Annotated in this window: 52 protein-coding genes (1 of these 52 running past the window's edge); 33 read left to right on the top strand and 19 right to left on the bottom strand. The window is 66.8% G+C overall.

Annotated features, from left to right (window positions below):
• The 3 genes in view from AC5P7R_RS08000 to AC5P7R_RS07990 are tightly spaced (at most 35 nt apart) and all read right to left on the bottom strand, a layout consistent with a single transcriptional unit that may run on beyond the window.
• On the bottom strand, positions 1–357 hold the start of the coding sequence (locus AC5P7R_RS08000; protein ID WP_005419489.1) for an ABC transporter permease. Its footprint begins 942 nt before the window's first position; 357 of the gene's 1,299 nt are visible here — the first part of the coding sequence; the start codon lies at positions 355–357; its stop codon lies beyond the left edge, outside the window.
• A 10-nt stretch (positions 358–367) separates the two neighbouring features.
• On the bottom strand, positions 368–1,093 hold the full coding sequence (locus AC5P7R_RS07995) for an ABC transporter ATP-binding protein (RefSeq protein WP_014648484.1): 726 nt from the start codon (positions 1,091–1,093) through the stop codon (positions 368–370).
• A 35-nt stretch (positions 1,094–1,128) separates the two neighbouring features.
• Positions 1,129–2,406: an efflux RND transporter periplasmic adaptor subunit gene (locus AC5P7R_RS07990; protein ID WP_111098354.1), complete on the bottom strand. Its 1,278-nt coding sequence runs from the start codon at positions 2,404–2,406 to the stop codon at positions 1,129–1,131.
• A 203-nt stretch (positions 2,407–2,609) separates the two neighbouring features.
• Here AC5P7R_RS07990 and glmS point away from each other — a divergent pair, with 203 nt between their 5' ends.
• Positions 2,610–4,448, top strand: coding sequence for a glutamine--fructose-6-phosphate transaminase (isomerizing) (glmS, locus tag AC5P7R_RS07985; RefSeq protein WP_227854089.1), 1,839 nt, complete (start codon positions 2,610–2,612; stop codon positions 4,446–4,448).
• Positions 4,449–4,893: 445 nt separating this feature from the next.
• Positions 4,894–5,325 carry a CBS domain-containing protein gene (locus AC5P7R_RS07980; protein WP_014648481.1) on the top strand — a complete coding sequence of 144 codons (432 nt, stop codon included), beginning with the start codon at positions 4,894–4,896 and terminating at the stop codon, positions 5,323–5,325.
• A 67-nt stretch (positions 5,326–5,392) separates the two neighbouring features.
• Here AC5P7R_RS07980 and AC5P7R_RS07975 read toward each other — a convergent pair whose 3' ends face one another.
• Positions 5,393–5,821, bottom strand: a complete 429-nt coding sequence (locus AC5P7R_RS07975) for a VOC family protein (RefSeq protein ID WP_227852045.1) — start codon at positions 5,819–5,821, stop codon at positions 5,393–5,395.
• Between the two features lie 124 nt (positions 5,822–5,945).
• Entirely contained in the window at positions 5,946–6,464 is a 519-nt protein-coding gene (gene gloA, locus AC5P7R_RS07970; RefSeq protein ID WP_019660718.1) for a lactoylglutathione lyase, read from the bottom strand.
• Positions 6,465–6,590: 126 nt separating this feature from the next.
• Between gloA and AC5P7R_RS07965 the strand changes: the two genes are divergently transcribed.
• The gene (locus AC5P7R_RS07965; protein ID WP_019660717.1) at positions 6,591–7,703 is read left to right on the top strand and encodes a PLP-dependent cysteine synthase family protein; all 1,113 of its coding nucleotides are present in this window, start codon (positions 6,591–6,593) and stop codon (positions 7,701–7,703) included.
• A gap of 47 nt (positions 7,704–7,750) precedes the next feature.
• Here the strand turns inward: AC5P7R_RS07965 and AC5P7R_RS07960 are convergent, their stop codons facing one another.
• Positions 7,751–8,155, bottom strand: a complete 405-nt coding sequence (locus AC5P7R_RS07960) for a hypothetical protein (protein ID WP_005419475.1) — start codon at positions 8,153–8,155, stop codon at positions 7,751–7,753.
• Between the two features lie 165 nt (positions 8,156–8,320).
• Between AC5P7R_RS07960 and AC5P7R_RS07955 the strand changes: the two genes are divergently transcribed.
• On the top strand, positions 8,321–10,351 hold the full coding sequence (locus tag AC5P7R_RS07955; RefSeq protein WP_134729986.1) for a M3 family metallopeptidase: 2,031 nt from the start codon (positions 8,321–8,323) through the stop codon (positions 10,349–10,351).
• A 102-nt stretch (positions 10,352–10,453) separates the two neighbouring features.
• Here the strand turns inward: AC5P7R_RS07955 and AC5P7R_RS07950 are convergent, their stop codons facing one another.
• A complete protein-coding gene (locus AC5P7R_RS07950) occupies positions 10,454–11,257 on the bottom strand; it encodes an SDR family oxidoreductase (protein ID WP_227852047.1) in 804 nt (267 codons plus the stop codon).
• Positions 11,254–11,820 (bottom strand): DUF1415 domain-containing protein, encoded by a 567-nt coding sequence (locus AC5P7R_RS07945; RefSeq protein WP_031270500.1) that lies wholly within the window; start codon positions 11,818–11,820, stop codon positions 11,254–11,256. Before AC5P7R_RS07945 ends, AC5P7R_RS07950 begins: the two co-directional genes overlap by 4 nt.
• Before the next feature lie 193 nt (positions 11,821–12,013).
• On the opposite strand from AC5P7R_RS07945, the gene AC5P7R_RS07940 reads away from it, so the two are divergent.
• The 3 genes from AC5P7R_RS07940 (at position 12,014) to AC5P7R_RS07930 (ending at position 16,082) form a co-directional block, all read left to right on the top strand.
• On the top strand, positions 12,014–13,480 hold the full coding sequence (locus tag AC5P7R_RS07940) for a benzaldehyde dehydrogenase (protein ID WP_021203888.1): 1,467 nt from the start codon (positions 12,014–12,016) through the stop codon (positions 13,478–13,480).
• Positions 13,481–13,497: 17 nt separating this feature from the next.
• The gene (locus AC5P7R_RS07935) at positions 13,498–14,625 is read left to right on the top strand and encodes an NAD(P)-dependent alcohol dehydrogenase (RefSeq protein ID WP_111098349.1); all 1,128 of its coding nucleotides are present in this window, start codon (positions 13,498–13,500) and stop codon (positions 14,623–14,625) included.
• A gap of 392 nt (positions 14,626–15,017) precedes the next feature.
• On the top strand, positions 15,018–16,082 hold the full coding sequence (locus AC5P7R_RS07930; RefSeq protein WP_021203890.1) for a helix-turn-helix domain-containing protein: 1,065 nt from the start codon (positions 15,018–15,020) through the stop codon (positions 16,080–16,082).
• 35 nt (positions 16,083–16,117) lie between these two features.
• On the opposite strand, the gene AC5P7R_RS07925 is transcribed toward AC5P7R_RS07930, so the two are convergent.
• Positions 16,118–16,600 carry a YajQ family cyclic di-GMP-binding protein gene (locus AC5P7R_RS07925; protein WP_019660713.1) on the bottom strand — a complete coding sequence of 161 codons (483 nt, stop codon included), beginning with the start codon at positions 16,598–16,600 and terminating at the stop codon, positions 16,118–16,120.
• A 153-nt stretch (positions 16,601–16,753) separates the two neighbouring features.
• Between AC5P7R_RS07925 and AC5P7R_RS07920 the strand changes: the two genes are divergently transcribed.
• From AC5P7R_RS07920 to AC5P7R_RS07910, 3 genes are all read left to right on the top strand, one after another.
• Positions 16,754–17,650 carry a DMT family transporter gene (locus AC5P7R_RS07920; protein ID WP_019660712.1) on the top strand — a complete coding sequence of 299 codons (897 nt, stop codon included), beginning with the start codon at positions 16,754–16,756 and terminating at the stop codon, positions 17,648–17,650.
• 199 nt (positions 17,651–17,849) lie between these two features.
• The gene (locus AC5P7R_RS07915; RefSeq protein ID WP_021203891.1) at positions 17,850–18,857 is read left to right on the top strand and encodes a methionine ABC transporter ATP-binding protein; all 1,008 of its coding nucleotides are present in this window, start codon (positions 17,850–17,852) and stop codon (positions 18,855–18,857) included.
• Positions 18,854–19,543, top strand: coding sequence for a methionine ABC transporter permease (locus AC5P7R_RS07910; RefSeq protein WP_227852049.1), 690 nt, complete (start codon positions 18,854–18,856; stop codon positions 19,541–19,543). Before AC5P7R_RS07915 ends, AC5P7R_RS07910 begins: the two co-directional genes overlap by 4 nt.
• A 105-nt stretch (positions 19,544–19,648) precedes the next feature.
• On the opposite strand, the gene AC5P7R_RS07905 is transcribed toward AC5P7R_RS07910, so the two are convergent.
• The gene (locus AC5P7R_RS07905; protein WP_019660709.1) at positions 19,649–20,251 is read right to left on the bottom strand and encodes a lipocalin family protein; all 603 of its coding nucleotides are present in this window, start codon (positions 20,249–20,251) and stop codon (positions 19,649–19,651) included.
• Positions 20,252–20,379: 128 nt separating this feature from the next.
• Here AC5P7R_RS07905 and AC5P7R_RS07900 point away from each other — a divergent pair, with 128 nt between their 5' ends.
• Both AC5P7R_RS07900 and AC5P7R_RS07895 read left to right on the top strand, forming a co-directional pair.
• On the top strand, positions 20,380–20,706 hold the full coding sequence (locus tag AC5P7R_RS07900) for a hypothetical protein (RefSeq protein WP_021203893.1): 327 nt from the start codon (positions 20,380–20,382) through the stop codon (positions 20,704–20,706).
• 69 nt (positions 20,707–20,775) lie between these two features.
• Entirely contained in the window at positions 20,776–22,872 is a 2,097-nt protein-coding gene (locus AC5P7R_RS07895) for a prolyl oligopeptidase family serine peptidase (RefSeq protein WP_227854090.1), read from the top strand.
• A gap of 110 nt (positions 22,873–22,982) precedes the next feature.
• On the opposite strand, the gene AC5P7R_RS07890 is transcribed toward AC5P7R_RS07895, so the two are convergent.
• Positions 22,983–24,170 carry a pyridoxal phosphate-dependent aminotransferase gene (locus tag AC5P7R_RS07890; protein ID WP_031270507.1) on the bottom strand — a complete coding sequence of 396 codons (1,188 nt, stop codon included), beginning with the start codon at positions 24,168–24,170 and terminating at the stop codon, positions 22,983–22,985.
• 205 nt (positions 24,171–24,375) lie between these two features.
• On the opposite strand from AC5P7R_RS07890, the gene AC5P7R_RS07885 reads away from it, so the two are divergent.
• The 8 genes from AC5P7R_RS07885 to hslU all read left to right on the top strand — a co-directional run bounded on the left by AC5P7R_RS07885 (position 24,376) and on the right by hslU (position 31,897).
• Positions 24,376–26,487 carry a S9 family peptidase gene (locus AC5P7R_RS07885; RefSeq protein ID WP_021203895.1) on the top strand — a complete coding sequence of 704 codons (2,112 nt, stop codon included), beginning with the start codon at positions 24,376–24,378 and terminating at the stop codon, positions 26,485–26,487.
• A 54-nt stretch (positions 26,488–26,541) separates the two neighbouring features.
• Positions 26,542–26,964, top strand: a complete 423-nt coding sequence (locus AC5P7R_RS07880; protein ID WP_021203896.1) for a YbaN family protein — start codon at positions 26,542–26,544, stop codon at positions 26,962–26,964.
• A gap of 127 nt (positions 26,965–27,091) precedes the next feature.
• Positions 27,092–27,364, top strand: a complete 273-nt coding sequence (gene lptM, locus AC5P7R_RS07875) for an LPS translocon maturation chaperone LptM (protein WP_207049363.1) — start codon at positions 27,092–27,094, stop codon at positions 27,362–27,364.
• Positions 27,357–28,208: a diaminopimelate epimerase gene (gene dapF, locus AC5P7R_RS07870; RefSeq protein WP_227854093.1), complete on the top strand. Its 852-nt coding sequence runs from the start codon at positions 27,357–27,359 to the stop codon at positions 28,206–28,208. Before lptM ends, dapF begins: the two co-directional genes overlap by 8 nt.
• Complete coding sequence (locus AC5P7R_RS07865) at positions 28,205–28,879, top strand: DUF484 family protein (RefSeq protein WP_019660702.1); 675 nt, start codon at positions 28,205–28,207, stop codon at positions 28,877–28,879. The genes dapF and AC5P7R_RS07865 overlap by 4 nt, the downstream gene beginning before the upstream one ends.
• Positions 28,880–28,895: 16 nt before the next feature.
• Positions 28,896–29,792: a tyrosine recombinase XerC gene (gene xerC, locus AC5P7R_RS07860; protein ID WP_021203899.1), complete on the top strand. Its 897-nt coding sequence runs from the start codon at positions 28,896–28,898 to the stop codon at positions 29,790–29,792.
• Positions 29,793–29,877: 85 nt separating this feature from the next.
• Entirely contained in the window at positions 29,878–30,429 is a 552-nt protein-coding gene (gene hslV, locus AC5P7R_RS07855) for an ATP-dependent protease subunit HslV (protein WP_005411093.1), read from the top strand.
• A gap of 94 nt (positions 30,430–30,523) precedes the next feature.
• Positions 30,524–31,897 carry an ATP-dependent protease ATPase subunit HslU gene (gene hslU, locus AC5P7R_RS07850; RefSeq protein WP_026347094.1) on the top strand — a complete coding sequence of 458 codons (1,374 nt, stop codon included), beginning with the start codon at positions 30,524–30,526 and terminating at the stop codon, positions 31,895–31,897.
• Between the two features lie 96 nt (positions 31,898–31,993).
• Here the strand turns inward: hslU and AC5P7R_RS07845 are convergent, their stop codons facing one another.
• A complete protein-coding gene (locus AC5P7R_RS07845) occupies positions 31,994–32,986 on the bottom strand; it encodes a Gfo/Idh/MocA family protein (protein WP_021203900.1) in 993 nt (330 codons plus the stop codon).
• A gap of 46 nt (positions 32,987–33,032) precedes the next feature.
• Entirely contained in the window at positions 33,033–33,692 is a 660-nt protein-coding gene (gene smeT / locus AC5P7R_RS07840; protein WP_019660698.1) for an efflux transporter SmeDEF transcriptional repressor SmeT, read from the bottom strand.
• A 207-nt stretch (positions 33,693–33,899) separates the two neighbouring features.
• On the opposite strand from smeT, the gene smeD reads away from it, so the two are divergent.
• The 3 genes from smeD to smeF all read left to right on the top strand — a co-directional run bounded on the left by smeD (position 33,900) and on the right by smeF (position 39,730).
• The gene (gene smeD, locus AC5P7R_RS07835) at positions 33,900–35,084 is read left to right on the top strand and encodes a multidrug efflux RND transporter periplasmic adaptor subunit SmeD (protein WP_049404072.1); all 1,185 of its coding nucleotides are present in this window, start codon (positions 33,900–33,902) and stop codon (positions 35,082–35,084) included.
• 12 nt (positions 35,085–35,096) lie between these two features.
• Entirely contained in the window at positions 35,097–38,219 is a 3,123-nt protein-coding gene (smeE, locus tag AC5P7R_RS07830; protein WP_111098679.1) for a multidrug efflux RND transporter permease subunit SmeE, read from the top strand.
• 110 nt (positions 38,220–38,329) lie between these two features.
• A complete protein-coding gene (smeF, locus tag AC5P7R_RS07825) occupies positions 38,330–39,730 on the top strand; it encodes a multidrug efflux RND transporter outer membrane subunit SmeF (RefSeq protein ID WP_134729978.1) in 1,401 nt (466 codons plus the stop codon).
• A gap of 108 nt (positions 39,731–39,838) precedes the next feature.
• Here the strand turns inward: smeF and AC5P7R_RS07820 are convergent, their stop codons facing one another.
• The 5 genes from AC5P7R_RS07820 to AC5P7R_RS07800 form a co-directional block, all read right to left on the bottom strand.
• Complete coding sequence (locus AC5P7R_RS07820) at positions 39,839–40,291, bottom strand: REP-associated tyrosine transposase (RefSeq protein ID WP_111098681.1); 453 nt, start codon at positions 40,289–40,291, stop codon at positions 39,839–39,841.
• A 107-nt stretch (positions 40,292–40,398) separates the two neighbouring features.
• A complete protein-coding gene (locus AC5P7R_RS07815) occupies positions 40,399–40,821 on the bottom strand; it encodes a low affinity iron permease family protein (RefSeq protein ID WP_019660693.1) in 423 nt (140 codons plus the stop codon).
• A 67-nt stretch (positions 40,822–40,888) separates the two neighbouring features.
• A complete protein-coding gene (locus AC5P7R_RS07810; RefSeq protein ID WP_021203904.1) occupies positions 40,889–41,224 on the bottom strand; it encodes a hypothetical protein in 336 nt (111 codons plus the stop codon).
• A 75-nt stretch (positions 41,225–41,299) separates the two neighbouring features.
• Positions 41,300–41,560 carry a hypothetical protein gene (locus AC5P7R_RS07805; RefSeq protein ID WP_021203905.1) on the bottom strand — a complete coding sequence of 87 codons (261 nt, stop codon included), beginning with the start codon at positions 41,558–41,560 and terminating at the stop codon, positions 41,300–41,302.
• Positions 41,561–41,758: 198 nt separating this feature from the next.
• Positions 41,759–42,211, bottom strand: coding sequence for a nucleoside deaminase (locus tag AC5P7R_RS07800; protein ID WP_005419409.1), 453 nt, complete (start codon positions 42,209–42,211; stop codon positions 41,759–41,761).
• Positions 42,212–42,291: 80 nt separating this feature from the next.
• On the opposite strand from AC5P7R_RS07800, the gene ubiE reads away from it, so the two are divergent.
• The 4 genes from ubiE to AC5P7R_RS07780 all read left to right on the top strand — a co-directional run bounded on the left by ubiE (position 42,292) and on the right by AC5P7R_RS07780 (position 46,644).
• On the top strand, positions 42,292–43,053 hold the full coding sequence (gene ubiE / locus AC5P7R_RS07795; RefSeq protein ID WP_019660690.1) for a bifunctional demethylmenaquinone methyltransferase/2-methoxy-6-polyprenyl-1,4-benzoquinol methylase UbiE: 762 nt from the start codon (positions 42,292–42,294) through the stop codon (positions 43,051–43,053).
• A 183-nt stretch (positions 43,054–43,236) separates the two neighbouring features.
• A complete protein-coding gene (locus tag AC5P7R_RS07790; protein ID WP_021203906.1) occupies positions 43,237–45,165 on the top strand; it encodes a M1 family metallopeptidase in 1,929 nt (642 codons plus the stop codon).
• Positions 45,166–45,292: 127 nt separating this feature from the next.
• Complete coding sequence (locus tag AC5P7R_RS07785) at positions 45,293–46,024, top strand: hypothetical protein (protein WP_021203907.1); 732 nt, start codon at positions 45,293–45,295, stop codon at positions 46,022–46,024.
• The gene (locus AC5P7R_RS07780; RefSeq protein WP_031270516.1) at positions 46,024–46,644 is read left to right on the top strand and encodes an HAD family hydrolase; all 621 of its coding nucleotides are present in this window, start codon (positions 46,024–46,026) and stop codon (positions 46,642–46,644) included. Before AC5P7R_RS07785 ends, AC5P7R_RS07780 begins: the two co-directional genes overlap by 1 nt.
• A gap of 219 nt (positions 46,645–46,863) precedes the next feature.
• Here the strand turns inward: AC5P7R_RS07780 and AC5P7R_RS07775 are convergent, their stop codons facing one another.
• On the bottom strand, positions 46,864–47,802 hold the full coding sequence (locus AC5P7R_RS07775; RefSeq protein ID WP_019660686.1) for a carbohydrate kinase family protein: 939 nt from the start codon (positions 47,800–47,802) through the stop codon (positions 46,864–46,866).
• A gap of 283 nt (positions 47,803–48,085) precedes the next feature.
• On the opposite strand from AC5P7R_RS07775, the gene AC5P7R_RS07770 reads away from it, so the two are divergent.
• The 6 genes from AC5P7R_RS07770 to rodA (AC5P7R_RS07745) all read left to right on the top strand — a co-directional run bounded on the left by AC5P7R_RS07770 (position 48,086) and on the right by rodA (AC5P7R_RS07745) (position 55,261).
• Positions 48,086–49,132 (top strand): rod shape-determining protein, encoded by a 1,047-nt coding sequence (locus tag AC5P7R_RS07770; protein WP_005419402.1) that lies wholly within the window; start codon positions 48,086–48,088, stop codon positions 49,130–49,132.
• A gap of 121 nt (positions 49,133–49,253) precedes the next feature.
• The gene (mreC, locus tag AC5P7R_RS07765; RefSeq protein WP_111102105.1) at positions 49,254–50,351 is read left to right on the top strand and encodes a rod shape-determining protein MreC; all 1,098 of its coding nucleotides are present in this window, start codon (positions 49,254–49,256) and stop codon (positions 50,349–50,351) included.
• Positions 50,348–50,833 carry a rod shape-determining protein MreD gene (gene mreD, locus AC5P7R_RS07760; protein ID WP_021204559.1) on the top strand — a complete coding sequence of 162 codons (486 nt, stop codon included), beginning with the start codon at positions 50,348–50,350 and terminating at the stop codon, positions 50,831–50,833. The genes mreC and mreD overlap by 4 nt, the downstream gene beginning before the upstream one ends.
• 3 nt (positions 50,834–50,836) lie before the next feature.
• Positions 50,837–52,909: a penicillin-binding protein 2 gene (gene mrdA, locus AC5P7R_RS07755; protein WP_021204560.1), complete on the top strand. Its 2,073-nt coding sequence runs from the start codon at positions 50,837–50,839 to the stop codon at positions 52,907–52,909.
• Positions 52,906–54,018 carry a rod shape-determining protein RodA gene (gene rodA / locus AC5P7R_RS07750; RefSeq protein ID WP_019660682.1) on the top strand — a complete coding sequence of 371 codons (1,113 nt, stop codon included), beginning with the start codon at positions 52,906–52,908 and terminating at the stop codon, positions 54,016–54,018. The genes mrdA and rodA (AC5P7R_RS07750) overlap by 4 nt, the downstream gene beginning before the upstream one ends.
• Before the next feature lie 148 nt (positions 54,019–54,166).
• The gene (gene rodA / locus AC5P7R_RS07745; protein WP_031270823.1) at positions 54,167–55,261 is read left to right on the top strand and encodes a rod shape-determining protein RodA; all 1,095 of its coding nucleotides are present in this window, start codon (positions 54,167–54,169) and stop codon (positions 55,259–55,261) included.
• Positions 55,262–55,775 lie beyond the last annotated feature (514 nt).

Below are 55,775 nucleotides of genomic sequence, written 5' to 3'. Positions count from 1 at the left end.
AGTGTCGATGCTGAAGGGCTTGAGGGTGCTGTTGTCCGGTTCGATGGTGCCGCCGCCGCCGCTCATCAGCGCCTGGCGCTCGCCCTTGGCCTCGCGCAGCAGCGCTTCACCGTCGAAGCGGGTCAGCTGGGTTTCCGGTTCCTCCCCGGCGACATAGGCGCCGGTCGCGGCATCGAGCTGCACGTAGAACAGCCGGTCGCTCTTGCCGGGAATCGGGTCACCGGACAGCACATGGAACACGGTCAGGGTGGTCATCGAGGCACCGATGCCGAGGGCGATGGCCACCACCATCAGCGCGGTCAGGACCTTGTTGCGGCGGAAGCTGCGCACCGCCAGTCGGGCGTAGTAGGCGAACATGGCCGGCCCCTCACTCGTTGACGGCGACGATGTGGCGCGGCGGGGTGGCCAGCACCGGTTCGCGCACCAGGTCGGTGACCTGGCCATCGACGATGTGCACGTTGCGCTGCGCACGCGCGGCCAGTTCCGGATCATGAGTGACCATCACGATGGTGGTGCCGGCGGCGTTGATCTCCTCCAGCAGTTCCATCACGCCGCGCGCCATCTGCGTATCCAGGTTGCCGGTCGGTTCGTCGGCCAGCAGCAGGCGAGGGCTGCCGGCCAGGGCGCGTGCGATGGCCGCGCGCTGCTGCTGGCCGCCGGACAGCTCATTCGGGTAGTGCTTCATGCGCGAACCCAGGCCGACCTGGGTCAGCGCCTTCTCGATGCGCTCGCGGCGCTCGTTGGCGCTCATCTTCCGATAGCGCAACGGTACGTCGACGTTGTCGAACAGATTCAGATCGGGAATCAGGTTGAAGCCCTGGAAGATGAAGCCGATCTTCTGGTTGCGCAGGCGGCTGCGTGCGTCGTCGCCCAGCGTGCTCACATCCTGCCCGTCCAGCAGGTAGGTACCGCTGGTGAAGGTTTCCAGCAGGCCGGCGATGTTGAGGAACGTGGTCTTGCCGGAACCGGACGGGCCGGTGACGGCGACGAACTCGCCTTCCTTGACCTGCAGTTCCAGCGAGCGCAGAGCGTGGGTCTCCACCTGTTCGGTACGGAAGACCTTGGCGACCGAACGCATTTCGAGCATGTACATGGGGTGTCCTCTCTCCAGGATTCAGGTATCAGGTGTCAGTTGACGGAGACGCGTTCGGCGTCCTTGAACAGGTCGCTGCCGGAGACCACGATGCGGTCGCCTGGCTGCACACCGGACTTGATTTCCACTTCGCCCAGGCTGCTGACGCCCAGTTCCACCGGACGGCGCACGGCGGTGCGGCCATCCATCACGTAGGCCATGCCGTTGCCCTGTTCGACGAACGGGCCGCGCTCGACCTTCAGCACGTCCTTGCGGGTATCGAGCAGCACGCGCACCGACATCCGCTGGCTCTGGCGCAGGCCTTCCGGCTGCGCGCTGGCAAAGCGCACGCGGGCGTTGACCTCGCCGTTGACCACTTCCGGCGATACCGCGCTGATCTCGCCCGGGAACGGCTGGCCGTTGCCACCGGTCAGCTGGGCCGGCATGCCGATCGCCAGGTCGCGGGCGAAGCTCTCCGGCACCTTGATCTCGACCTCGAACTTGGACAGGTCGACTACGCCCAGCACCGGCGCGTTGGCGGCCAGGTTGGTGGACTGCACGGCCTGCACCTGGCCAACCTGGCCATCGAAGGGCGCGCGCAGCGTCAGCGCATCGACCTGGCGCTGCACTTCGGCCACCACCGCTTTCTGGCGGTCGGCCAGCAGGCGCTTGTTGCGGGCATCCAGGTCGGCGCCCTGGCTCTGCAGGCGCGCATCGGTGGTGGCGTTGGCCAGGGCGATGTCGGCTTTCTTCAGCGAATCCTTGGCCTTGGCCAGGTCGATCTGCGGTACCGCGCCGCCGTCGTAGCCGCGCTGGTAGCGCTGCAGGTCACGGTCGGCGGCCTGACGCTCGATGGTGGCCTGGTCGGTTTCCTTGCGGGACTTGGCGCGGGCCAGGGTCGCGTCCAGCGCGGCGCGGCTGGCCTCGGCTTCCAGCCCGGCCAGCGTTGCCTGTTCCTGGGCCAGCTTGCTGCGCAGTTCCGGGCTGTCGATGATCGCCAGCTCCTGGCCCTTCTTGACCACGTCACCGGCGACCACCTTCAGGTCCACGGTACCGGCCGAGATGGCATACAGGATCGGGCTGTTGGCGGCGATCACGCGGCCATCGGCGGCGATGTCGCGCACCAGGTCGCCGCGCTTCACTTCGGCGATGCGCACGCGGCTGCTGTCGAAGGAGCGGCTGGCATTGGACCAGGCATGTACCGCCCAGCCGATGCCGGCCAGCAGCGCGATGGCACCCAGCGCCGGCCAGCGATAGCGGTGCCAGGCCGCGCGGGAGGTGCCGGCCGGGGCGGTGGAAACGATCTGGTCCTGTGCGGAGGTGTCGCGGATCATCGGATGCGTGCCTGACGGTGGTAACCAGTAACAAGCAGGTTGCGTGCCAACCTTATTTCCTTTTGGTTCAATAGGTTGGATGAGGAGGCGAAGTGTCCGGGTGTCCGCGGACACCTTTCCGGACACTTTCATTAAGCGGACAGGAGGGCGACGCCGGACGCGCGGGCTAGAATGCGCCGATCGTCTTCAAGGAAACGCGTGACATGTGTGGAATCGTGGGTGCGATCGCTGATCGCGACGTGGTGCCGGTACTGATCGAGGGGCTGAAGCGTCTTGAATACCGTGGTTACGATTCCTCGGGTATTGCGGTAGTCGACCAGGATGAGCGCCGCGATGTACGCCGCGTGCGTCGTACCGGTCGTGTGTTGGAAATGGCCACCGCAGCCGAGGCAGAGGGCTTCAATGCGGTGCTGGGCATCGGCCACACCCGCTGGGCCACCCACGGTGGTGTCACCGAGGCCAACGCGCATCCGCATATCAGCCATGGCGTGGCGCTGGTGCACAACGGCATCATCGAGAACCATGAGGAGCAGCGCGAGAAGCTGCGTGCGCTGGGCTACACCTTCGAGTCGCAGACCGATACCGAAGTCATCGCCCACCTCATCCACCACCACCTGAAGGACGGCGATGACCTGCTGGTGGCGCTGCAGCACACGGTGAAAGAGCTGACCGGTGCCTACGCGCTGGCCGTGGTCAGCCGTGCCGAGCCGGAGCGCTTCGTCTGTGCACGCATGGGCTGTCCGCTGCTGGTCGGCCTGGGCGAGGGTGAGAACTTCGTCGCCTCCGACGTCTCGGCGGTGATCTCGGCCACGCGCAAGGTGATCTTCCTGGAGGAAGGCGACACCGCCGAAATCCGCCGTGACGGCGTGCGCATCTTCGACGAGCACGACCAGCCGGTCGAACGCGACGTGCATCTGTCCGACGTGTCGCTGGCATCGCTGGAGCTGGGCCCGTACCGCCACTTCATGCAGAAGGAAATCCACGAGCAGCCGCGCGCGCTGGGCGACACCATCGAAGCGGCGATCGACGCCGGTGGTTTCCCGGCCGAGCTGTTCGGCAAGAACGCCGAAGCCGTGCTGTCGGGCATTGAAGGCGTGCAGATCATCGCCTGCGGTACCAGCTATTACTCCGGGCTGACCGCGCGCTACTGGATCGAGGCCATCGCCGGCCTGCCGTGCAGCGTGGAAATCGCCAGCGAGTACCGCTATCGCGCGGCCTATGCGAACCCCAAGCATCTGATCGTGACCATCTCGCAATCCGGCGAAACGCTGGATACGATGGAAGCGCTGAAGTACGCCAAGTCGCTGGGCCATAAGCACACGCTGTCGATCTGCAACGTGCCGGAAAGTGCGATTCCGCGCGCCAGCGAACTGGTCTGCTACACCCGCGCCGGCGCCGAGATCGGCGTGGCTTCGACCAAGGCCTTCACCACCCAGCTGGCCGCGCTGTTCCAGCTGACCGTGGTGCTGGGCAAGCTGCATGGCCGCATCGACGCGGCGCAGGAAGCGGATTACCTGGAGCAGCTGCGCTTCCTGCCGGGCAGCGTGCAGCACGCGCTGAACCTGGAACCGCAGATCGCGGCGTGGGCCGAACGCTTTGCGCGCAAGTCCAATGCGCTGTTCCTGGGCCGTGGCCTGCATTACCCGATCGCGCTGGAGGGCGCGCTCAAGCTCAAGGAGATTTCCTACATCCACGCCGAGGCCTACCCGGCAGGTGAGCTGAAGCATGGTCCGCTGGCGCTGGTGGACGAGGATATGCCGGTGGTGGTGATCGCCCCCAACGACAGCCTGCTGGAAAAGGTGAAGTCGAACATGCAGGAAGTGCGCGCGCGTGGCGGCGAGCTGTTCGTGTTCGCCGACCAGGACAGCAACTTCAACGCGTCCGAAGGCGTGCACGTGATTCGCACCCCGCGCCACGCCGGCGTGCTCAGCCCGATCGTGCACACCATCCCGGTGCAGCTGCTGGCCTACCACACTGCGCTGGCACGCGGCACCGACGTGGACAAGCCGCGCAACCTGGCCAAGAGCGTGACGGTGGAGTAATACCCATCGCTCCGGTTGGATGCTGCAAGCGAAGGGTCCCCGCGTGGGCCCTTTCGTTTGGCCGGACAGTGCGAAGTGGGATTGCCGCCGGGTGTTCTGTCCGCTGTCGGCAGCGGGCAATCAATCTTTAATGCGCAACTGCGCTTGTATTCAGCGGCGGTTTCAGCCGCGGTGCCATTCTCTGGATCGTCAGCTGGTTCCCACGACGAACTGTCCTATCGATGCCGGTAGTGACCGATGGTCGCAGTCGTAGAATCGATTTGACCGAGGTCCGGGTTGAGCGGTTGAACCCCCACCTCGTTCGCGTTGCAGCACGTCGTCTGCCGATGCCTCCCATGCGGCAGACGGGTGCGCCAGACGTGCGCTGAAAGGTCTGTTCCCGGGGAGGGGGCGTATCGGAAGAGCACACTTTTTTGACTTCAGTGACCTGCACCAGGAAACAAGAATGAACGTCCGCGAACTCCTGCAATCCAAGAAAGAAGCTGTCATCACCATCGATGCCGAAGACACCATCGGTGCCGCCGCCCACAAGATGAGCGCGAACAGGATCGCTGCGCTGGTGGTGATGAAGGACGATGCCCCGGTCGGCATCATCTCCGAGAAGGACATCGTGCGCACCCTGGCCGACGATGGCCCGCAGGCCGGCCGCCGGGTGATTTCCAGCCTGCCGTCCACGGGCCTGGAGGGCATTGCGCCGGACGCCACGCTGAAGCAGGCCATGTCGCTGATGACGTACTCGCGTCGCCGTCACCTGATGGTGACCGACGGCAACCAGCTGGTCGGCATCCTCAGCCTGGGCGATATCGTGAAGAACCTGCTGGGCGAGCTGGAACTGGAAAAGGCCGTGCTGCAGGACATCTACATGGCCGCCCACTGAGGGCTGCAGCGCTGGAAACAGAGAAGCCGGGCATTGCCCGGCTTCTTCGTTCACGGCGTCGGTGAAGTCAGAACGTCACCTTCACCGAGTCGGCACTGTAGTTCGCCGGGCCGTGGTAGACCACTTCGATGTTGTTGCCATCGGGGTCGAGCACGAAGGCGCCGTAGTAGCCCGGGTGGTAGGGGCGCTCGCCCGGTGCGCCGTTGTCTGTGCCACCGGCGGCGATGGCAGCGGTGTGGAAGCCATCGACCGTGGCGCTGTCGCGGGCCTGGAAGGCTAGATGATGGCGGCCGGTCAGCTGGCCGGCGGCGGCACGGCTGCTGGCGCTGGAAATGAACAGCTCGTCGGCCCAGAAGAAGTCCGGCCCTTCGCCGCCGAGTGGGATGCCGATCGTATCGAACACTGCCTGGTAGAAGCGGCGGCTGGCGGCCAGGTCGCGCACCACCAGCTGGATGTGGTCGATCAGGCGGCCACGGTGCAGTTCCATCGTTTCCATACGAACCTCTTCAAAAAGGGGACGGAGTCGGTAGCGCCGGGCCGTGCCCGGCGAGCGCGCAGCGCGGCCTGCTCAAGGCCGCCGGGCATGGCCCGGCGCTACCGGAATTGTGCCCCTTTCCGGGTCAGACGTTGGCGATGATCTCGACCCAGTAGCCGTCCGGGTCCTTGATGAAGGCCAGGTTCTTCATGCGGCCGTCGGTCAGCCGCTTCTGGAAGGTTACCCCGAGGTCCTCGAAGCGCTGGCAGGCCGCCTCGATGTCCGGCACCGACACGCAGATGTGGCCGAAGCCGCGCGGGTCGCTGTTGCCGTCGTGGTAGACCGCGCCGTCCTGGGTTTCGGTGCCGTGGTTGTGGGTCAGTTCCAGCACGCCCGGCAGGCCGGCCATCCACAGGCGGCGCTGGCTGTCGTCTTCCGGTACCACCACGCCGGCCGGGAGGTAGGCCAGGAAGTACAGGCTGAACTGGGCCTCCGGGAAGTCGCGCTTGTCGATCAGCTGGTAGCCGAGCACGCGGGTGTAGAAGTCCAGCGAGGCGGTGATGTCCTTCACCCGCAGCATGGTGTGGTTGAACACGAAGCCGGTGGTTTCGGCCGGGGCCTGGGCGGCGACGCCGGGGACATCGCGCAGGGCGGGAATGGTCATGGGGGGAGGTCCTTCAGACAGGGCCGTTGCCGGCCGGATGGGGGCATTCTACCGGCCAGCACCTGACGGTACCGCGACGTACAATGGCCGGATCGCACCGTTCCGTCCTGACAACGATTGCCCGCCATGTCGCAGCGTGAATGGGTGGCCGCCGCCATCCGCAAGATTGAAGCCGATTTCAACCGCTCCGCCGATACCCACCTGATCCCGCTGGCGCTGCCCGGGTTCGAGGGCATCGATGTGTACCTGAAGGATGAGTCGAGCCATCCCACCGGCAGCCTCAAGCACCGGCTGGCGCGCTCGCTGTTCCTGTATGCGCTGGCCAATGGCTGGCTGCGCGAAGGGCGACCGGTGATCGAAGCGTCCAGCGGCTCGACGGCGGTGTCCGAAGCCTATTTCGCGCGCCTGCTCGGCCTGCCGTTCATTGCGGTGATCCCGGCCACCACCTCGCCTGAAAAGATCGCCGCGATCGAGTTCCAAGGCGGCCGCTGCCACCTGGTCGAACGCGCCTGCGACCTCAACTGTGATTCGGAAAAGCTGGCCCGTGAAACCGGTGGCCACTTCATGGACCAGTTCACCTACGCTGAGCGCGCGACCGACTGGCGTGCCAACAACAACATCGCCGAGTCCATCTTCAAGCAGATGGCCGAAGAGCCCAGCCCGGTTCCGGAATGGATCGTGTGCAGCCCCGGCACCGGCGGCACCGCCGCCACCCTGGGCCGCTATGTCAGCTACCGCCGCCACGACACCCGCATCCTGTGCGCGGACCCGGAAGTGTCGGTGTTCTTCGACGGCTACCGGGCCGCCGTGGCCGGTGAACAGGACTGGCGCGACCTGACCTGCAGTGGTGGTTCGCGCGTGGAAGGCATCGGCCGGCCAAGGGTGGAGCCGAGCTTCATCCCGACCAGCGTCGATGCGATGGTCAAGGTACCCGACGCGCTGAGCCTGGCTGCGATGCGCCATGTCAGCCGCCAGCTCGGCCGACGCGTCGGTGGCTCCACCGGCACCAACTTCATCGGCGTGCTGCAGGCGGCGCAGTGGATGCGCGAGGCGGGCCACCAGGGCAGCATCGTCAGCATCCTGTGCGACAGCGGCGAGCGTTATGCGCAGAGCTACTACGATCCGGCGTGGTACGCGCGCCAGGGCATTGATGTCGACGGCGCCGACGCACAGCTGGCCGCTGCGGTGGCCGGGCAGGGACTGCCCGAATTGCCGTGGTGCAGCCTGGAAGCGTTGTAGGACGGCCGACGTTGTCGCCGGGCCATGTCGGCGTCCGCGACGGTGTCTCAGTAACCCGCTGCGGTGAAGGCGTCGAGCACCGCGTCGCGCAGTGCATCGGGCAAGGCCTCGATGTCCATCGCGCGGTCATCCAGGTGCAGGGTGGGATCCAGGATGCTGGCGCGGCCCTGGGCCAATGCCTGCAACCACAGCAGCACGCAGATGACGAACTCGCGCTCATGGCCCAGCTGCAGCTGGCTGGCGCCGCGCTCGACCACTTCGAACGGGTACCACTCCTGGCTTTCATTGAACGTGCCGCCCTGCTGCAGCACCGCCTGCAACTGCTGCAGGTGGCGCGGGGCGTCGTCGCCGGCATCGCACAGCGCGGCGATCCAGGCCAGTTCGGCCGCGCTGGCAGACAGTGCCAGCGACCGCGCCGGTGAGGCGGATGCAACTGCAGCCAGACCTTCCATGTGGGGCCTCGTTCGGTACGTGCCGCTGCGGACTCCCCCGCATCCAGAGCTTCGGGGGGCGCGCGTAAGGCCGATGTGAATGCCGTGCCCCCTTGTCAGCCGCGCCCGGCAGCGCCATATCTGGAGGGCTGCCCGGGTGCCGGGCCCGTATCCTGGAGATCTGCCGTGACCGTTGCCAACCCCCTGCTCGATTTTTCCGGCCTGCCGCGCTTCGAGGCGATCCGCCCCGAGCACGTCGCGCCGGCGCTGGATGTGCTGCTGGCCGAGGCCGAAGCCGCCGTCAGCGCGGCCGAGCAGGTGCAGCCGGTGCGTTGGGAGACCTTCGTCACCCCGTTGGACGACGCGACCGAGCGACTGTGGCGCGCCTGGGGCCTGGTCGGCCACCTGCAGGGCGTGGTCAACACCCCGGAACTGCGCGAGGCCTACAACAGCAACCTGCCGCGGGTGACCCGCTTCGCCAGTGCGCTGGGGCAGAACCTGGCGCTGTATCGGCAGTACCAGGCGCTGGCCGCCAGCCCGGAGGCGGCGCATTTCGATGAAGCCCAGCGCAAGGTGCTGGACAACACCCTGCGCGACTTCCGCCTGGGCGGCGCCGAGCTGGCGCCCGAGGCCCAGCAGCGTTTTGCTGCGATCAAGGAAGAACTGTCGGCGCTGTCGGCGAAGTTCTCGCAGAACGTGCTCGACGCTACCGATGCCTGGTCGCTGATCATCGAAGACGAAGCGCGGCTGAAGGGCCTGCCGGAAGACGTGAAGGCCACCGCGCATGCCGCAGCACGGAAGGACGGCAAGGCCGGCTGGAAACTGACCCTGCAGATGCCGTGCTACCTGCCAGTGCAGACCTGGGGCGAGGACCGCGACCTGCGCGAGATCCTGTACCGCGCCAGCGCCCAGCGTGCGTCCGAATTCGGCGATGACGCACTGGACAACAGCGGCAACATCGACCGCATCCTGGCCCTGCGCGCCGAACTGGCTGCGTTGCTCGGCTTCGATTCGTACGGCCATTACTCGGTGGCGACCAAGATGGCGCAGGACCCGGCCGAAGTGCTCGGTTTCCTGCGTGACCTGGCCTCGCGCGCCAAGCCGTTCGCCGCCAGGGACCGCGCCGAGCTGGAGCAGTTCGCACGCGAGCAGCTGGGCATCGATGCCCTGCAGGCCTGGGACCTGGCGTTCGCCGCCGACCGCCTGAAGCAGGCGCGTTACAGCTATTCCGAGCAGGAGGTGAAGCAGTATTTCACCGAGCCGAAGGTGCTGGGCGGCCTGTTCTCGGTGATCGAGCAGCTGTATGGCCTGCATGTGCAGGAGGACAGCGCGCCGGTCTGGCACGAAGACGTGCGCTTCTTCCGCCTGGTCGATGCGCAGGGCGCGCTGGTCGGCCAGTTCTACCTGGACCTGTACGCACGCGAGGGCAAGCGCGGCGGGGCGTGGATGGATGATTGCCGCAACCGTCGCGTGCGCGGCGACGGCAGCGTGCAGACGCCGCTGGTCTACCTGGTGTGCAACTTCGGCCGGGGTGCCAACGGCAAGCCGGCCACCTTCAGCCACAACGAAGTGACCACGCTGTTCCATGAGATGGGCCACGGACTGCACCAGCTGCTGACCCGCATCGGCGAACTGGGCGTGGCCGGCATCAACGGCGTGGAATGGGATGCGGTTGAGCTGCCCAGCCAGTTCATGGAGAACTTCTGCTGGGAATGGGACCACCTGCAGGCGATGACCGCGCACGTGGACAGTGGCGAGCCGCTGCCGCGCACGCTGTACGAGCGCATGCTGGCCGCGCGCAACTTCCACAGCGGCATGGCCACCGTCCGCCAGCTGGAGTTCGGCCTGTTCGACATGCTGCTGCACAGCCAGTTCGAGCCAGCGCAGGACAGCGTGCTGGCGCTGCTCGACCGCGTGCGCGCGGAAGTGGCGGTGAACCACCCGCCGGCCTGGAACCGCTTCCCGCACCAGTTCAGCCACATCTTTGCGGGCGGTTACGCCGCGGGCTACTACAGCTACAAGTGGGCCGAGGTGCTCAGCGCCGACGCCTATGCCGCGTTCGAGGAAGCGCCACAGGCACTGGCGGAAACCGGTGCACGCTTCCGTGATGAGATCCTGTCGCGCGGTGGCAGCCGCCCGGCGGCGGAGAACTTCAGGGCTTTCCGCGGCCGTGCACCGCAGATCGACGCGCTGCTGCGTCACTCGGGCATGGCGTAAGGCGTCGGGTAGGTGCCAACCTTGGTTGGCACTTCACCGCCCTCCACGCATGGCGTGGATCTACCGGAACGCCGGCCAACGGCCGGCACTACCGGTGGTCGGTCATTCGGCGTAGATCATCTTCCGGGTCATGCCGCCGTCGACGATGAAATCCTGGCCGGTGCTGAAGCCGGACAGCGACGACAGCAGGTATACCGCGAGCGCGCCGATGTCCTCGGGGTGGCCGACCCGGCCGACCGGGTGTTGCGCATGGTCGGTGGCCGAGTACTCCGGCGCGTGTCGCCGTGAGGGTGCCTGCCACTCGCTGGTGCCGATCCAGCCCGGGCTGACGCTGTTCACCCGCACCGCCGGGCCGGCGCTGATCGCCAGCGCATGGGTGAAGGCCACCAGGCCACCCTTGGCCGCCGCATAGGCCTCGCTGTGCGCTTCGGATTGCCAGGCGCGGGTCGAGGCGATGTTGATGATGGCGCCGGCGGCGCTGGCTGTCAGCGCCGGCAACGCGTGCTTGCTGCACAGGAAAGCGCCGTGCAGCGACGACAGGCGGCGCTGCCATTCATCCCAGTCCATGTCCTGCAGCCGCGAGCCGTGCGCACCGGCCATGCCCGCGTTGTTGACCAGCCCGTCGATGCGACCAAAACGCTGCAGGGCCGTGGCAATGAAGTCGCGCACACTGGCTTCGTCGGTAATGTCCAGGTGCTGGAATGCGGCGTCCTCACCGCGTTGCCACTCGCGCAGGCAGGCCTGGCCGGCTTCCACGTCCAGGTCGCCGATCAACACGCGGCCACCTGCACCGAGCACGCACTGGGCGATGCCACGGCCGATGCCGTTGGCGCCGCCGGTGACCAGCACCACCTTGCCCGACAATGGCGCGGCCGGCCAAGCGGCAATCGGCGGCACCGTGCTCACGACAGGTCTTCGCCACGCAGGCGGCGATGCCAGCCGTCCACGCCGATACGGTCCAAGGTCTGGATGTTGCGCTCGACGATCACGTCCGGATCAGGGAACGCGTCCACCGCGCGCGCCACGCTGTCTTCGCGCAGCAGGTGCAGCGTGGGGAATGGCGCACGGTTGGTGTAGTTGCTGGCATCGCCCGGCGCCACGCCTTCGAACTGGTAGTCCGGATGGAAGCTGGCCACCTGCAGGATGCCCTGCAGGTCCAGTGCCTCGATCGCCGCATCGGCGTTGTCGAGGAAGTCGTTGTAGTCGAGGAAATCGGTCAGCACCTGCGGATGCACGATCAGCGTGGTATCGATCTGCTCGGCCGGCGTATCGCGCAGCAGGACCAGTTCCTCGGCCAGCTGCTCAACCAGGGCTTCCGTCGTGGTCGCATCGCTGAGCACGATGCGAACCTGGTCCTTCACATACACCGCCTTGGCGAACGGGCACAGGTTCAGGCCGATGACGATGCGCTCCAGCCACAGGCGGGTGGCGGCGATCGGGTCATCGGTGGGCAGGTGGGTGTCGGTCATGGCGGGCACGTCGGCTGGCGGGGCGGACATTGTAGGCAGTGTGCCGCTGCCGCGCTGTTCACTGTGCAGGAACTGGACAGTCGCCATGCTGGAAATTCCCGCCGATTCAAGCCCTTGCGGGCGACCGCTGGATGGCCGATTGCCTGTCGCGGACGGCGGGCGTGGAATGGACGCACGACACAGGAGGACACCCATGACTGCATCTTCCCCGTGGCTGCCGGATGCCCTTTGGGCCGGCGCCTTCTTCGATGGTCATTGGCAGGCGGCCGAGCAACGGCAGCCGGTGATCGAGCCGGCCACCGGCAACACCCTCGGCGAAATCGGCCTGGCCGACCCGGCGCAGGTAGCGCGTTCGGCGGCGGCCGCTGCACAGGCGCAACAGGCGTGGGCGTCAGCGCCTTACGAGCAGCGCGCGGAGGTGCTGCGCAACGCGGCACGCCTGGCCGAGGAACACATCGACACCCTGGTGGAGTGGCTGGTGCGCGAAAGCGGCTCGACACGGCTCAAGGCCGGCTTCGAAGCGAAGGTGACGATCAAGGCGCTGCACGAAGCTGCGGCGCTACCGTCGCGCAGCACCGGCGAGATCCTGCCCTCCGAGCCGGGTTGGCTGAACCTGGCGCGACGCCGGCCGCTGGGCGTGGTCGGCGTCATCTCGCCCTTCAACTTCCCGCTGTACCTGGCCATGCGCGCGGTGGCGCCGGCCATCGCGCTGGGCAATGCAGTGGTGCTCAAGCCGGACCCGCGCACGGCGGTGTGCGGCGGCGCGGTGATCGCACGCCTGTTCGAACAGGCCGGTCTGCCGGCCGGCGTGCTGCACATGCTGCCCGGCGATGGCGCGGCCGGTGCAGCGCTGACCAGCGATCCGCACGTGGCGATGATCCAGTTCACCGGTTCAACCGCCGCTGGACGCAAGGTCGGCGAAGCGGCGGGCAAGCACCTGAAGAAGGTCTCGCTGGAGCTGGGCGGCAAGAACTCGCTGATCATTCTCGACGATGCCGACCTCGACCTGGCGGTGGCCAACACCGCGTGGGGCGTCTACCTGCACCAGGGCCAGATCTGCATGGCGACCGGCCGCGTGCTGGTGCAGCGGAAGATCCATGACGCATTCCTGCAGAAGCTGGTGGCCAAGGCCAATTCGCTGAAGGTGGGGGATCCGGCACGCGAAGAGGTGGCCATCGGCCCGCTGATCAATGCCGGCCAGCGTGACCACGCCGCGCGCGTGGTCGAGCAGGCGCTGCAGGCCGGTGCTTCGCTGGAGGCAGGCGGTACGCACCGCGATCTGTTCTTCGCGCCGACCGTGCTTGGCAACGTCTCTGCCGACAATCCAGCCTTCAACGAAGAGATCTTCGCGCCAGTGGCGGTGGTCGTGCCGTTCGACGATGACGACGATGCCGTGCGCCTGGCCAACGACAGCGAGTACGGGCTGTCGATGGCGATCGTGTCCAGCAACGTCGGCCGCGCGCTGAAGATCGGCGAGCGCCTGCGCACCGGCCTGCTGCACATCAACGACCAGACTGTGAATGACGAGGTGATCAATCCCTTCGGCGGCGTCGGTGCGTCCGGCAACGGCACCAGCATCGGTGGCCCCGCCAACGGGGAAGAGTTCACCCAGTGGCAGTGGTTGACCGTCAAGGGCGAAGCGCCCGCTTACCCGATCTGATCGAAGGAGCCATCACGATGAACGACAAGACCACAACCCACGAGATCACCGCCGTCGTGGTCCGCGGCAAAGAACAGCCCTTCGTCATCGAGCAGGCCCGGCTGCGTGGCCCGCAGGACGACGAGGTATTGGTGAAGGTAGTGGCGACGGGCCTGTGCCACACCGACCTGATCGTGCGCGACCAGTACTACCCGGTGCCGCTGCCGGCAGTGCTCGGCCATGAGGGGGCTGGCATCGTTGAGGCGGTGGGCCCGAACGTGCGCGACCTCAAGGTGGGCGACCATGTGGTGCTGACCTATGGCGCCTGCGGTCACTGCAATCCCTGCCGGGGCGGCCACGGTGCCTACTGCAAGGACTTCTTTGCGCTGAACTTTGGTGGCGACGATGGCCACGGCCATACCGCGATCACCGATGCGCAGGGTCAGCCGCTGCACGACCATTTCTTCGCGCAGTCTTCGTTTGCCACCTTCGCCATCGCGCGCGAGATCAACGCGATCAAGGTACCCGACGATGCGCCGCTGGAACTGCTGGGCCCGCTGGGCTGCGGCATCCAGACCGGTGCCGGTGCGGTGCTCAATTCGCTGCAGGTGCGCTCGGGCAGCAGTTTCGCCAGCTACGGTGCCGGCGCGGTGGGCCTGAGTGCGGTGATGGCGGCGAAGGTGGCCGGTGCCACCACCATCATCGCCATCGACGTAGTGCCCTCGCGGCTGGAGCTCGCGCTGGAACTGGGCGCCACCCACGTGGTGAACAGCCGCGAGACCGACGTGATCGAGGCCGTACGCGCGATCACCGGCGGTGGTGCGGACTTCGCGCTGGAATCGACCGGTCGCCCCGAGGTGCTGTCGGCGGGTATCGAGGCGCTGGGCGGCTTGGGCATGATGGGCGTGGTCGGCGCACCGAAGCTGGGCACCACCGCCAGTTTCGATGTGAACAACCTGCTGCTCGGTGGTCGCAGCATCCGCGGCATCGTGGAAGGCGACAGCGTGCCGCAGGTGTTCATTCCGCAGCTGGTCACGCTGTTCCTGCAGGGCCGCTTCCCGTTCGACAAGCTGGTGAAGTTCTACCCGCTGGAACAGATCAACCAGGCGGCGGAGGACAGTACGAAGGGAATCACGCTCAAGCCGATCCTGCGCATCGCGGCCTGAGCAGAGGGTGGGGTTGCAGGGCTGTGCCCTGCACCCGCCGAAGCAATGACAAACGCCAGAGCAACAGCAGAAGCTGGATTCTTGAGGTTGGCGGAGTGGGTCCGGTTGCGGGGGCCGCTGCAAGTACGTCCATGTAAGCTCGGTCGCGCCATCCATGGCGCTCACGCCCCCGCAACCGGACCCACCCCGCCTGCGACAATTTCCCGCTGCTGTTGGTGGATGCCGACCGTTGGTCGGCACGGGGTCGGATCCGTTTTCCAAAGGGAAACGGCTCTGACCCCGTGTTTGAACCGCTGGCGGAAACATTTCGTTGTCGGAACGTAACGTGGCGTTGCCGCTGGCGGGTGTACGCTGCGTCCATGATGGCCACGACAGTCGGGCAGCAACAACTGATGGCGGCACGTGCCGCTTTCGCCGAGGGCGATGCGCGCTCATTGGGCGTGTTGCCGCTGCCGCTGCAGCAGTCATGGCTGCGTTCGCGCGCGGCCGGCCTGCTGCCCGGGCAGGAGCCGGACTATCGACCGCTGCTGGGTGATGGCCGGCATCTTTCCGATCCCGGCGACCGTCGGCTCGCGCGCTGCGTGCGGCCGGAGCTGGAACAGCTGTGGGCCGCCTTTGGCGGGCGTGGCTGGACGATGTTCTGTGCCAACCGTGAGGGCATGGTGATCGCGCAGCAGGCCCATGGCCTGGAAGATGCACCGCTGCTGCGCCCGATCCAGGTCGGGCGGAGGCTGGGCGAGGGCGAGATCGGCACCACGGCACCGGCAGTCAGCCTGGCCGACGACCTGCCTGCGCTGGTACGGGGCAATGAACACTACCTGCAGCGGTTCGCCCCGGTGTTCTGCCTCAGCGAGCCACTGCACGATCTCGATGGGCAGGTATGCGGGGTGATCGATATCACCGGCCTGGGTGAGCGCGATCCCTCGTTGCTGCAGGGCTACTTCCGGCAGGCCGCGCTGGCCAGCGAGAACCGGTTGTTCCACGCGCTTGCCGACGTGCACCTGCTGGCGCTGCAGCATGATCCGCGCTGGCTGGCGTCGCCATTGCAGGGGCTGCTGGCGGTGCAGGAGGATGGCCAGCTGCGCGCGGCCAACCGTGTTGCGCGGCGCCTGCTGGGCCTGCCGCGTCGGGGACCATTGCCGTTGTTGAACCTGGAAAGCGTGTTTGCCGGCGCCAGTGCCGCGCAGCGGCGGCGCCTGCTGCAACCCGGGGCGCCGCATCGGGTGCGGGTAGGCGAGGGCAGTGCGGTTTACCTGCAGCACCTGCAGGCGCCGCGCAAGGTCGCTGGCCGCAGCGCGCAAAGCCCTCCAGCGGCGACGATGAATGCACCGCTGCTGCGTGATCAGCAGCGTGAAGCGGCGCGCCGTGCGGCGCAGGCGGCGGACGGCAATCTGAGCCTGGCCGCTCGCCAGCTGGGCATCTCGCGCACCACGCTGTACAAGCTGCTGCGCGGTTGACGTTGCAGTCCGCCGGGCATGGCCCGGCGGGCAGATCAATCGCGGAAATTGTTGAACTGCAGCGGCAGCTCGAACTTGCCGGCCTTGAGCACGGAGATGGCGTCCTGCAGGTCATCGCGCTTCTTGCCCTGCACGCGCAGCTTGTCGCCGTTGATCTGGCTTTCGACCTTCAGCTTGGCCTCCTTCAGCGCAGCGGCGATCTTCTTGGCGACCTTCTGCTCGATGCCCTGCTTGACGGTGATCTTCTGCCGGGCCTGGGCCAGGTTGGTCTCGATGTCGCCGAATTCGAGGCTGAGCACATCGATGCCGCGCGCGGCCAGGCGTGCACGCAGGATGTCGTTCATCTGCTTGAGCTGGAACTCGGTCGGCGCGAACTGGTTGATCACATCGCCATCGCGCTCGAACTTGGCATCCACGCCCTTGAAATCGAAGCGGGTGGCCAGTTCGCGGTTGGCCTGGTCGATGGCGTTGGTCAGTTCGTGGGTGTCGACTTCGGACACGACGTCGAAGGAAGGCATGGCGATGCTCCGCAGGATTCAGTGGCAGCCATTCTATCGCGAGGGCCCTATGCCCGCCCTTTGTAGCGCCGAGCCCACGTTCGGCTGCTTTGTGAAGAGCAGCCGAGCGTGGGCTCGGCTCTACAGAAAGCGACGACCGGGCGATAATGGGCCATGAACGTGCAACGCTCTCCCTCGCGCGCAGTGGCCTGGATGGTCGCTGCGGTCGCCTGCTTCTCGCTGATGGACGCCGGCATGAAGCAGCTGTCGGCCAGCTACCCCACCCTGGAAGTGACCTTCCTGCGCGGCGCGGCCTCGTTGCCGTTCGTGCTGGTCTGGGTGCTGGCCAGCGCCGGGCCGCGTTCACTGGTGCCGCGCCGCTGGGGGCTGCACCTGCTGCGTGGTGCGCTGGGCATGGCGATGATCGGCTGCTTCGTGTTCGCCCTGCGCGACCTGCCGCTGTCCACTGCCTACACCATCTATTTCGTTGCCCCGCTGCTGATCGCTGCGCTGTCGGTGCCGCTGCTGGGCGAACGGGTCGGGCCGCGGCGCTGGGTGGCCATCGGCATCGGCCTGGTCGGCGTGCTGGTCGTGCTGCGGCCGGGCGTGGACGGCTTCATTTCGGTGCCTGGGCTGATGGTGCTGGCCGCGGCCACCGCCTATGCCGTAGCCGCGATCACGGTCAGCCTGCTGACCCGCACCGATACCTCGCAGTCGATGGTGGTCTGGTTCCTGGTGATCATGGCCATCGGTGCCGGCCTGCTGGCCCTTCCCGGCTGGGTGCCACTGCAACTGGCACATGCGCCGCTGATCGGCGGCATGGGCCTGGCCGGAGCGCTGGGCCAGATCGCCCTGACCAGGGCCTTCCAGCTGGGCGAGGCCTCGATGATCGCGCCGCTGGAGTACAGCGGGCTGGTCTGGGTGATCGGCTGGGACCTGGCGTTCTGGGGCCAGCTGCCCGATGGCTATACCTGGGTGGGGGCGGCGATCATCGTTGCGTCCGGCCTGTACCTGCTGCATCGCGAGCGGGTGAACCGGCAGGAGCCGCCGAAGCCGTTGGACCACCCCTGAGCCGGGGTAGGGCCGGCCGGCGGCCGGCAACCCCTCGCGCCGGAGGGACCGCTGCAGGTGCCGGCCAGCGGCCGGCGCTACCGCGGGCAGCGGCTTAGAACCAAAAGGAATAACATTCTGGCCCATGGCGCGGGCGCGCGACCGCCTGCGCTGGTAGGCTGCACGCCCCCTTCCGTCACCCAGCCGGTGAGCCACGCCCGTGATCGAGTTCCAGCGCCTGCACAAATCCTATGCCGTTGCCGGCCGCGCAGTGAGCGCGCTGCAGCCGCTGGACCTGACCATCGAGGCCGGTGAGGTATTCGGCATCATCGGCCATTCCGGCGCCGGCAAGTCGACGCTGATCCGCATGATCAACCGCTTGGAAGAACCCAGTGGTGGGCGTCTGCTGATCGGTGGCGAGGATGTCACCGCACTGGACGCGGACGGCCTGCGCGCGCTGCGCCGGCGCATCGGCATGATCTTCCAGCACTTCAACCTGCTGTCGTCGCGCACGGTGGCCGGCAACGTCGCCTTCCCGCTGGAGCTGGCCGGCACGCCGAAGGCGGAGATCGACGCACGCGTGGTCGAGCTGCTGCAGACCGTTGGCCTGGAAGCGCATGCGCAGAAGTATCCGGCGCAGCTGTCCGGTGGCCAGAAGCAGCGCGTCGGCATTGCCCGCGCACTTGCAACGCGTCCGCAGATCCTGTTGTGCGACGAGGCCACCAGTGCGCTCGATCCGCAGACCACGGCATCGGTGCTGTCGCTGCTGTCGAAGATCAATCGCGAGCTGGGCCTGACCATCGTGCTGATCACCCACGAGATGGACGTGATCCGCCGCGTCTGCGACCGCGTCGCCGTGCTCGACGCCGGCCAGATGGTCGAGACCGGGCCGGTCACCCGGGTATTCCTGCATCCACAGCATCCGACCACGCGCCGTTTCGTCAGCGAATCGGAGCACATGGACGAAGGTGCGCTGCATCGCGATTTCGATGCCGTCGGTGGCCGCATCGTGCGGCTGACGTTCCTCGGTGGCGACACCTACGAACCCCTGCTCGGCAGCGTCGCGCGGCAGACCGGGGTCGACTACAACATCCTGTCCGGCCGTATCGACCGGATCAAGGACACCCCGTATGGCCAGCTGGTCGTCGCCCTGGTGGGCGGTGACCAGTCCGCCGCGCAGGCCGCATTCGTGGCAGCCGGCGTGCACGTTGAGGAACTGCGTCGATGATCATCGCTACTGCCGGCGGCTTCTTCCGCCACCTGGATGCGGACAAGTGGATGGATATCGGCAAGGCCACCCTCGAGACGCTGCTGATGATGGCCGGCTCGCTGCCGCTTACCCTGGCCATCGGCCTGCCGATGGGCGTGCTGCTGTACGTGTTCGGCGCGCCGCAGATGAAACGCCGGCCACTGGTCTATGGCGCGCTGGCGATCGTGGTGAACCTGCTGCGTTCGGTACCCTTCATCATCCTGATGGTGGTGTTGATCCCGGTGTCGCTGTGGTTGATGGGCCAGTCGATCGGCGTGCTCGGCACGTTGCCGGCGCTGGTCATCGGTGCGGCGCCGTTCTACGCGCGCCTGGTGGAAACCGCGCTGCGCGAAGTGGACCGCGGCGTGGTCGAGGCCGCGCAGTCGATGGGTGCCACCACCTGGCAACTGGTCACCCGGGTGCTGCTTCCCGAGGCGCGGCCGGGCCTGATTGCCGCCGCCACGGTCACTACCGTTGCTCTGGTTGGCTTCACTGCCATGGGCGGCGCGATCGGTTCCGGCGGCCTGGGCGACCTGGCACTGCGCGAAGGCTACCAGCGCAACCGCACCGACGTGGCCCTGGTTACCGTGGTGGTGCTGCTGATCCTGGTGCAGCTGCTGCAGATGCTCGGCGACCGCCTGGTCGCGCACTACACCCGCAAGTAGCCCGCCTCAGATAGTGCCGGCCGCTGGCCGGCAACGATGCGCTGCTCCCAGGTGTGCCGGAGCTGCCGGCCAGCGGCCGGCACTACATCTGCGCCCGGCGCTCTCTCAACGCACGTTGGGTACTTCGTAACCCAGCTTGCCGACCTGCTCCGGGCGCTGTGGCACACGCTTGAGCTTGTCGGTGTTCACCCCGTATTCGTCACGCAGGCGCTCGGCCAGTTCCTTGTAGAGGCCCTTGTCCATGTCCGGTGTGCGCGAGAAGATCCAGGCCATCTCGCGGCCCGGGTAGCCGATCAGTGCCCAGGAATAATCCGGTGCTACTTCCAGCACCCGTGAATGGGTGGGCACCACGCGATAGAACCAGGTGCGCCAGCCGTGATTGCCGCTGTCCGGGTCGACACTGGCGCGTGCGCGGATCTCCTGCAGGGGTTCGCCGAAGCCATCACGATAGCGGTAGGTGATGCCGACCTTGTGCGCGTCGCGCAGTTCGTACTCGTTGACGCTGGCCACATGGCCGCGCTCGACGAAGTTCGGCACGCGGCCAATCACGTACCAGGTACCCATGAAGCGCTTCAGGTCGATCGGCGCATCCGGGTCGGCGACGCGTGGGGCGCTGGCACGGGGCGATGGCGGCTCGCTGGCGGCCACGGCGGGGCCCGCCAGGGACAGGGCCAAGAGCATGGCGCAGAGCGGGCGGATCGAAGTCATGCGGGAGCGGGCTCAGGAGGGCTTTGCGTGAGCATGGTCGACTGAGCGTGCGCGATCCGTCAATGGTGTCGCAGCCTTTGAGAAGGGCATTAACCAAGCTGTGTTGCACTGTCTACCGGAGAAGCCCCATGAACGCACGTTCCGTCCGTCGCCCTGCAGCTGAACGCGTCAGCCTTGAACGTGCCGACCCGCGCCTGCTGCGCAGCGTGCGGCAGTTGGCCCTGGCCGGTGTGGCACTGGTCCTGGTCTGGCCGGCCGCGCGTGGTAGCAGCGCGTGGCTGGGCTGGTTGCCGATGTGGCTGGTGGGCATGCCGCTGGTGGCCTGGTGGGCGCTGCTGCGCTTCCCGTTGCCGCGCCTGTCGTGGCTGCGGCGGGCGCGTCACACCGGTGGACAGGCAGACCGACGCGGTGGCGGTGCGGCCCGCCGCCGTCGCGGCGCCACCGCCGCGGCCTGACCTTCGACACGGGGGCGACAGCGGTGATCCATGCTAGCGTTCCAAGGCATATGACTGCCTGGAGCTGCAATGTCACGATTCGCTTCCGCCTGCCTGTTGGCTGGCATGATGACCGCTGCCTCGGTGGGGACCGCCGTGGCCGCTGAAGACACCGACCGTTACGCCTGGCTCGAAGACGTAACCGGCGACAAGCCGCTGGCCTGGGTCAAGGAACAGAACGCCAAGTCCGAGGCGCGCCTTGCGCAGACCCCGGCATTCAAGCAGATGGAAGCCAGCATCCGCGAGGTGCTCGACTCCGATGCCAAGATTCCCGCCGTGCAGAAGATCGGCGACTACTACTACAACTTCTGGAAGGACCAGCAGCACGAGCGTGGCCTGTGGCGACGCACCACCCTGGCCGAATACCGCAAGGCCTCGCCGCAGTGGGAAACCGTGCTCGACCTGGATGCACTGAACAAGGCCGAGGGTGAGAACTGGGTCTGGCACGGCGCCGATTGCCTGCGCCCGGACTACAGCCGTTGCCTGATCGCGTTGTCGCGCGGCGGCGCCGATGCCGACGTCACCCGCGAATTCGACCTGGCCAACAAGACCTGGATCAAGGATGGCTTCTTCCGTCCGGAGTCGAAGGGCGGCCTCAACTGGATCGACCGCGATACCGTGTTCGTCTACACCGACTTCGGTGCCGGCTCGATGACCACCTCCGGCTACCCGCGCGTGGCCAAGCTGTGGAAGCGTGGCACTCCGATGGCCTCGGCCACGACGGTGTACGAAGGCAAGCCGGAAGACATGTACATCGCGGCGACGCACGATGACACTCCGGGCTTCGAACGCAACCTGGTCAGCCGCACGCTCGCCTTCTACAACAACGAGATCTACCTGCGCGGTGACGATGGCACGCTGACCAAGATCGACGCGCCGAATTCGGCCGAGAAGGGCCTGCACAAGCAATGGCTGACCCTGGAGCTGCGTGATCCGTGGACTGTCGGGGGCAAGACCTATGCGTCCGGTTCGTTGCTGGCCACCAAGCTGGATGACTTCCTGGCCGGCAAGCGCGAGTTCGACGTGCTGTTCACCCCGACCGCGACCACCTCGCTGGCCAGCGCCACCTGGACCAGGAACCATCTGGTGCTGAACGTGCTGGACGACGTCAAGAACCGCCTGTCGGTGCTGACGCCGGGCGCCAATGGCTGGCAGACCAGCCGCTTCGTTGGTGCACCGGCTTTCGGCACGCTGGGGGTGGCTGCGGTCGACAGCAATGACAGCGACGCGGTGTGGCTGACGGCCACCGACTATCTGACCCCGACCACGCTGGCGCTGGCCGAGATCGGCCAGGACCCGGAAACGCTGAAGACCATGCCGGCCTTCTTCGATGCCAAGGGCAAGGTGATCGAGCAGCACTTCGCCACCAGCAAGGATGGCACCCGCGTGCCGTACTTCGTTGTGCACGATCGGGCGATGAAGCTGGACGGTTCCAATCCGACCCTGCTGTACGGCTACGGTGGCTTCGAGATCTCGCTGACCCCGAGCTATTCCGGTGGCATGGGCCGCGCCTGGCTGGAAAAGGGCGGCGTGTACGTGGTCGCCAACATCCGTGGTGGTGGCGAGTATGGGCCGCGCTGGCACCAGGCGGCACTGAAGCAGAACCGCCACAAGGCCTATGAAGACATGGCCGCGGTGGCGCGCGATCTGGTCAAGCGCAAGATCACCAGCGCCAGGCACCTGGGCGTGCAGGGCGGCAGCAATGGTGGCCTGCTGACCGGCAACATGCTGACCCAGTACCCGGAGCTGTTCGGTGCGGTGGTGGTGCAGGTGCCGCTGCTGGACATGAAGCGCTACAACCACCTGCTGGCAGGCGCATCGTGGATGGCCGAGTACGGCAACCCGGATACCAGCGACTGGGAGTTCATCAAGACCTTCTCGCCGTACCACCTGTTCGATGCGAAGAAGAAGTACCCGCCGGTGCTGTTCACCACGTCCACCCGCGATGACCGCGTGCATCCGGGCCATGCCCGCAAGATGGCGGCGAAGATGATCGACGCCGGCAAGGACGTGACCTACTACGAGAACATCGAAGGTGGCCACGGCGGCGCCGCCAACAACGCGCAGGCCGCACACATGTCGGCGCTGGCCTACAGCTTCCTGTGGGAGCGCCTCGGCGGTAAGTGACGGAATGAAAAACGCCGCCTTCGGGCGGCGTTTTTCGTTGGGTCCGCGTATCCACGTGGCGTGGAGCCAGTAGATCCACGTCATGCGTGGATGCTGTTCGCGCAGGGCGATCAGGTGCCCCAGCTCTTCAACCCACGCGCGATCCGCTCCACCGCCTCCTGCAATCGCGGCACTTCCTGGGTATAGGCCAGGCGCACGTGCTGGTTGGCACGATGGAAGCCGAAATCCAGCCCGGGCGTGAATGCCACATGCTCGGTTTCCAGGAAGTGGGCGCAGAACGCCTGCGCATCGTCGGTGAACGCGCTGACGTCTGCGTACAGGTAGAACGCGCCCTGCGGCTCGACCTCGATACGGAAGCCCAGCTCACGCAGTGCGGGCAGCAGGAAGTCGCGACGCTGGCGGAACGCGTCGCGGCGCTGTTCGAAGATCGCCATCGATTCCTCGCTGAAACAGGCGAGGGCGGCATGCTGGGCGATGCTCGAGGCGCTGATGTACAGGTTCTGCGCCAGCTTCTCCAGGTCCGGTACCGCGGCCGGCGGTGCCACCAGCCAGCCCAGCCGCCAGCCGGTCATGCCGAAATACTTGGAGAAGCTGTTCAGCACGAACGCGCTGTCATCCACCTGCAGCACGCTGGGCGCATCCAGGCCATAGGTGAGGCCGTGGTAGATCTCGTCCACCACCAGGTGGCCGCCCCGCGCGTGCAGGGCCTGCGACAGTGCGGCCAGATCGTCGGCGGAAAGCACGGTGCCGGTCGGGTTGGCCGGTGAGGCGACCAGCGCGCCGACGCTGTCGGCATCCCAGTGCTGTTCCACCAGTGACGGGGTCAGCTGGTAGGCGGTCTCCGGCCCGACCGGTACCAGTTGCGCACCGCCTTCCACCAGGCGCAGGAAGTGGCGGTTGCACGGATAGCCGGGGTCCGCCAGCAGCCAGTGGCGGCCGGGATCGACCAGCAGGCTGCTGGCCAGCAGCAGCGCACCGGACCCACCCGGTGTGACCAGGATGCGTTCAGGGTCGATATCCAGCCCGTAATGGCTGCGATAGAAGCCGCTGATGGCCTCACGCAGAGCCGGCAGGCCACGTGCGGCGGTGTAGCGGGTATGACCGGCGGCCAATGCGGCCTGGCCGGCGCGCACGACAGGTTCGGCGGTGGTGAAGTCCGGTTCGCCGATTTCCAGGTGGATCACATCGTGGCCGGCCTGCTCCAGCGCCTGTGCGCGGGCCAGCAGGGACATCACGTGGAATGGAGCGATTTCATGGCTGCGCCGGCTGTAGCCCGGCGTGTGGGGCAGGGTGCTCATGTGCCCATGGTACGCCGCGCGTCTGGGTCATGCGTTCTGGTAGTGCCGGCCGCCGGCCGGCATTCCGACCGTCTCCGGCTTCGTGAGGTTGCTGGCCAGCGGCCGGCACTCCCCATGACGATCCGCAGGGTTGCCCGCAGCCCTCCTGCAACCCAGACTCGGGCACAAGGACGCCATTGCATTGCAGTTCAAGGAACCCCACTACATGAAATCCACTCTCTGCCTGTTGCTCGCCAGCCTGATGACCACTACTGCCACCGCCGCCACTCCGCCTGTTCCGCCGGATGCCGCCAAGCATCCGCATGTGGTCAAGGCGCCGTTCGGCGCGACCCGCAACGATGACTATTACTGGCTGCGCGACGACAAGCGCGAGAACAAGGACATGCTGGCCTACCTGCAGGCCGAGAATGCCTACGCGGACCAGGTGCTGGCGCCGCTCAAGCCGCTCGAAGACACCCTGTACAAGGAGATCGTCGGCCGCATCAAGCAGGATGATTCCAGCGTGCCGGCGCGTGAGCGCGGCTATTGGTACTACAGCCGCTTCGAGACCGGCCAGGACTATCCGATCCACGCGCGCCGCAAGGGCAGCATGGAGGCCGCCGAGGAGATCCTGCTGGACGTCAACGCCATGGCCGCCGGCAAGGGCTACTTCAGCGTCGGCTCGATGGAAGTGAGCCAGGACAACCAGCTGCTGGCCTGGGCCGAGGATGATGTGGGCCGCCGCCAGTACACGATCCGCTTCAAGGATCTGGCCACCGGCAAGGTGCTGCCCGATGTGATCACCGGCAGCTCCGGCGACCTGGTCTGGGCCGACGACAACCGCACCGTGCTGTATGTCGAGAACGATCCGGAAACGCTGCTGACCGTGCGCGTGAAGAAGCACGTGCTGGGCACTCCAGCCAGCGCCGACACCGTCGTCTACGAAGAGAAGGACGACAGCTTCTACATGGGCATCGGCCGCACCCGCGATGATCGCTTCATCACCATCGGCGTGCACAGCACCGTGTCCTCGGAAGAGCGCTACGCACCGGCCAGCGACCCGACCACGTTCACCGTGCTGGCCCCTCGCCAGCGTGACGTCGAGTACGATGCCGACCACTACGACGGCCGCTGGGTGATCCGCACCAACGACGGCGCGAAGAACTTCAAGCTGGTCACCGCACCGACCGATGCGACCTCGCGTGCGCAGTGGAAGGACTGGATCGCGCACGACGATGCGGTGTTCATCGAAGGCTTCGAACTGTTCGATGGCTACACCGCCATCGCCGAACGCTCCGAGGGCCTGGAACGCATCCGCCTGCTGTTCAAGGATGGCCGCAGCGACTACGTGAAGGCTGATGAGCCAGCGTACTCGATGGGCCTGGGCGACAACACCGAGGCCGATACGCCCTGGCTGCGCTACGTATACACCTCGATGACCACCCCGACCACCGTGTTCGAGCTGAACACCGCCACCGGCGAACGCCGCCAGCTGAAGGTGCAGCCGGTGATCGGCTATGACGCGTCGAAGTACGAAACCGACCGCGTCTGGATCACCGCGCGCGATGGCGTGAAGGTGCCGGTGTCGCTGGTCTACCGCAAGGGCTACCAGAAGGACGGCAAGGGCGCGCTGTTCCAGTACGCCTATGGCAGCTATGGCATGTCGATGGATCCGTACTTCAACCAGACCGCGGTAAGCCTGCTTGATCGTGGCGTGGTGTATGCCATCGCCCACATCCGCGGCGGCCAGGAAATGGGCCGCGACTGGTACGAGAACGGCAAGCTGCTGCACAAGCAGAACACCTTCAACGACTTCATCGACGTCACCCGCGGCCTGGTCGCACAGGGCTGGGCGGCGAAGGATCGCGTCGCTGCGTCCGGTGGCAGCGCCGGTGGCCTGCTGATGGGCGCGGTGGCCAACCAGGCCCCGCAGGATTACCGGGTGATGGTGGCGCAGGTCCCGTTCGTCGACGTGGTCACCACCATGCTCGACCCGACCATTCCGCTGACCACCAATGAGTACGACGAGTGGGGCAACCCGGAACAGAAGCAGTATTACGACTACATGCTGTCCTACTCGCCCTACGACAACGTGAAGCGGCAGGCGTACCCGGCGCTGTTCGTGGGTACCGGCCTGTGGGATTCGCAGGTGCAGTACTGGGAGCCGGCCAAGTGGGTGGCCAAGCTGCGTGACGACAACACCGGCCACTACCCGATCCTGTTCCGCACCAACATGGAAGCCGGCCACGGCGGCAAGTCGGGGCGCTTCCAGCGCTACCGCGAGCTGTCCGAGTCGTACGCGTTCGTGCTGCAGCAGCTGGGCATCGCCCAGCCGTGATCGCGACAGGGTGCCGGGCGCTGCCTGGCACCCTGAACCGGTATCCTTGCGGCCATGAGCGCGCCAGATCCTTCCGCCCCTCGCGATGCCGCCACGCCTCCGCGCGTGGTGCGTTTCCGCTGGGCGTGGTGGCTGCTGGCGTATGTCAGCCTCGGCACCGGCATCGTCGGCATCTTCGTGCCGGGCCTGCCGACCACCGTATTCATCCTGATTTCGGCCTGGGCCGCCTCGCGTGGCTCCGAGCGCCTGCACAACTGGCTGCTGCAGCATCCACGCTTCGGCCCGGCCATCGCCAACTGGCAGGCACACGGGGCGGTCAGCCGCTACGGCAAGTGGATGGCCACGATCACCATGGCGGTATGCGCCGCCATCATGCTGTGGTGCGTACCGATTGCCTGGGTGAAGTGGTTCTCGATCGGCAGCATGACCGTGGTGGCGATCTGGCTGTGGACGCGGCCGCTGCCGCCAAAGCAATGATTGCCCGCCGGGCATGGCCCGGCGCTACCTGCGGCGCCCGGTTACGGTAGCGCCGGGCCATGCCCGGCGGATGCGTGGCGTGCCGCCCTGCACCAACCGCTCAGCCGCCAATGGCTATACTCGGGGCATGAAGATCCCCCATCGAAACGCCATCCTGATTCCGCTGGCAGCGGCCTCGCTGCTGCTCCTCGCCGCCTGCGGCAACAAGGGCCCGCTGGTACTGCCGCAGAAGCCGGTGCCGGTGGAAGAAACCGTCGAACCCGCTGCCGAGCCCGCCACCGAGGCGACCCCGGCGGAGGCCCAGGGCGCCGTTGCCCCCGCCACGACCGTCGACCCGGCTGCAACGACCACTCAGCCGGCAACCGCGCCAGCGAAGAAGGCGGGCAGCGGGGATGAGTAAGGCCAGTTCCACGGCGCTGCGCTTCAGCAAGATGCACGGCGCGGGCAATGATTTTGTAGTGATCGACCTGCGTGACGGCACCGCGCCGCCTACGCCCGAACTGGCCGCGCGCCTTGCCGACCGCCACACCGGCGTCGGCTGCGACCAGATCCTGACCATCGAAGCGCCGCGTGCGGAAGGCTCGGTGGCCTCGTACCGCATCTGGAATGCCGACGGTTCCAATTCCGAGCAGTGCGGCAATGGCGCACGCTGCATCGCGGCCTGGCTGGTGCGCCAAGGGAGTGCGCAGGGCGATGCGTTCGTCATCGACAGCCCGCTGGCCAGCCATGAAGTGAAGGTGCTCGGTGACGGACAGTTCGCCGTAACCATGGGCGTGCCTGCCTTCGAGCCGGCCAATGTGCCGCTGATGGGCTTCGCCCATCCGCGCGAGGAATACCTGCTGCCGCTGCAGGGCGAAAGCGTGCGCTTCGCCGCAGTGTCGATGGGCAACCCGCATGCGGTGATCGAAGTCGGCCTGATCGATGCCGCTCCGGTTGAACGCGTGGGTTCGCTGCTGCAGCAGCACGCGTCGTTTCCGCGCTCGGTGAACGTGGGCTTCGCCCAGGTGATGGGCCCGGCGCACGCCCGCCTGCGCGTGTTCGAGCGCGGCGTCGGCGAAACCCTGGCCTGTGGCAGTGGCGCTTGCGCCGCTGCGGTGACCCTGATGCAGCGCGGCCGCCTGCAGCGCGATGCCCGCATCAGCCTGCCCGGTGGTGACCTGCGCATCCAGTGGCCGGGGGATGGCCAGCCTGTGGTGATGGCCGGCCCGACCGCATTCGTCTTCGAAGGGGAGTGGATGGCATGAGCGAAACCGTCGACAAGCTCGGGGCCCACGAAGTCGCTGCCTGGTTGCGGCGTCATCCCGGCTTCCTCAAGCAGTTCCCGGACTTGGCCCTGACCCTGGTGGTGCCGCGCGATGACGGCCCGACCGCATCGCTGGCCAGCTACCAGCTGGAAGTGCTGCGCGAGAAGAACCGCGAGCTGGCGCGACGGTTGGCCGACCTGGGCGCGACCGCCCAGGTCAACGAGCGGCTGGCGGTGCGCACGCATCAGCTGACCCTGGCACTGATGAAGCAGGACAATGCGGCCGACACTCTGCGTGCGATGGCCGCTTCGTTGCAGGAAGACTTCGCCGGCGACCTGGTGCGGCTGGTGGTGCATGCGCCGGTGGCCGGGCTGGAACAGGCCGACTGGCTGCAGGTGATCGCCGCCGATGATCCGCAACTGGGCCCGTTCCGCGACTGCCTGAAGGACGGCGAGCCGATCTGCGGCCGCCTGCAGCCGGAGAAGAACGCCGTGCTGTACGGCGCGCGCAGCGAGGAGGTGCAGACCACCGCGCTGCTGCCGCTGCCGGGGGTTGGCCTGATCGCGGTCGGCAGCCATGATCCGAACCGTTTCTACCCGGGCATGGGCACGTTGTTCCTGCGCATGATGGGCGACGCCCTGGCCACTGGCCTGAAGCGCTTCCCGAGCTGAGCAGGGCACGACGGCGATGAGCGCGGTACAGGCGTTCCTGCAGCATCTGCAGGTGGAGCGGCGGATGTCGGCGCACACACTCGACGCCTACCGCCGCGACCTGGACGCACTGTCGGCGTGGGCCGAGCCGCGTGGCGTAGCCGTGGAGGCACTCGATGCCGATGCGTTGCGCCAGTTCGTGGCCGACGAGCATCGCCGCGGCCTGTCGGCCAAGAGCCTGCAGCGCCGCCTGTCGGCCTGCCGCAGCTTCTATGCCTGGCTGCTCAAGCACGGCCGCATCGAGGTCAGCCCTGCAGCGACGCTGAAGGCACCGCGCGCACCGCGCCGGTTGCCGCAGGTGCTCGATGCCGACGAAGCCGTACAGCTGGTCGAGCTTGAACCGGAAGGTGAACTCGGCCGACGTGATCGCGCGCTGCTGGAGCTGTTCTACTCCTCGGGCCTGCGCCTGAGCGAAGTCTGCGCACTGACCTGGCGCGACCTGGATTTCGCCAGCGGCCTGGTCAACGTGCTGGGCAAGGGCAACCGCCAGCGCCGGGTGCCGTTCGGCAGGCCCGCACGCGAAGCGCTGCAGGCGTGGCGCGCGGAAAGTGGTGGCGGCCCGTCTTCGCCGGTATTCCCCGGCCGCAACGGGCCGATCAGCCCGCGTGCGGTACAGATCCGCATCCGCCAGCTGGCGCAGCGCCAGGGCCTGTTCAAGCAGGTGCACCCGCACATGCTGCGGCACAGTTTTGCCAGCCACATCCTGGAGTCGTCCGGTGACCTGCGCGGCGTGCAGGAACTGCTCGGCCACGCCGACATCGCTACCACGCAGATCTACACCCACCTCGATTTCCAGCACCTGGCCAAGGTCTACGACGCCGCGCACCCGCGCGCGAAGCGCCGACGCAGCAGCGAGGGCAGCGGAGAAAGCTGAACGTTGCCCCTGCGGTGGCCGGTCGCGGGTGGCTTGAAGGGCGCAGCGCAGTCCCCACCTCTGGTTCTGTCACCCCGGAGGCATCATGGACCCCAGTCAGAACCCCAACGTTTTCCACGCCACCACCATCGTCTGCGTCCGTCGCGGCGAGCACGTGGCCATTGCCGGCGACGGCCAGGTCACGCTGGGCCACACCGTGATGAAGGGCAATGCACGCAAGGTGCGCCGCCTTGGCCGCGACGGCCAGGTGCTGGCCGGTTTCGCCGGTGCCGCCGCCGATGCCTTCACCCTGTTCGAGCTGTTCGAGGCCAAGCTGGAAAAGCACGGCCAGCTGCAGCGCGCTGCGGTCGAGCTGGCCAAGGATTGGCGCACCGAGCGCCGCCTCGGAAAGCTTGAAGCCCTGTTGGCCGTGGCTGACAAGGAAACCTCGCTGATCATCAGCGGCACCGGCGATGTGATCGAACCCGAGGACGGCATCATCGCCATCGGCTCCGGTGGCTCGTATGCACTGTCGGCCGCGCGCGCGCTGATGGCACATACCGAACTGGATGCGCGCACGATTGCCAGTGAAGCGATCGGCATCGCCGGCGACATCTGCATTTACACCAACCGCAACGTGGTGGTCGAGGAGCTGTGACCGCTCTTCTGTAGTGCCGAGCCATGCTCGGCAGGGCTGCCCGTCAGCCGAGCATGGCTCGGCTCTACATGCATCTGAATCCGTGAGCACATCCATGTCGAAGATCGAAGTATCCTCCGCCACCATGACCCCGCGCGAGATCGTGCAGGAACTGGACCGGCATATCGTGGGCCAGCACGACGCCAAGCGTGCCGTGGCCATCGCCCTGCGCAACCGCTGGCGCCGCATGCAGCTGGCGCCGGAGCTTCGCAATGAAGTGATGCCCAAGAACATCCTGATGATCGGCCCGACCGGCGTCGGCAAGACCGAGATCGCGCGCCGCCTGGCTACGTTGGCCAACGCGCCGTTCGTGAAGGTCGAAGCCACGCGCTTCACCGAAGTGGGCTACGTCGGCAAGGACGTCGAGCAGATCATCCGCGACCTGGCCGACACCGCGGTCAAGCTCTATCGCGAACAGGCCAAGGTGCGCGTGCGTACCCAGGCCGAAGAACGCGCCGAAGACCGCATCCTCGATGCGCTGCTGCCGCGTCGTAGCGGCGGCATCGGTTTCGATCCTGAAGTCGCCCGCAACGAACCGTCGGCGCAGGACAACGAGACCCGCATCAAGTTCCGTAAGATGCTGCGCAACGGTGAGCTGGACGAGCGTGAGATCGAGCTCGACCTGGCGGCCAATGTCAGCATGGACATCATGACCCCGCCGGGCATGGAGGAAATGGGCCAGCAGCTGAAGTCGATGTTCGCCAACCTGGGTGGCGGCGCGAAGGCGCACAAGCGCACGCTGACCATCAAGGCCGCGCGTCCGCTGCTGATCGAGGAAGAGGCCGGCAAGCTGGTCAACGAGGACGATATCCGCACTGCGGCAATCGAGGCCTGCGAGCAGCACGGCATCGTCTTCATCGACGAGATCGACAAGGTTGCCAAGCGCGGCGACAACGTGGGCGGTGGCGATGTCTCCCGCGAAGGCGTGCAGCGCGACCTGCTGCCGCTGGTGGAAGGCTCCAACGTGTCCACCAAGTACGGCACGATCAAGACCGACCACATCCTGTTCATCGCGTCGGGCGCGTTCCACCTGGCCAAGCCCAGCGACCTGATTCCGGAGCTGCAGGGCCGTTTCCCGATCCGCGTTGAGCTGGGCGCGTTGAGCAAGGGCGACTTCGTGCGCATCCTGACCGAACCGAAGGCGGCGCTGACCAAGCAGTACGAAGCACTGCTGGCCACCGAAGGCGTCAAGGTCAGTTTCACTGCCGATGCCATCGAGCGCCTGGCCGAGATCGCGTTCCAGGTGAACGAGCGCCAGGAAAACATCGGCGCGCGCCGCCTGCATACGGTGCTGGAGCGCCTGCTGGATTCGCTCAGCTACGAGGCACCGGACCGCGATGGCGAAACCCTGGCCATCGACAGCGCCTACGTCGATGCACACCTGGGTGAGCTGGTGCAGGACCCGGACCTGAGCCGCTACATCCTGTAATGCGCGTCGAGGTCAGATCCTTCGCCGTGGCGAGGGCCCTGACTCCATCCGCTGCAACAGAAAAGGCCGCCGCAGGGCGGCCTTTTGCGTTGGCGCTCAGCGCGATTGCCGGGCGCGGTAGGCCTGCAGTACCTGGTCGATCACTGCACTGGTGCGGGCGGCGCTGATGCCGTTCGAGGGCGAGTGCCCGTGGCCGCGCAGTTCGTCCACGACGGAGGCGATCAACGGCTGCTGGACCGATGGCGGGTTCGGGATATCGAATGCCTGCACGCCCGCTTCGGTCTCCAGCACCACCGGAACGTCCTCGAAGGTGGCAAAGCGCAGCTGCCCCAGGTCGCCGGTGATCTCGACCTCGTCCTGTCGGCGGAACGCGCAGAAGCTCCATTGCGCGATGCCGTGCGCCCCCACCCCGGTGCGGAAGCACATCGAGACGCTGTCCTCGGCGGCGTAGGCGCCGGTCAACGAACTGGCCAGGCCGCGCACGTCGCTCAGGGGCCCCAGCAGATGGTCGAGCAGGTCCAGCGTGTGTGAGCCCAGATCGACGAACAGCCCGCCGCCGGCGATGGCGGGGTTGGTTCGCCAGAAGTCCGGCGATGCGGCAGCCGCCGAATGTGGCCGATGCAGGGTGGCGCGCACGCTGCGCGGCGTACCGATCGCGCCGCTGTCCAGCAACTGCTTCACCTGTGCGAAGCGGGGCAGGGCACGGCGGTAGTAGGCCACGAACACGGGCACGCCGCTGCGGGCGCTGGCCGCGATGATGCGCTGGCACTCGTCGTGGTTCATGGCCATCGGCTTTTCGATGTAGACCGGCTTGCCTGCAGCAATCGCCTGCAATGCGTAGTGCATGTGCGTGGAGGGCGGTGTTGCAACGTAGACCGCGTTCACCTCCGGATCGGCGATGAGTGCATCGGCGTCCGCGTACCAGCGCGGAATCGCGTGGCGGCGTGCATAGTCTTCGGCCAATGCGGCATTGCGGCGCATGACCGCCACTACCCGTGAGCCCGGCGTGTTGGCCAGGGCCGGCCCGCTCTTCTTCTCGGTGACGCTGCCACACCCGATGAAGCCCCACACCACGTTGTCCAGGATCATCGATCTGCCCTTGCAGGGGGTGCCGCAGTGATGGGAGCAGCCTCGTTCACGCCTCGGGCAGCGGCTCGGGGACGGTGCCGGGAACGAACACACCATCCTTCACGTAGGCGGCCAGGGTCATGTCCAGCGCGAGCATGCCATCGCGCTTGAGGTCCATCAGTTCCGGTTCGACCATCGCGCCGTGCAGCACGCCCAGCACGGTGGCGTGCAGCATGCGTGCGGCGATCTTCGGGTCGGCGCCCTCGCGCAGCTGGCCCAGGTCCTTGGCGCGGCGCAGGGCGCGCTCCATCCGGTCCAGCGCATCGCGGAAGCCGGCCTGCTGCATTTCGGTCAGGACCCTGGTGTCGGCCGACGCATCGCTGCGCAGCATGATCTCCATGGTCTTGCGCAGGCGTTCGTCCTCGGACAGCTCGATGAACGAGTGGATCATCACCGCGCGCAGGTCGTGCACCGGCGTGTCGCGCTGGTCGGTGGAGGTGCGCTCCAGTTCCTGCATGAAGGGCAGGTGCACCCGCTCGACGATCGCGGCCAGCACCTCGCTCTTGTTCTTGAAGTGCCAGTACACCGCGCCACGGGTATAGCCGGCGCGGGCGCCGATCATCTCCAGCGTGGTACGGGCCACGCCGTGTTCATGGAAGCAGGCTTCGGCGGCGTCAAGGATGCCTTCCCGGGTTGCCTGGGTGTCCTCTTTGGTCTTGCGGGCCATGGGTAGGTACGAGTGCGGGTGAAACGTGGCTGAATTGTACCGGTTTACAAACAAACAAGCATGTATGTATATTTCGCTCCCATCATTCCCGTCGTGTGCGTGGCAGGCCGGTCCGGCTCCCACTCCCCGCTGGTGCGCGTTGCCTGCTGGCGCTTTCGGCCTGTATCAGCGCGATCTGAGATTCCTTCCCCTAAGAGCCTTTCCGTCATGTTGCTGAGCCGAATCCGACCCTTTGCACTGTCGCTGGCCATCGCCGCAGCCGTGGCTGCCTGCGGCGGCCAACCCCAGGCCCCCGAGCAGGGCCCGGGTGACGTCACCGTGGTCACGCTGAAGTCCGAAACTGTGGGCCTGACCCGCGAACTGCCGGGCCGTACCAACGCCTTCCTGGTCGCCGAAGTGCGCCCGCAGGTCAACGGCATCGTTGCCAAGCGCCTGTTCACCGAAGGCGGCATGGTCAAGGCCGGCGAGCCGCTGTACCAGATCGAGGACGCCAGCTACCGCGCCCAGGCCAACAGCGCCCGCGCCCAGCTGGCCCGCGCCGAAGCCACGGCCAACGCCGCGCGCCTGAGCGCCAAGCGCATCACCGAGCTGGCCAAGGTCGACGCGGTCAGCCAGCAGGACCTGGAAAACGCCGTCGCCGCGCAGAAGCAGGCCGAGGCGGATGTCGGTGCCGCGAAGGCATCGCTGGATGCGGCGAACGTCACTCTGGGCTACGCCCGCATCACCGCGCCGATCAGCGGCCGCATCGGCAAGTCCAGCGTTACCCAGGGTGCGCTGGTCAGCGCCGGCCAGGCCAATGCACTGGCGACCGTGCAGCAGCTGGATCCGATCTATGTCGACCTGACCCAGTCCTCCGCCGAACTGCTGCAGCTGCGCCGCGAACTGGCTGCCGGCCGCCTGCAGGACAACCAGACCCTGCCGGTCAGCATCCTGATGGAAGACGGCAGCACCTTCGAGCACAAGGGCACGCTGGAGTTCTCCGAAGTCAGCGTCGATCCGACCACCGGCAGCTTCGGCTTGCGCGTGAAGGTGGACAACCCGGACGGCCTGCTGATGCCGGGCATGTACGTGCGTGCGGTGATCGGCGGCGGCGTGCGCAGCGATGCGGTGCTGGTGCCGATGCAGGGCATCGCGCGCGATCCGAAGGGCGACACCACCGCGATGGTGGTCGGCAAGGACAACAAGGTCGAAGTGCGCCCGGTCAAGGTCAGCCGCACGGTCGGCGACAAGTGGCTGGTCGAGGACGGCCTGAAGGCCGGTGACAAGGTCATCGTCGAAGGCCTGCAGAAGATCGGCCCCGGCATGCCGGTCAAGGCCACCGAGAAGGGCGCTGCTCCGGCCAAGCCGGCGGCAGCCGCCCAGCCTGCCGCCCCGGCCGGTGACGCGAAGTAAGCGGAGAACTCCATGGCACGCTTTTTCATCGATCGACCCATCTTTGCGTGGGTGATCGCCATCATCATCATGCTCGCCGGCGGCCTGGCCCTGTTCAAGCTGCCGGTCTCGATGTACCCCAACGTCGCACCGCCGGCGGTGGAAATCAGCGCCACCTACCCGGGTGCATCGGCCAAGGTGGTCGAGGACTCGGTGACGCAGATCATCGAGCAGAACATGAAGGGCCTTGATGGCCTGATCTACTTCTCCTCCAACAGCTCGTCCAACGGCCAGGCCACCATCACCCTGACCTTCGAGAGCGGCACCAACCCGGACATCGCCCAGGTGCAGGTGCAGAACAAGCTGCAGCTGGCCATGCCGCTGCTGCCGCAGGAAGTGCAGCGGCAGGGCATCAACGTGGCCAAGTCCAGCTCGGGCTTCCTGAACGTCATCGCGTTCGTGTCCGAGAACGGCAGCATGGACGCCAACGACATCGCCGACTACGTCGGTTCCAATGTCGTCGATCGCCTGAGCCGCGTGCCAGGCGTGGGCAACATCCAGGTATTCGGTGGCAAGTACGCCATGCGCATCTGGCTGGACCCGAACAAGCTGCATACCTATGGCCTGTCCGTCGCGGAAGTGACTGCGGCGATCAAGGCACAGAATGCCCAGGTGGCGATCGGCCAGCTCGGCGGTGCGCCGTCGGTGAAGGGCCAGCAGCTCAACGCCACCATCAACGCGCAGTCGCGCCTGCAGACCCCGGAACAGTTCCGCAACATCATCGTGCGCGGCGCGCAGGACGGTGCCGAGCTGCGCCTGGGTGATGTCGCCCGCGTCGAACTGGGGGCTGAGTCCTACGACTTCGTCACCCGCTACAACGGCCAGCCGGCCAGCGGCCTGGCGGTCACCCTGGCCACCGGCGCCAACGCGCTGGATACTGCGGCCGGCGTGGACGCTGCGCTGGAAGACATGAAGAGCTTCTTCCCGGCAGGGCTGAAGGCCGAGATCCCGTACGACACCACCCCGTTCGTGCGCGTGTCGATCAAGGGCGTGGTGCAGACCCTGCTCGAAGCGATCGTGCTGGTGTTCGTGGTGATGTACCTGTTTCTGCAGAACTTCCGCGCCACCCTGATCCCGACCATCGCCGTGCCGGTGGTGCTGCTGGGCACCTTCGGCGTGCTGGCGATGCTGGGCTTCTCGGTGAACATGCTGACCATGTTCGCGATGGTGCTGGCGATCGGTCTGCTGGTGGACGATGCCATCGTGGTGGTGGAGAACGTCGAGCGCATCATGTCCGAGGAAGGACTGTCGCCGCTTGAAGCGACCCGCAAGTCGATGGGCCAGATCACCGGTGCGCTGGTGGGTATCGGCCTGGTGCTGTCGGCGGTGTTCGTGCCGATGGCCTTCATGAGCGGATCCACCGGCGTGATCTACCGGCAGTTCTCGGCCACGATTGTCTCTGCAATGGCGTTGTCGGTGCTGGTGGCGATCGTGCTGACCCCGGCGCTGTGCGCGACCATGCTCAAGCCGCTGAAGAAGGGCGAGCATCATGTTGCCCACCGCGGCCTGGCCGGTCGCTTCTTCAACGGTTTCAATCGTGGCTTCGACCGCACCAGCGAAAGTTACCAGCGTGGTGTGCGCGGGATCATCCATCGTCCGTGGCGCTTCATGGGCATCGTGGCGGCGCTGTTCGTGCTGATGGGCGTGCTGTTCGTGCGCCTGCCCAGCTCGTTCCTGCCCAACGAAGACCAGGGCGTGCTGATGGCGCTGGTGCAGGCCCCGGTCGGCGCCACCCAGGAGCGCACGCTGGAATCGATCGCGGCATTGGAGAACCACTTCCTGCAGAACGAGAAGGATGCGGTGGATTCGGTGTTCTCCGTGCAGGGCTTCAGCTTCGCCGGCATGGGCCAGAACGCCGGCATGGCGTTCGTCAAGCTGAAGGACTGGAGCGAGCGTGACGCCGACAATGGCGTGATGCCGATCACCGGTCGTGCGATGGCTGCCCTGGGCCAGATCAAGGATGCCTTCATCTTTGCCTTCCCGCCGCCGGCCATTCCGGAACTGGGTACTGCCTCGGGCTATACCTTCTTCCTGAAGGACAACAGCGGCCAGGGCCACGAGGCACTGGTCGCCGCACGCAACCAGCTGCTCGGCCTGGCCGCCGCCAGCAAGAAGCTGGCCAACGTGCGCCCGAACGGCCAGGAGGACACGCCGCAGTTCCGCATCGACATCGACGCGGCCAAGGCGACCTCGCTGGGGCTGTCGATCGACCAGATCAACGGCACGCTGGCCGCTGCGTGGGGCAGCTCGTACATCGATGACTTCGTCGATCGTGGCCGCGTCAAGCGCGTGTTCGTGCAGGCCGACCAGCCGTTCCGCATGGTCCCGGAGGACTTCGACCTCTGGTCCGTGAAGAACGACAAGGGCGAGATGGTGCCGTTCAGTGCATTCGCCACCAAGCACTGGGATTACGGTTCGCCGCGCCTGGAGCGCTACAACGGCGTGTCGGCGATGGAGATCCAAGGCGAACCGGCCCCGGGTGTCGCCTCCGGCGATGCCATGGCCGAGATCGAGCAGCTGGCCAAGCAGCTGCCCGCGGGCTTCGGCATCGAGTGGACGGCGATGTCCTACCAGGAACGCCAGGCCGGCTCGCAGACGCCGTTGCTGTACACGCTGTCGCTGATGATCGTGTTCCTGTGCCTGGCCGCGATGTATGAAAGCTGGAGCGTGCCGACCGCGGTGCTGCTGGCGGCCCCGCTGGGTATCCTCGGCGCAGTGCTGGCCAACACCTTCAAGGGCCTGGAACGCGACATCTATTTCCAGGTGGCGATGCTGACCACGGTAGGCCTGACCAGCAAGAACGCGATCCTGATCGTCGAGTTCGCCAAGGAAAACCTGGAAAAGGGCGCCAGCCTGATCGAGTCGATCATGCACGCCGTGCGCGACCGCCTGCGCCCGATCGTGATGACCTCGCTCGCCTTCGGCATGGGCGTGGTACCGCTGGCGATCTCCACCGGCGCCGGTTCCGGCGCCAAGCAGGCGATCGGCACCGGCGTGCTCGGCGGCATGATCGTCGGCACCGTGCTCGGCGTGTTCTTCGTGCCGCTGTTCTTCGTGGTGGTGCAGCGCGTGTTCAAGCGCAAATCCACGATGTGACCTGTAACGGTAGTGCCGGCCGCTGGCCGGCATCTGCTGATCGCTTGATGTGAATCCAACGAGGTTGCCGGCCAGCGGCCGGCACTACCTCCTGCCATCCGGCAGTACCGATGGAAGTCATTCCCATGAAAAGTGCATCCCTGTTCCTTTCCATTGCCGCCGCGCTCGCGCTGGCAGGTTGCTCCACCCTGGTGCCGAAGAACACCGCTGTCGCCCCGGCGATCCCGGCGCAGTGGCCGGCCGAGGCCGCGCAGGGCGAGGTGGCCGATGCCGCCGCCGTCGGCTGGCGCGACTTCTTCACCGATGCGCGCCTGCAGCAGGTGATCGAGCAGTCGCTGCAGAACAATCGCGACCTGCGCGTGGCCGTGCTCAACGTTGAACGCGCGCGCGGCCAGTACCGTGTGCAGCGCGCTGATCGCGTGCCCGGCGTGGCCGTTACCGGCCAGATGCAGCGCCAGGGCACCGATGCCGGTGTCAGCGAGCAGTTCACCGCCGGCGTTGGCGTGGCCGAGTTCGAGCTGGACCTGTTCGGCCGCGTGCGCAATCTCAGTGAAGCCGCGCTGCAGCAGTACTTCGCGGTGGCCGCCAACCGCCGCAACGCGCAGTTGAGCCTGGTTGCCGAGACCGCAACTGCGTGGCTGACGTATGGTGCCGACGCGCAGCGCCTGAAGATCGCCGAGGCCACGCTGAAGACCTACGAAGATTCGTTGCGCCTGGCCGAGGCCCGCCACGAGCGTGGCGGCAGTTCGGCACTGGAACTGACCCAGACGCGCACGCTGGTCGAGACCGCGCGCACCGATGCTGCGCGCCTGCGTGGCCAGCTGGCCCAGGACCGCAACGCGCTGGCGCTGCTGGCCGGTGGCCAGCTCGATCCGGCACTGCTGCCGGACGGCATCGAACCGCAGCTGCTGGCACTGGCACCGCCGCCGGCCGGCCTGCCCAGCGACGTGCTGCTGCAGCGCCCGGACATCATGGCCGCCGAACACCAGCTGCTGGCGGCCAACGCCAATATCGGTGCGGCACGCGCGGCGTTCTTCCCCAGCATCTCGCTGACCGGCAGCATCGGCAGTGGTTCGAGCGAACTGTCCAACCTGTTCGACAGCGGTACGCGCGTGTGGAGCTTCCTGCCGAAGATCACGCTGCCGATCTTCCAGGGCGGCAAGCTGCGCGCCAACCTGGCCATCGCCAACGCCGATCGTGATATCGCTCTGGCGCAGTACGAGAAGTCGATCCAGGTGGGCTTCCGCGAAACCGCCGATGCGCTGGCGTTGAATGTCAGCCTGGACGAGCAGGTGAGTTCACAGCAGCGCCTGGTGGAAGCGGCCGAACAGGCCAACCGCCTGTCGCAGGCGCGCTACGACGCGGGCCTGGACAGCTTCGTGACCCTGCTGGATGCGCGACGTACCGCCTACAACGCACAACAGACCCAGCTGCAGGCGCGGCTGGCGCAGCAGGCCAACCGCATCACGCTGTACAAGGTGCTGGGCGGTGGCTGGCACGAGCGCAGCTGAGCAGCAATTCGATACCGGTAGCGCCGGGCCACGCCCGGCGGCTTTTCGTTCCTGCATGCCTGACGTCTGGGCGGACCGCACTTCGTGCTCGCCGGGCATGGCCAGGCGCTACCGCATGGGCCAACGGCACCATGCAAACGGATATTCATCGAGATGCAGGGTCAACCCTGCTCGGATGGGGTTGCCCGGGATGTACAACGCATGGCGCCTCAAGGCTTCCTCGCTGCGTACCGCGTGATCGAAACAGCTCGGCTGCCACAAAGGCGTCTGTATGCCGAACTGCTGCCCCAGCAACCAGCTGCTGCGGGATTTCACCGTTCCCATCATGCGCGCCAGTGATCCGTCGCGCAGCTGCATCAGCCAGTGCAGATGGTCAGGCATGACGACCCAAGCAAAGGACCGACTGAGGCCCATGCGTTCAACATACCTCAATGCATCCACAAGACACGTTGCACAACGTGGATCTTCAAAGACCGGACGGCGGTGGCGTACGACCGTGGTGAGGACGTAGTAGCCCCGGATACGGGAGTGGCGGCCGCGTTCCAGGTGACGGCTGGACATGGCGCCAGTCTGCACTGATGGGATGTCCGCCGTTATCAGCCGAGGGCGATGGCCCGTGTGGGATTCTTCCGGGTATCGCGCTCGCCGGGCATGGCCCGGCGCTACCGTCAGATCGCTTCATCGTCGCGCCGGGCTGCATGGCAGGCGCGCACCCGCGCGAGCGCATCGCCGGCTTCGCGCGCCATCTGCTCGTACTCGGCGCGGATCTCTTCCAGGCGTGCCTCGTCCAGTTCTTCCAGATCGAGCAGCTCGTTGTTGGCCTCGGCGGTTGCCCGGATCAGCTCGTCCAGCTTGATCTGCATCGCGGCGGTGTCCGCGTTCTGCGTGTGCTGGATCAGGAACACCATCAGGAAGGTGATGATGGTGGTGCCGGTGTTGATCACCAGCTGCCAGGTGTCGTTGAAGCCGAACACCGGGCCACTGATGCCCCAGATCACCACGATCGCCACTGCAGCCAGGAAGGTCCACGGCGAGCCCGTGGCGGCCGCGGCCTTCTTGGCGATCGTATTGAACAGGTTTCGTGCTTTCATCGTCGTCGTCCCACCCAGGTGACGAGGATGATCGGCAGTGGCGCGTGGAGGCGCCGTGCAGCGGCCGTCAGGCGCGCATGCGTTGCAGTCGTGGCGCCTGCAGGCTGCGCACTGGGCTGCTCTGATAGACGTGCTGCCAGCAGAGGTCGACGAACTCGCGGGCCTGTGCTTCGCTCAACCGCGGCATGATCTGCAGGGCGTACTGGGTCTGGAACATTTCGTCACGTTCGGCCTCGCTGGCGCGCGGCTGGGTGATCAGCGAATCACAGGCGAACTTGATCCACGGCACGTAGGAGCCGAACGAGTTGTGCGGCAGTGCGCCCTCGGCATGCTGGCGGCGCCAGTGGTCAAGCTCGGCGTCTACGTTGATGACCGGAGGAATGGTGGGGACTTCAGCGTGCATGACAATCCAGTTCGGTTGAGTGGAAAGGGAGTGGGGGTTCATCGGAGTGTGGCGTATCTGCCGGTGCATGCCGCGTCAGCGGGATGTGGAGCCGGTGTGGCGATTGCTGATCAGTTGCGCGTGCTCGACCGCCCCCATCTGCTCGGCCATGGTGGCCATCGCGTTGCACAGTCGCTCGTGATCGCGTGGCTGGCCGCGCACCAGTTCCAGCTGCAGGCCCTGGTAGGCACTCCAGAACGACGCACTGCGCCGGTGCAGCGCGAAGTGCTGCTGCAGGCGTTCGCGGATGGATTCGAGGATCGGGTCGGGCGTAGGTCGTACGGCGTGCGCGCACATGGCTGGCTCCGCCGGGGAAACGAGCCCCGGTAACCCCACCCTAGGCGTGTCAGCCGGGTGGGGTGTTACCGCAGTGTGTGCACGCAGTCCAGCTGACTGTGCGCGCGGTCACGGCAATGGCCGCAAACGCTGTCCGCACTAAGAGGTGGCGGCACTGAAGCGTTCATTAAACGGGTTCAACGGATGACGGTGTGTGGCTCATTCACCGATGTCTTCGTTCCAGATGTCCGGATGGCGGCTGATGAAATCGCCGAGCAGGTCGACGCATTCCTGGTTGTCGAGGTCGATCACGTTGACGCCGTTTTCCCGCAACCAGTCGATGCCGCCCTGGAAGGTGCGCGATTCGCCCACCACCACGGTGCCGATGTTGAACTGGCGCACCAGGCCAGAGCAGTACCAGCACGGTGCCAGGGTGGTGACCATGATCGTGTCCTGGTAACGGCGCTGGCGGCCGGCCTTGCGGAACGCATCGGTCTCGCCGTGCACCGACGGGTCGCCTTCCTGCACGCGGCGGTTGTGGCCGCAGCCAAGCAGGCGGCCGTCGTTGTGGTACAGGGCCGCGCCGATCGGCACGCCGCCCTCGGCCAGGCCTTGGCGGGCTTCGGCGATGGCGGTCTGCAGCAGGGCCTGGTAGTCGGGCGTGGTGATCATGCGGGGCTCCGGTAAGTCGTGGCCCGCCATGATACGGGCAGGGGGTGCCGCTGGCCCCCGGCGGTGCGATAATCGGGGCCATGAGCGAATCCCCCTACAAAGCCGGTACCACCCATTTCGGGTTCCGCGACGTCGCCGCCAAGGACAAGCAGAAGCTGGTCGGCCAGGTGTTCACCTCGGTCGCGCGCAACTACGACCTGATGAACGACCTGATGAGCCTGGGCGTGCACCGGGCGTGGAAGCGCTACTACGTGGCCACCGCGCAGGTGAAGCCGGGCGACCGCGTGCTCGACCTGGCCGGCGGCACCGGCGACATCGCCGCCCTGCTGAAGGAGCGCGTCGGCGCCGAGGGCTCGGTGGTGCTGGGCGACATCAACGCCGGCATGCTGTCGGTCGGCCGTGACCGCCTGACCAACCGCGGCCTGGTGCTGGGCCTGGACTACGTGCAGTGCAACGCCGAGGCCCTGCCGTTCCCGGACAACAGCTTCGACCTGGTCACCATCGCCTTCGGCCTGCGCAACGTGACCGACAAGGACGCTGGCCTGCGCGAGATGTACCGCGTGCTGAAGGTGGGCGGCCAGGCCCGCGTGCTGGAGTTCTCCGAAGTCACCGCGGACTGGTTCAAGCCGATCTACGACTTCCACTCGTTCAAGATCCTGCCGAAGCTGGGCAAGCTGTTCGCCAACGATTCGGACAGCTACCAGTACCTGGCCGAGAGCATCCGCAAGCACCCGCCGCAGGACGAACTGAAGGCGATGATGGCGCAGGCCGGCTTCGAGCGCTGCCACTACAAGAACCTGACCGGCGGCATCGTCTCGATCCACTCCGGCTACAAGCTGTAGGCCCGGTGTTCCGGTAGTGCCGGCCGCTGGCCGGCATCCCCGTGCCCGGTCATCGTCCGTGCGGATGCCGGCCAGCGGCCGGCACTACCGGTGCTGTGGGCCGCCATTACCCCGCACCGCGCAACGCCTGCGCGGCCGGAGGGAGTTACCATTGGGGTTTGATCCCCGTAACGGTCCCGATTCATGCGTAATCCGCTGATGCTCCTTCCGCTGGCCGTGGCCCTGGCCGCCGGCTGCTCCCAGGAGGCGGCCGCGCCCGCCGCCGCCCCGACTGCCGCAAAGGCCCCTGCCGCCCCCGTGAACGCCGAGAACCGCAGCCACGACGAAAGCTCGTACGCCGAGCCGGACAAGGTCGTCATCAAGGACATCGCGCTGGATCTGAAGCTGGACTTCGACCAGAAGCAGATCGGCGGTACCGCCACCTACACCCTGGAATGGAAACAGAAGGACGCCAGGCAACTGGTGCTCGACACCCGCGAGCTGACCGTGTCCAAGGTCGAGGCCGTTGCCGCCGACGGCGCGCGCAGCCCGCTGAAGTTCGAGCTGGCCGCCGCTGACAAGGTGTTCGGCAGCAAGCTGACCATCGAGGCCCCGGAACAGCCGGCCAAGGTGGAAGTGAGCTACCACACCGCACCGACGGCCTCGGGCCTGCAGTGGCTGGCGCCGTCGATGACCGAGGGCAAGAAGCTGCCCTTCATGTTCAGCCAGTCGCAGGCCATCCACGCCCGTTCGTGGGTGCCGCTGCAGGACACCCCGAGCGTGCGTTTCACCTACAGCGCGCACGTGGTCTCGCGCCCGGACGTGATGGTGCTGATGAGCGCCGACAACGATCCGAAGGCCGCGCGTGACGGTGACTACACCTTCAAGATGCCGCAGCCGATTCCGTCCTACCTGCTGGCCATCGCGGCCGGCGACCTGGTGTTCGAGCCGATCTCCGGCCGCTCCGGCGTCTGGGCCGAGCCGACCATGGTCAACAAGGCCGCCAAGGAATTCGAGGACACCGAGAAGATGATCGGTGCCGCCGAGAAGCTGTACGGCGAATACCGCTGGGGCCGCTACGACATGCTGGTGCTGCCGCCGTCGTTCCCGTTCGGCGGCATGGAGAACCCGCGCCTGACCTTCGCCACCCCGACCGTGATCGTCGGCGACAAGTCGCTGGTCTCGCTGGTCGCCCATGAACTGGCGCACAGCTGGTCGGGCAACCTGGTGACCAACGCCAGCTGGAAGGACATCTGGCTCAATGAAGGCTTCACTACCTACGTCCAGGGCCGCATCACCGAAGCCCTGTACGGCAAGGAGATGGCCGAGATGGAGAAGCAGATCGACCAGACCGACCTGCTGGCCGAAGTGAAGGACATGAGCCCGGCCGACCAGGCGCTTGCGCTGCCGCCGCTGAACGAGCGCGACCCCGACGAAGCGCTCAGCCAGGTCGCCTACGTCAAGGGTGCATGGTTCCTGGAGTTCCTGGAGCAGCGCTTCGGCCGCGAGACCTTCGATCCGTTCCTGCGCGGCTGGTTCGATGACCATGCTTTCCAGAGCGCGAACACCGACCAGTTCGTCGGCTACATGAAGAAGAACCTGCTGCCGAAGAATCCGTCGGCAGTGACCGAGGCCGAACTGAAGGCATGGCTGGACGAGCCGGGTATCCCGGCGTTCGCGGCCAAGGCGCAGTCGCGCAACTTCAGCAGCGTCGATACCGCACGCATCGCCTTTGCCAGCGCCGGCACCGTGCCCAGCAGCCAGGTCATCGCCGACTGGAGCACCCAGGAATGGGTGCGCTTCATCGACGGCCTGGGCGCGACCCAGCCGCTGGACAAGCTGGCCACGCTGGACAAGGCCTTCCACTTCACCGGCACCCCCAATGGCGAAATCGCCATGCGCTGGTACCCGCTGGCGATCCGCAGCGGCTACGAGCAGGCCAATGAAGGCGCGGCGGCATTCATCGAGCGCGTCGGCCGTCGCAAGCTGATCCTGCCGATCTACGCCGAACTGGTGAAGACCCCGAAGGGGCTGGAGCTGGCCAAGCAGGCCTTCGAAAAGGCCAAGCCGGGCTACCACCCGATCACCACCGCCTCGGTCCAGGACATGCTGGCCAAGGCTGAAGCCAAGTAAGCGGTAGTGCCGGCCGCTGGCCGGCAACCGGTCACTGCTTCACCACCAACGGCGGGGAAACCCGCCGTTGGTGTATCCGCTTTTCGCTGCCGATAGAATCGGGATGCACTCGCCAAGGACCTCCGCCATGAAACGACTGATCCTGCTCACCGCCTGCACGCTGGCGCTGGCCGCCTGCAGCAACCCCGAGGAAGAACGCAAGGCGAAGGAAGCCGCCGCAGCCGCCGTGCAGGCGCAGAAGGAGGCCAAGGCCGAAGACGTGGCCAAGCAGTACGACATGGCCGTGGCCGCGCAGGACTGGGAGCGCGCGCGCCTGCATGGTGCCTCGCTGCTGGACCAGTACAAGGACACCGCGGCCGCCGAGCGCATCGCCGCAGGCTTCGACGAGGTCAAGGCCAAGGGCGATGCCGCGCGCGACCTGCGCCGCATGCAGGCACTGTGGCAGTACAACCAGATCCCGGTGGGCAACAAGGGCAACCAGGTTTCGGCGCAGATCTACAGCAAGGAACGGGTGGACGTGGATGGCAGCGGCGCCAAGCCGGTGCAGCTGGTGTTCCGCGATCATCCGGAGTGGAAGCGGCATGCGTATCTGGTGCTGCAGGCCGGCGATTTCCGTTGCCCGCAGTGCACGGTGAAAGTAACCGTGGACGACGGCAAGCCGATTTCCATGGCGGCGTGGCGTCCGAAGACCGATGAAGCCATTGCCCTGTTCATCACCGACCAGAAGGCGCTGTGGAAGCTGGCGCGCAAGGGCAAATCGATCAGCATCGAGTTCCCGGTCAAGGCCGGTGGCACCCGCACCGCTGTGTTCGAAACCGGTGGCGTCGACGCCAGCCGCATGCCGCAGTGGTGGCAGTGATCGTTGCGGCGGGCAGCGCCGTGCACGCGTTGTCCGCGATCCGGCACTGGGTGTTCGACATGGATGGCACGCTGACCGTCGCCGTGCATGATTTCGCCGCGATCCGCCACGCGCTGGAGATCGCGGCCGAGGAAGACATCCTTGACCATATTGCGGCCTTGCCGGACGCACCGGCGCAGGCCAAGCGCGCGTGGCTGCTGGATCATGAGCGCGCGCTGGCCGAGGACGCACTGCCGGCACCGGGTGCGCTGAAGCTGCTGCGCGCGTTGTCGGCGGCAGGCTGCCGGCTCGGCATCCTGACCCGCAATGATCATGCGCTGGCGAAGCTGACCTTGGACGCGATCGGGGTCGGGGCGTTGTTCGACGATGCCGACATCATCGGCCGCGATGAAGCGGTGCCCAAACCCTCACCGGATGGCCTGCAGCAGCATCTGCGGCGTTGGGGGATCGGGGCTGCGGAGGCAGTGATGGTCGGTGACCACGCCTACGACCTGGAGTGCGGCCGTGCCGCAGGCACGCACACCGTGCTGGTCAATCTGCCGGAAAATCCGTGGCCGGGCCGTGCCGACTGGCATTTCGCCGATTGCCGCGCCTTGTTGGCTGCCTGGCAGGGCGCCTGATGATGTAGAGCCGAGCCCACGCTCGGCTGCTCTCCGGTCAGATCGCGCTGGCGCGCGCAAGCCGAGCATGGCTCGGCTCTACAGGAATCAAACAGTGTGTCGACCAAGGTCGACACCTACCAACAGCATTCCCAGCAGCGCATCGGGTGGAAAGCCCCTTGTTGTTCAAGGGGACGCGCCGAAGGCGCGGGGATAAGGTGGAATGCGCGAGCAATTTGGTTACGCGCTAAGCGCGTAGCCAAATTGCTGCTTGAACTGCTCGTTGAACTCATCGAAAGTGAAGCGCTGGTTCTGCGTGCCCGGGTGTTCGACCTTCAGCGCGCCCATCAGGTTGCCCATGCGGCCGATGGTCAGCCAGTCGTAGCCCTTCTGGATGCCGTAGATCAGGCCGGCGCGGAAGGCGTCGCCACAGCCGGTCGGGTCGACCACGCGGCGCTCGTGCGCCGGCGGGATGTCGTAGCTCTTTTCCGGGGTGTGGATGACCGCACCCTTCGGGCCACGGGTGGTGATGTAGGCCTTGACCCGGCTGACGATCTCCTTTTCGTCCCAGCCGGTGCGCTCCTGCAGCAGGTTCGACTCGTAGTCGTTGACCACCACGTAGTCGGCCTGATCGATGAACGCGCGCAGCTCCGGGCCGTTGAACAGCGGCATGGCCTGGCCCGGGTCGAAGATGAACGGGATTCCGTCCTCGTGGAATTCCTGCGCGTTCTGGATCATGCCTTCGCGGCCGTCCGGGCCGACCAGGCCCAGGGTCACGCCCGGCACGCCACGCACGTGGTTCTCGTAGGAACGCATCATCGCGCCCGGGTGGAAGGCGGTGATCTGGTTGTTGTCGTGATCGGTGGTGATGAACGCCTGCGGGGTGAACAGCTCATCGATCACGCGCACGCGCGACAGGTCGATGCCCAGGCCTTCGAAGTACTCGCGGTACGGGCCGAAGTCCGATCCCACCGTGCCCATCGGGATCGGCTGGCCACCCAGCAGGTGCAGGTTGTAGGCGATGTTGCCGGCGCAGCCGCCGAACTCGCGGCGCATGCGTGGGACCAGGAACGACACGTTCAGGATGTGCACCTTGTCCGGCAGGATGTGATTCTTGAACTGGTCCGGGAACACCATGATGGTGTCGAAGGCAAGAGAACCACAGATCAGAGCGGACATCGATGTAAGCCTATGCGGTGAATTTTGGGGTGGGCCGGCCCGGTTCAGCGGGCAAGCAAACGGCGCCCTTGGGCGCCCGACGGCGCAAAGGTTACCCGCTGGTGCCGCTCAGGGCCAGAACCGGGTGAGACCTGATCAGGCCGAAAGCCTGTGAAGACGCGGGTTCAGCTAGTTTTTTCCTTGCTCGGCGGCAGGCGGGTTGCTAGGCTTGTCGGCCTCGATTTCTGCCCATTTTTTCGCCATCCCGCGGCGGGCACGACACCCCTCAGGACTCCTTCCTCAGATGTTCAAGAAACTCCGTGGCATGTTCTCCAACGACCTGTCCATCGACCTGGGCACGGCCAACACCCTCATCTACGTGCGCGGGCAGGGGATCGTACTGAACGAGCCATCGGTCGTGGCCGTGCGCCAGGACCGTGCCATCGGTGGCACCCGCTCGGTGGCAGCCGTAGGCGCCGAAGCCAAGCAGATGCTGGGCCGTACCCCGGGCCACATCACCACCATCCGCCCGATGAAGGACGGCGTCATCGCCGACTTCACCTACACCGAGGCGATGCTCAAGCACTTCATCAAGAAGGTGCACAAGTCGCGCGTGCTGCGCCCGAGCCCGCGCGTGCTGGTCTGCGTGCCGGCCGGTTCGACCCAGGTCGAGCGCCGCGCGATCAAGGAATCGGCCGAGGAAGCCGGTGCCCGTGACGTGTTCCTGATCGAAGAGCCGATGGCCGCCGCGATCGGCGCCGGCATGCCGGTCACCGAAGCCCGTGGCTCGATGGTCATCGACATCGGCGGCGGCACCACCGAAGTGGCGGTGATCTCGCTCAACGGCATCGTCTATTCGGCCTCGGTCCGCATCGGCGGCGACCGCTTCGACGAGTCCATCACCAACTACGTGCGCCGCAACCACGGCATGCTGATCGGTGAAGCCACCGCCGAGCGCATCAAGGTCGAGCTGGGCTGCGCCTACCCGCAGGCGGAAGTGATCGAGATGGAAATCTCCGGCCGCAACCTCGCCGAGGGCGTGCCGAAGATGATCAAGATCAGCTCCAACGAGGTGCTCGAGGCCCTGCACGAACCGCTGTCGGGCATCGTCAGCGCGGTGAAGCTGGCGCTGGAGCAGACCCCGCCGGAACTGTGCGCCGACGTCGCCGAGCGCGGCATCGTGCTGACCGGTGGCGGCGCCCTGCTGCGCGACCTGGACCGCCTGATCTCCGAGGAAACCGGCCTGCACGTGCAGGTGGCCGACGATCCGCTGACCTGCGTGGCCCGCGGCGGCGGTCGTGCGCTGGAGCTGGTGGACATGCACGGCAACGAGTTCTTTGCGCCGGAATAAGCCGTCCCGGCCGTTCCTGCCCGCCGCGCCCTTCCGGGGTGCGGCCCGCCGTGATGGCGGGCCGGCACCGGCGGGGCGCCCGCGTGTTTCCCTTCCGCCTTCTGCCAGTTGAATCGTTGCCGTGCCGCCCTACGCCGGTCCTCCCGTCGCCTCCCGATCCGGTGATGCCGCCAGCCCCCTGCGGTTGCTGGCCTATCTCGCGTTGGCCATCACGCTGATCGTGCTCGATGACCAGGCCGGCTGGCTGGCGCGCCTGCGCGAGCAGGCCAACAGCCTGGTGCAGCCGGTCTGGGCACTGGCCGGCCTGCCCGGCAAGCTCGGCAACCAGGTCAAGGATTCCGCCGCCAGCCACAGCCAGCTGGTCACCGAAAACCGCGAACTGCGCAACCAGCTGCTGCTGGCCAACGCGCGCCTGACCCGCCTGCAGACCGCCGCACTGGACAATGCCCAGCTGCGCGAACTGCTGAACGTGGCCGAGCGCAGTGGCCTGGACGTGCAGCTGGCGCCGATCCTGGACATCGACCTGGACCCGGTCAAACAGCGCCTGGTACTCGATGCCGGCAGCCGCGAGGGCGTGCATGTCGGCCAGGCGGTGATCGACGCCGGCGGCCTGATGGGCCAGGTGATCAGCGTCACCGGCGGCACCTCTACCGTGCTGCTGCTGACCGACCCTGACCATGCCGTGCCGGTCACCGTGGCCCGCAACGGCGTTCGCCTGATCGTCTATGGCCGCGGCGACACGCTGGAACTGCGCGATATTCCGCTCAGCGCCGGGGTGGAAGTGGGCGATGAGATCGTCACCTCCGGTCTTGGCGGTCGTTTCCCGGCCGGCTTCCCGGTCGGCACCATCACCGGCCTGCGACCGGACGACACCCATGCGTTCCTGGTCGGCGAACTGAAGCCGGCGGCGCAGCTCGACCGCGGCCGCGACGTGCTGCTGCTGCGCCCGGGCGCGGCGATCCGCATTCCGCCGGAGCTGCGCCTGCAGCTGGAAGAAACCGCCCCGGGTGGCCCGGCCACCGGCGCCACCGTGCCCGTGGGAACCGCGCCAGCGGCATCGACGCCAGCTCCGGTCAGCGCCCCGGTAGTGCCGGCCGCTGGCCGGCAACAGCCCTCGTCGCAAACGAGGTCTGTTGCCCCCGCATCCTCCCCTGATCCTGCTGCTCCGGTAGTGCCGGCCGCTGGCCGGCAACCGACCACGCCGGAGGCGCAGCGATGAGCCGCCTGCGCGACAACCCATGGGTGCTGCCGGCCAGCCTGGTGGTGGCGCTGCTGCTGGGCCTGCTGCCGTTGCCGGCGCTGCTGCAGCCGCTGCGCCCGTACTGGCTGGCGCTGGTGCTGGCGTACTGGGTCATCGAAGCGCCCGAGCGCGTCGGCCTGGGCATCGCCTTCGCCAGCGGCGTCATCGCCGACCTGCTGTACGGCGGTGTCCTCGGCGAGCAGGCACTGCGGCTGGTGATGCTGGCTTTCATCCTGCAGCGCTTCCGCGCGCGCATCCGCTTCTTCCCGATGTCGCAGCAGATGCTGGCCATCGGCGGCCTGCTGTTCAACGACCGCATCGTCAGCGCACTGGTGCACATCCTGGTGGGCGAACCGACCCTGCCGTGGTCGTACTGGTGGGCCCCGCTGCTGGGCATGGGCCTGTGGCCGCTGGTGTTCGTGCTGCTGGACGCGGTGCGCTTCGGCAAGCGCGGGCGCTGAGCCATGATTCCGCGCCGCCAGGTCAAGAATCCACACGCCGAAGCCGAGCAGTTCCGCCGTCGCGCGGCGCTCGGTTTCCTGGGCGTGCTGGTCTGCCTGCTGGGGCTGGGCGGCTGGTACTTCAAGCTGCAGGTGCTGGACCACGACGTCTATGCCACGCGCTCGGAAGCCAACCGCATCAAGCCGCGGCCGGTGGTGCCCGGGCGCGGCATGATCTACGACCGCAATGGCCGCCTGCTGGCCGAGAACGTGCCGGCGTTCCGCCTGGACGTGACCCCGGACAAGGTCAAGGACATGGACGCCACCCTGGAAGGGCTGGCGAAGATCATCAGCATCAGCCCGGAAGAGCTGGAAGCGTTCAACAAGTCGCGCAAGGCGCGCCGCAAGTTCCTGCCGGTCACGCTGAAGCTGCGCATGAGCGACGAGGAGATGGCGCGCTTTGCCGTCGACCGCTGGCGTTTCCCGGGGGTCGAGCTGGAACCCTACCTGACCCGGCGCTACCCGTATGGCGATCTGTTCGCGCACATCATCGGCTACGTCGGTCGCGTCGATGACAAGGATCTGGAAATCCTCGGCGAAGGTAATGCCGCGCTGACCCACATCGGCAAATCCGGCCTGGAGCGCTATTACGAGCAGCAGCTGCGTGGCCGGGTCGGCTATGAACAGGTCGAGACCAACGTGCAGGGCCGCGCGATCCGCACCATCGGCCGGGTGGCCGCGCAGTCCGGTGCGGACCTGCGGCTGTCGATCGACGCCGACCTGCAGCGCGCGATGGTGGCTGCCTTCGGCGACCAGGAAGGCTCGGCGGTGGCGATGGACCCGCGTACCGGCGAAGTGCTGGCGATGGTCAGCCTGCCGTCCTACGACCCCAACCTGTTCGTCAACGGCATTTCCCATGCCGACTTCAAGGCATTGAACGAAAACCCGTCGCGGCCGCAGTTCAACCGCCTGGTGCTCGGTGGCGTCGCCCCCGGTTCCACGCTGAAACCCCTGATCGGCCTGGCCGGCCTGGATTCGGGCGTGCGCCGCCCGGAAGACAAGGTGCTGTCCACCGGCATGTTCTACCTGCCCGGCACTTCACGTGGCTGGGGTGATGCGCATCGCGGCGGCCACGGCTGGACCGACCTGCGCAAGTCGATCGCCGAATCGGTCAATACCTATTACTACAAGCTGGCGCTGGACCTGGGCATCGAGCGCTTCGACCATTACATGGAGTACTACGGCTTCGGCCAGCCGACCGGCATCGACCTCACCGGCGAAATCGGCGGCATCCTGCCGTCGCCGGCCTACAAGCGGAAGACCCGCAAGGAAGCCTGGTTCCCGGGCGACACGGTCAACATCAGCATCGGCCAGGGCGACTGGAAGGTCACCCCGCTGCAGCTGGCGCGCGGCGTCAGCGCGCTGGCCGACGGCCAGCTGCGCACCCCGCACCTGGTGATCCAGCAGCGCGAAGGATTCGACAGCGACTGGACGGCAATGCCGGCCGGCGAAAGCAAGCCGATCAGCCCCAACCCCAACAACGTGCAGGCCGTGCGCGAGGGCATGATGGCGACCATGCGGCCCGGCGGCAGCGGCTGGCGCGTGGCGGTGGGTGCGCCGTACGTGATGGCCGGCAAGACCGGTACCGCACAGGTCATCAGCCGCAAGGGCACTGCTGCAGTGAACCCGAAGAGCCTGCCGATGCACCTGCGCCACCGCGCGCTGTTCGTTGGCTTCGCGCCGGTCGAAAACCCGGTGATCGCGATTGCGGTGGCGGTGGAAGGCGGTGGCTACGGTGGTTCAGCCGCGGCGCCGATCGCCCGCAAGGTGTTCGATGCCTACCTGCTGGGCAAGATGCCCGAAGGCATGCAGCCGCTGGACAGCGAGCGCGGCACCACTGCCATCGGCGCCACCGCGTTCGACAACGAAGACGCGAGCGCGCGCCAGGCCGGCGATCTTGCCGCTGCACAGGTGGGAGAACATCCGGTGCTGATCGGCGTGCCTGCACCGGCGCCTGCACCCGCGCCGCAGCCGGATGCGCAGGCCGCCGCGTTGCCGGCCACGCCACGGCCGACCCCTGCGGAGCCCGCACGATGAGAGTGTTCCTGCGGTGGGCCGGCGACATGCTGCGCCGCTTCTTCAGTACGCTGGACTGGGTGCTGTGCCTGGCCCTCGGCGCGCTGATGGTGATCGGCCTGGCGACCCTGAAGAGTGCCGGAGGCGACAGCCTGGTGATGGCCCAGGGCGCGCGCTTCGCGGTGGGCATGGCGGCGCTGTGGGGCATCTCGCGCGTGCCTATCCTGCGCATCCGCTCGGCCACGCCGATGATCTATGCGATCTCGATGATTCCGTTGCTGGCGGTGTTCGTGCTCGGCACCGGCAAGTACGGCCGGCAGTGGCTGGACCTGAAGTTCTTCTACCTGCAGCCGGCCGAGCTGCTGAAGGTGAGCCTGCCGATGATGGTGGCCTGGTACCTGCACAGGATGCCGCTGCCACCGCGCTTCAATACCGTGCTCGTGGCCTTGGTCATCATCGGCGTACCGACCGGCCTGGTGATGCTGCAGCCGGACTTCGGCACCGGTGTGCTGATCGCCGCCAGTGGCGTGTTCGTGCTGCTGCTGGCAGGCCTGCCGTGGTGGTGGGTCGGGCTGGGCGTAGGCGGCGTGGCCGCGGTCGCGCCGGTGGCCTGGTTCTGGCTGCTGCGGCCGTACCAGAAGGACCGCATCATGATGTTCCTGGACCCGGAAATGGACGCGCTTGGCGCCGGCTGGAACATCATCCAGTCGAAGATCGCGATCGGTTCCGGGGGCTTCGATGGCAAGGGCTGGGGCGAGGGCTCGCAGTCGCACCTGAACTTCATTCCCGAGCAGACCACCGACTTCGCGTTCTCGGTGCTGAGCGAGGAATTCGGCTGGATCGGCGTGGCCACCGTGCTGGCGCTGTACCTGCTGGTGATCGGGCGTTGCCTGTGGATTGCCAGCCAATCGCGCGATTCCTATTCGCGCCTGCTTGCCGGGGCCACCGGACTGGCATTCTTCGTCTACGTACTGGTCAACGGCGGGATGATTTCCGGCCTGCTGCCGGTGGTGGGCGTGCCGATGCCGCTGATCAGTTACGGCGGTACCTCGGCGGTGTCACTGCTGGCCGGCTTCGGCCTGGTGATGGCGGTGCGCAGCCACAACCCGGTGCACGGCGGCTACGGCTAGCCGCCGCGCTTCCTGCTCCTGATTCTTGTAGAGCCGAGCCATGCTCGGCTGCTTCTGCTGTATGAAAGGCAGTCGGGCATGGCTCGACTCTACAAATGCGGCACCGCGCTGACAGCTTCACGCAAGCACGCATTGCTACCGTGGCCGTGTGGAATGGAAACGACTGCTTGGCGGCTGCCGTGAGGCGGTGCGCACGATCGATCTGCCGTTGCTGGTTGCGTTGTTGATCCTGATGGGCGTCGGCCTGGCGGTGCTGCACAGCGTGTCCGGCCCCGTGGCCGGGCAGGCGGCGCGCTTTGCCGGTGGCCTGGTGGCGATGTGGCTGCTGTCGCGTGTTTCGCTGCTGCGCCTGCGGGCGTGGACACCAGCGTTGTATGCGTTGTCGATGCTGCCGCTGATGGCGGTCTACGTGGTCGGCACCGGCAAATACGGGCAGCGCTGGCTCAACCTCGGCGTGTTCTACCTGCAACCGTCCGAACTGCTCAAGCTCAGCCTGCCGCTGATGATGGCCTGGTACCTGCATCGCCAACCGCTGCCGCCGTCGCCACGCACGGTACTGACGGCTGCGGTGCTGATCGGCATGCCTGCAGTACTGATCCTGATGCAGCCCAACCTCGGTACCGCAACGCTGGTCACCGCCAGCGGCGTGTTCGCCTTGTTGCTGGCGGGCCTGCACTGGGGATGGGTGGCGACCGGGGCAACAGGGCTTGCGGTGGCCGCACCCCTGGCATGGTTCGGTCTGTTGCGTCAGTACCAGAAGGATCGCGTGCTGACCTTCCTCGATCCGGCGGCAGACCCGCTCGGCACCGGTTGGAACATCCTGCAGTCACGCATCGCGATCGGCTCCGGTGGCTGGGACGGGCGCGGCTGGGGGCAGGGCACCCAGGCCACGCTGGACTTCCTGCCTGAGTACACCACGGACTTCGCGTTCTCGGTGCTGGCCGAAGAGTTCGGCTGGATCGGCGTGGCCACCGTGTTTGCGCTGTACCTGTTCGTGGTCGGCCGCTGCCTGTGGATCGCGGTGCACGCCCGCGACACGCACGCAAGGTTGCTGGCCGGCAGCCTGGGCTTGGCGTTCTTCGTGTACGTACTGGTGAACGGCGGGATGATTTCCGGCCTGCTGCCGGTGGTGGGCATTCCGATGCCGTTGATCAGTTATGGCGGTACCTCGGCGGTGTCGCTGCTGGCGGGTATCGGACTGGTGATGGCGGTGCGCGGGCACCGACCCGTGCACGGGGGATAGGGTTTCCAGCCAACGGCGCAGCCCCTCGTGGATGACCGCGCAAAGCAGTTCATGGGTGGGGCCGGGTAGATGGGCCGCGCAGGGGATGCTGCAAGTACATCCATGTAAGCTCGGTCGTCGCATCCATGCGGCTCACGCCCCTGCGCAGCCCATCTACCCGGCCACGGACAGGTTCCGTGCGCGTCTCCCCCGGAGAAGAAAAAGAAGATCAAAAGCAAAGGCGGCCTGGCGGGTCGCTTCATTGCCTTGTGTAGAGCCGATCCATGCTCGGGTCACGAGCAAGCGCAGCGTCGCGATCTTTTGATCTTCTTTTTCTTCTCCGTGGGTGGCAGACCTCCGAAATCTGTCAGAGGCCGGTCGGGTTGGGTACGCGGGGGTGTCTGATCTGGCCCCCTGAAAACGGACGCCATGAAGCCGTTTCAGGCGGCAGCCCGGAGCTGCCGGGCGTAGTTGTTAGGCGAGTGGTAGCCCAGCGCCGAGTGTAGCCGGGCTGGATTGTAGAAGCCGTGGATGT

It is taken from the genome of Stenotrophomonas sp. YJH_SMC_27 (genome assembly GCF_059369815.1).
Note: the sequence above shows the minus strand (reverse complement) of the source record. Positions and strands in the feature narration are given on the sequence as shown.

Coding starts and splice junctions, on each gene's coding strand:
- AC5P7R_RS07995 (WP_014648484.1), bottom strand. CDS start 1,093: ATGTACATGCTCGAAATGCGTTCGGTCGCCAAGGTCTTCCGTACCGAA.
- AC5P7R_RS07990 (WP_111098354.1), bottom strand. CDS start 2,406: ATGATCCGCGACACCTCCGCACAGGACCAGATCGTTTCCACCGCCCCG.
- glmS (WP_227854089.1), top strand. CDS start 2,610: ATGTGTGGAATCGTGGGTGCGATCGCTGATCGCGACGTGGTGCCGGTA.
- AC5P7R_RS07980 (WP_014648481.1), top strand. CDS start 4,894: ATGAACGTCCGCGAACTCCTGCAATCCAAGAAAGAAGCTGTCATCACC.
- AC5P7R_RS07975 (WP_227852045.1), bottom strand. CDS start 5,821: ATGGAAACGATGGAACTGCACCGTGGCCGCCTGATCGACCACATCCAG.
- gloA (WP_019660718.1), bottom strand. CDS start 6,464: ATGACCATTCCCGCCCTGCGCGATGTCCCCGGCGTCGCCGCCCAGGCC.
- AC5P7R_RS07965 (WP_019660717.1), top strand. CDS start 6,591: ATGTCGCAGCGTGAATGGGTGGCCGCCGCCATCCGCAAGATTGAAGCC.
- AC5P7R_RS07960 (WP_005419475.1), bottom strand. CDS start 8,155: ATGGAAGGTCTGGCTGCAGTTGCATCCGCCTCACCGGCGCGGTCGCTG.
- AC5P7R_RS07945 (WP_031270500.1), bottom strand. CDS start 11,820: ATGACCGACACCCACCTGCCCACCGATGACCCGATCGCCGCCACCCGC.
- AC5P7R_RS07940 (WP_021203888.1), top strand. CDS start 12,014: ATGACTGCATCTTCCCCGTGGCTGCCGGATGCCCTTTGGGCCGGCGCC.
- AC5P7R_RS07935 (WP_111098349.1), top strand. CDS start 13,498: ATGAACGACAAGACCACAACCCACGAGATCACCGCCGTCGTGGTCCGC.
- AC5P7R_RS07930 (WP_021203890.1), top strand. CDS start 15,018: ATGGCGGCACGTGCCGCTTTCGCCGAGGGCGATGCGCGCTCATTGGGC.
- AC5P7R_RS07925 (WP_019660713.1), bottom strand. CDS start 16,600: ATGCCTTCCTTCGACGTCGTGTCCGAAGTCGACACCCACGAACTGACC.
- AC5P7R_RS07920 (WP_019660712.1), top strand. CDS start 16,754: ATGAACGTGCAACGCTCTCCCTCGCGCGCAGTGGCCTGGATGGTCGCT.
- AC5P7R_RS07910 (WP_227852049.1), top strand. CDS start 18,854: ATGATCATCGCTACTGCCGGCGGCTTCTTCCGCCACCTGGATGCGGAC.
- AC5P7R_RS07905 (WP_019660709.1), bottom strand. CDS start 20,251: ATGACTTCGATCCGCCCGCTCTGCGCCATGCTCTTGGCCCTGTCCCTG.
- AC5P7R_RS07900 (WP_021203893.1), top strand. CDS start 20,380: ATGAACGCACGTTCCGTCCGTCGCCCTGCAGCTGAACGCGTCAGCCTT.
- AC5P7R_RS07895 (WP_227854090.1), top strand. CDS start 20,776: ATGTCACGATTCGCTTCCGCCTGCCTGTTGGCTGGCATGATGACCGCT.
- AC5P7R_RS07890 (WP_031270507.1), bottom strand. CDS start 24,170: ATGAGCACCCTGCCCCACACGCCGGGCTACAGCCGGCGCAGCCATGAA.
- AC5P7R_RS07885 (WP_021203895.1), top strand. CDS start 24,376: ATGAAATCCACTCTCTGCCTGTTGCTCGCCAGCCTGATGACCACTACT.
- AC5P7R_RS07880 (WP_021203896.1), top strand. CDS start 26,542: ATGAGCGCGCCAGATCCTTCCGCCCCTCGCGATGCCGCCACGCCTCCG.
- lptM (WP_207049363.1), top strand. CDS start 27,092: ATGAAGATCCCCCATCGAAACGCCATCCTGATTCCGCTGGCAGCGGCC.
- dapF (WP_227854093.1), top strand. CDS start 27,357: ATGAGTAAGGCCAGTTCCACGGCGCTGCGCTTCAGCAAGATGCACGGC.
- AC5P7R_RS07865 (WP_019660702.1), top strand. CDS start 28,205: ATGAGCGAAACCGTCGACAAGCTCGGGGCCCACGAAGTCGCTGCCTGG.
- xerC (WP_021203899.1), top strand. CDS start 28,896: ATGAGCGCGGTACAGGCGTTCCTGCAGCATCTGCAGGTGGAGCGGCGG.
- hslV (WP_005411093.1), top strand. CDS start 29,878: ATGGACCCCAGTCAGAACCCCAACGTTTTCCACGCCACCACCATCGTC.
- hslU (WP_026347094.1), top strand. CDS start 30,524: ATGTCGAAGATCGAAGTATCCTCCGCCACCATGACCCCGCGCGAGATC.
- AC5P7R_RS07845 (WP_021203900.1), bottom strand. CDS start 32,986: ATGATCCTGGACAACGTGGTGTGGGGCTTCATCGGGTGTGGCAGCGTC.
- smeT (WP_019660698.1), bottom strand. CDS start 33,692: ATGGCCCGCAAGACCAAAGAGGACACCCAGGCAACCCGGGAAGGCATC.
- smeD (WP_049404072.1), top strand. CDS start 33,900: ATGTTGCTGAGCCGAATCCGACCCTTTGCACTGTCGCTGGCCATCGCC.
- smeE (WP_111098679.1), top strand. CDS start 35,097: ATGGCACGCTTTTTCATCGATCGACCCATCTTTGCGTGGGTGATCGCC.
- smeF (WP_134729978.1), top strand. CDS start 38,330: ATGGAAGTCATTCCCATGAAAAGTGCATCCCTGTTCCTTTCCATTGCC.
- AC5P7R_RS07820 (WP_111098681.1), bottom strand. CDS start 40,291: ATGTCCAGCCGTCACCTGGAACGCGGCCGCCACTCCCGTATCCGGGGC.
- AC5P7R_RS07815 (WP_019660693.1), bottom strand. CDS start 40,821: ATGAAAGCACGAAACCTGTTCAATACGATCGCCAAGAAGGCCGCGGCC.
- AC5P7R_RS07810 (WP_021203904.1), bottom strand. CDS start 41,224: ATGCACGCTGAAGTCCCCACCATTCCTCCGGTCATCAACGTAGACGCC.
- AC5P7R_RS07805 (WP_021203905.1), bottom strand. CDS start 41,560: ATGTGCGCGCACGCCGTACGACCTACGCCCGACCCGATCCTCGAATCC.
- AC5P7R_RS07800 (WP_005419409.1), bottom strand. CDS start 42,211: ATGATCACCACGCCCGACTACCAGGCCCTGCTGCAGACCGCCATCGCC.
- ubiE (WP_019660690.1), top strand. CDS start 42,292: ATGAGCGAATCCCCCTACAAAGCCGGTACCACCCATTTCGGGTTCCGC.
- AC5P7R_RS07790 (WP_021203906.1), top strand. CDS start 43,237: ATGCGTAATCCGCTGATGCTCCTTCCGCTGGCCGTGGCCCTGGCCGCC.
- AC5P7R_RS07785 (WP_021203907.1), top strand. CDS start 45,293: ATGAAACGACTGATCCTGCTCACCGCCTGCACGCTGGCGCTGGCCGCC.
- AC5P7R_RS07775 (WP_019660686.1), bottom strand. CDS start 47,802: ATGTCCGCTCTGATCTGTGGTTCTCTTGCCTTCGACACCATCATGGTG.
- AC5P7R_RS07770 (WP_005419402.1), top strand. CDS start 48,086: ATGTTCAAGAAACTCCGTGGCATGTTCTCCAACGACCTGTCCATCGAC.
- mreD (WP_021204559.1), top strand. CDS start 50,348: ATGAGCCGCCTGCGCGACAACCCATGGGTGCTGCCGGCCAGCCTGGTG.
- mrdA (WP_021204560.1), top strand. CDS start 50,837: ATGATTCCGCGCCGCCAGGTCAAGAATCCACACGCCGAAGCCGAGCAG.
- rodA (WP_019660682.1), top strand. CDS start 52,906: ATGAGAGTGTTCCTGCGGTGGGCCGGCGACATGCTGCGCCGCTTCTTC.